At 74.6% G+C, this 56219-nt stretch carries 51 protein-coding genes and 3 pseudogenes (1 of these 54 running past the window's edge); 20 read left to right on the forward strand and 34 right to left on the reverse strand.

Annotated features, from left to right (window positions below):
* Positions 1-245 precede the first annotated feature (245 nt).
* From PKE99_RS06305 to PKE99_RS06335, 7 genes are all read right to left on the reverse strand, one after another.
* On the reverse strand, positions 246-470 hold the full coding sequence (locus PKE99_RS06305) for a hypothetical protein (RefSeq protein ID WP_037052731.1): 225 nt from the start codon (positions 468-470) through the stop codon (positions 246-248).
* Positions 467-1441: a glycosyltransferase family 9 protein gene (locus PKE99_RS06310; protein WP_037052728.1), complete on the reverse strand. Its 975-nt coding sequence runs from the start codon at positions 1439-1441 to the stop codon at positions 467-469. Before PKE99_RS06310 ends, PKE99_RS06305 begins: the two co-directional genes overlap by 4 nt.
* A gap of 260 nt (positions 1442-1701) precedes the next feature.
* Positions 1702-2646, reverse strand: coding sequence for a 1-phosphofructokinase family hexose kinase (locus PKE99_RS06315; protein ID WP_037052726.1), 945 nt, complete (start codon positions 2644-2646; stop codon positions 1702-1704).
* Positions 2647-2728: 82 nt separating this feature from the next.
* Entirely contained in the window at positions 2729-3109 is a 381-nt protein-coding gene (locus PKE99_RS06320) for a TraR/DksA family transcriptional regulator (RefSeq protein ID WP_037052723.1), read from the reverse strand.
* Positions 3106-3906, reverse strand: coding sequence for a 5'/3'-nucleotidase SurE (gene surE, locus PKE99_RS06325; protein ID WP_051738199.1), 801 nt, complete (start codon positions 3904-3906; stop codon positions 3106-3108). The genes PKE99_RS06320 and surE overlap by 4 nt, the downstream gene beginning before the upstream one ends.
* On the reverse strand, positions 3903-4904 hold the full coding sequence (locus tag PKE99_RS06330; protein ID WP_051738198.1) for an SDR family NAD(P)-dependent oxidoreductase: 1002 nt from the start codon (positions 4902-4904) through the stop codon (positions 3903-3905). Before PKE99_RS06330 ends, surE begins: the two co-directional genes overlap by 4 nt.
* Positions 4905-4966: 62 nt before the next feature.
* A complete protein-coding gene (locus PKE99_RS06335; protein ID WP_051738197.1) occupies positions 4967-5713 on the reverse strand; it encodes a PIG-L deacetylase family protein in 747 nt (248 codons plus the stop codon).
* 144 nt (positions 5714-5857) lie between these two features.
* On the opposite strand from PKE99_RS06335, the gene PKE99_RS06340 reads away from it, so the two are divergent.
* Together PKE99_RS06340 and PKE99_RS06345 are read left to right on the forward strand one after the other, a co-directional pair.
* Complete coding sequence (locus PKE99_RS06340) at positions 5858-7048, forward strand: alcohol dehydrogenase catalytic domain-containing protein (RefSeq protein WP_037052721.1); 1191 nt, start codon at positions 5858-5860, stop codon at positions 7046-7048.
* Positions 7045-7905, forward strand: coding sequence for a glycosyltransferase family 2 protein (locus PKE99_RS06345; protein WP_231498410.1), 861 nt, complete (start codon positions 7045-7047; stop codon positions 7903-7905). Before PKE99_RS06340 ends, PKE99_RS06345 begins: the two co-directional genes overlap by 4 nt.
* On the opposite strand, the gene PKE99_RS06350 is transcribed toward PKE99_RS06345, so the two are convergent.
* Together PKE99_RS06350 and PKE99_RS06355 are read right to left on the reverse strand one after the other, a co-directional pair.
* The gene (locus tag PKE99_RS06350; RefSeq protein ID WP_197040859.1) at positions 7895-8854 is read right to left on the reverse strand and encodes a glycosyltransferase family 9 protein; all 960 of its coding nucleotides are present in this window, start codon (positions 8852-8854) and stop codon (positions 7895-7897) included. The genes PKE99_RS06345 and PKE99_RS06350 overlap by 11 nt on opposite strands.
* Positions 8847-9962, reverse strand: a complete 1116-nt coding sequence (locus PKE99_RS06355) for a glycosyltransferase (RefSeq protein WP_051738195.1) — start codon at positions 9960-9962, stop codon at positions 8847-8849. Before PKE99_RS06355 ends, PKE99_RS06350 begins: the two co-directional genes overlap by 8 nt.
* A gap of 108 nt (positions 9963-10070) precedes the next feature.
* Here PKE99_RS06355 and PKE99_RS06360 point away from each other — a divergent pair, with 108 nt between their 5' ends.
* The 4 genes and pseudogenes from PKE99_RS06360 to PKE99_RS06370 all read left to right on the forward strand — a co-directional run bounded on the left by PKE99_RS06360 (position 10071) and on the right by PKE99_RS06370 (position 12327).
* A complete protein-coding gene (locus PKE99_RS06360) occupies positions 10071-11186 on the forward strand; it encodes a glycosyltransferase family 9 protein (RefSeq protein ID WP_197040858.1) in 1116 nt (371 codons plus the stop codon).
* Entirely contained in the window at positions 11183-11350 is a 168-nt protein-coding gene (locus tag PKE99_RS06365) for a hypothetical protein (protein WP_156068050.1), read from the forward strand. The genes PKE99_RS06360 and PKE99_RS06365 overlap by 4 nt, the downstream gene beginning before the upstream one ends.
* A gap of 342 nt (positions 11351-11692) precedes the next feature.
* A pseudogene (locus PKE99_RS38950) lies at positions 11693-11935 on the forward strand (alpha/beta fold hydrolase); the annotation flags it as partial.
* 44 nt (positions 11936-11979) lie between these two features.
* Positions 11980-12327 (forward strand): alpha/beta fold hydrolase, encoded by a 348-nt coding sequence (locus PKE99_RS06370; protein ID WP_156068049.1) that lies wholly within the window; start codon positions 11980-11982, stop codon positions 12325-12327.
* 82 nt (positions 12328-12409) lie between these two features.
* Here PKE99_RS06370 and PKE99_RS06375 read toward each other — a convergent pair whose 3' ends face one another.
* The 5 genes from PKE99_RS06375 to PKE99_RS06395 form a co-directional block, all read right to left on the reverse strand.
* A complete protein-coding gene (locus PKE99_RS06375; RefSeq protein ID WP_271214846.1) occupies positions 12410-13702 on the reverse strand; it encodes an HNH endonuclease signature motif containing protein in 1293 nt (430 codons plus the stop codon).
* A gap of 298 nt (positions 13703-14000) precedes the next feature.
* The gene (locus PKE99_RS06380) at positions 14001-14435 is read right to left on the reverse strand and encodes a DUF3618 domain-containing protein (protein WP_051736717.1); all 435 of its coding nucleotides are present in this window, start codon (positions 14433-14435) and stop codon (positions 14001-14003) included.
* Positions 14432-14869, reverse strand: a complete 438-nt coding sequence (locus PKE99_RS06385; RefSeq protein WP_051736718.1) for a phage holin family protein — start codon at positions 14867-14869, stop codon at positions 14432-14434. Before PKE99_RS06385 ends, PKE99_RS06380 begins: the two co-directional genes overlap by 4 nt.
* Before the next feature lie 42 nt (positions 14870-14911).
* Complete coding sequence (locus PKE99_RS06390) at positions 14912-16279, reverse strand: cytochrome P450 (RefSeq protein ID WP_051736719.1); 1368 nt, start codon at positions 16277-16279, stop codon at positions 14912-14914.
* 67 nt (positions 16280-16346) lie between these two features.
* Complete coding sequence (locus PKE99_RS06395) at positions 16347-16565, reverse strand: hypothetical protein (RefSeq protein WP_037040465.1); 219 nt, start codon at positions 16563-16565, stop codon at positions 16347-16349.
* Positions 16566-16677: 112 nt separating this feature from the next.
* Between PKE99_RS06395 and PKE99_RS06400 the strand changes: the two genes are divergently transcribed.
* Positions 16678-17526, forward strand: a complete 849-nt coding sequence (locus PKE99_RS06400; RefSeq protein WP_051736720.1) for a uroporphyrinogen-III synthase — start codon at positions 16678-16680, stop codon at positions 17524-17526.
* A 5-nt stretch (positions 17527-17531) separates the two neighbouring features.
* On the opposite strand, the gene PKE99_RS06405 is transcribed toward PKE99_RS06400, so the two are convergent.
* Positions 17532-18776, reverse strand: coding sequence for an MFS transporter (locus tag PKE99_RS06405; protein ID WP_271214847.1), 1245 nt, complete (start codon positions 18774-18776; stop codon positions 17532-17534).
* Positions 18777-18905: 129 nt separating this feature from the next.
* A complete protein-coding gene (locus tag PKE99_RS06410; protein WP_037040467.1) occupies positions 18906-19370 on the reverse strand; it encodes a VOC family protein in 465 nt (154 codons plus the stop codon).
* Between the two features lie 203 nt (positions 19371-19573).
* On the opposite strand from PKE99_RS06410, the gene PKE99_RS06415 reads away from it, so the two are divergent.
* On the forward strand, positions 19574-22162 hold the full coding sequence (locus tag PKE99_RS06415) for an ATP-binding protein (protein WP_037040474.1): 2589 nt from the start codon (positions 19574-19576) through the stop codon (positions 22160-22162).
* A 274-nt stretch (positions 22163-22436) separates the two neighbouring features.
* Here the strand turns inward: PKE99_RS06415 and PKE99_RS06420 are convergent, their stop codons facing one another.
* On the reverse strand, positions 22437-25043 hold the full coding sequence (locus PKE99_RS06420; protein WP_271214848.1) for an ATP-binding protein: 2607 nt from the start codon (positions 25041-25043) through the stop codon (positions 22437-22439).
* Between the two features lie 169 nt (positions 25044-25212).
* Between PKE99_RS06420 and PKE99_RS06425 the strand changes: the two genes are divergently transcribed.
* From PKE99_RS06425 to PKE99_RS06435, 3 genes are all read left to right on the forward strand, one after another.
* On the forward strand, positions 25213-26820 hold the full coding sequence (locus tag PKE99_RS06425) for a peptide chain release factor 3 (protein ID WP_037041436.1): 1608 nt from the start codon (positions 25213-25215) through the stop codon (positions 26818-26820).
* Positions 26821-26827: 7 nt separating this feature from the next.
* On the forward strand, positions 26828-28120 hold the full coding sequence (locus PKE99_RS06430; RefSeq protein WP_037040478.1) for a D-arabinono-1,4-lactone oxidase: 1293 nt from the start codon (positions 26828-26830) through the stop codon (positions 28118-28120).
* Between the two features lie 63 nt (positions 28121-28183).
* Complete coding sequence (locus PKE99_RS06435) at positions 28184-28465, forward strand: hypothetical protein (protein ID WP_156067088.1); 282 nt, start codon at positions 28184-28186, stop codon at positions 28463-28465.
* Between the two features lie 53 nt (positions 28466-28518).
* Here PKE99_RS06435 and PKE99_RS06440 read toward each other — a convergent pair whose 3' ends face one another.
* Complete coding sequence (locus PKE99_RS06440) at positions 28519-28935, reverse strand: ester cyclase (protein WP_156067092.1); 417 nt, start codon at positions 28933-28935, stop codon at positions 28519-28521.
* 368 nt (positions 28936-29303) lie between these two features.
* Between PKE99_RS06440 and PKE99_RS06445 the strand changes: the two genes are divergently transcribed.
* Positions 29304-29981, forward strand: a complete 678-nt coding sequence (locus PKE99_RS06445) for a pentapeptide repeat-containing protein (RefSeq protein ID WP_051736723.1) — start codon at positions 29304-29306, stop codon at positions 29979-29981.
* Here the strand turns inward: PKE99_RS06445 and PKE99_RS06450 are convergent.
* Positions 29965-30339 carry a hypothetical protein gene (locus PKE99_RS06450; protein WP_037040484.1) on the reverse strand — a complete coding sequence of 125 codons (375 nt, stop codon included), beginning with the start codon at positions 30337-30339 and terminating at the stop codon, positions 29965-29967. The genes PKE99_RS06445 and PKE99_RS06450 overlap by 17 nt on opposite strands.
* Positions 30336-30833: an NADPH-dependent FMN reductase gene (locus PKE99_RS06455; protein ID WP_037040486.1), complete on the reverse strand. Its 498-nt coding sequence runs from the start codon at positions 30831-30833 to the stop codon at positions 30336-30338. Before PKE99_RS06455 ends, PKE99_RS06450 begins: the two co-directional genes overlap by 4 nt.
* A 777-nt stretch (positions 30834-31610) precedes the next feature.
* Here PKE99_RS06455 and PKE99_RS06460 point away from each other — a divergent pair.
* From PKE99_RS06460 to PKE99_RS06470, 3 genes are all read left to right on the forward strand, one after another.
* On the forward strand, positions 31611-31970 hold the full coding sequence (locus tag PKE99_RS06460) for a bifunctional 3-phenylpropionate/cinnamic acid dioxygenase ferredoxin subunit (protein ID WP_037040488.1): 360 nt from the start codon (positions 31611-31613) through the stop codon (positions 31968-31970).
* Positions 31967-34402 carry a GcvT family protein gene (locus PKE99_RS06465; protein WP_037040490.1) on the forward strand — a complete coding sequence of 812 codons (2436 nt, stop codon included), beginning with the start codon at positions 31967-31969 and terminating at the stop codon, positions 34400-34402. The genes PKE99_RS06460 and PKE99_RS06465 overlap by 4 nt, the downstream gene beginning before the upstream one ends.
* 206 nt (positions 34403-34608) lie before the next feature.
* Positions 34609-35736 (forward strand): aromatic ring-hydroxylating oxygenase subunit alpha, encoded by a 1128-nt coding sequence (locus tag PKE99_RS06470; RefSeq protein WP_037041438.1) that lies wholly within the window; start codon positions 34609-34611, stop codon positions 35734-35736.
* Between the two features lie 45 nt (positions 35737-35781).
* On the opposite strand, the gene PKE99_RS06475 is transcribed toward PKE99_RS06470, so the two are convergent.
* From PKE99_RS06475 to PKE99_RS06485, 3 genes are read right to left on the reverse strand one after another with little or no spacing between them, the layout of a single operon-like run.
* Positions 35782-36168 carry a type II toxin-antitoxin system VapC family toxin gene (locus PKE99_RS06475; protein ID WP_197040440.1) on the reverse strand — a complete coding sequence of 129 codons (387 nt, stop codon included), beginning with the start codon at positions 36166-36168 and terminating at the stop codon, positions 35782-35784.
* Complete coding sequence (locus tag PKE99_RS06480) at positions 36156-36425, reverse strand: ribbon-helix-helix protein, CopG family (RefSeq protein WP_037040492.1); 270 nt, start codon at positions 36423-36425, stop codon at positions 36156-36158. Before PKE99_RS06480 ends, PKE99_RS06475 begins: the two co-directional genes overlap by 13 nt.
* A gap of 14 nt (positions 36426-36439) precedes the next feature.
* Entirely contained in the window at positions 36440-37231 is a 792-nt protein-coding gene (locus tag PKE99_RS06485; protein WP_037040495.1) for an IclR family transcriptional regulator, read from the reverse strand.
* Positions 37232-37301: 70 nt separating this feature from the next.
* Between PKE99_RS06485 and PKE99_RS06490 the strand changes: the two genes are divergently transcribed.
* Genes PKE99_RS06490 through PKE99_RS06500 form a run of 3 tightly spaced genes read left to right on the forward strand, consistent with a single transcriptional unit; the run spans position 37302 to position 41920 of the window.
* Positions 37302-38774, forward strand: coding sequence for an aldehyde dehydrogenase family protein (locus PKE99_RS06490; protein ID WP_037040496.1), 1473 nt, complete (start codon positions 37302-37304; stop codon positions 38772-38774).
* An 18-nt stretch (positions 38775-38792) separates the two neighbouring features.
* Positions 38793-40331: an APC family permease gene (locus tag PKE99_RS06495; protein ID WP_037040499.1), complete on the forward strand. Its 1539-nt coding sequence runs from the start codon at positions 38793-38795 to the stop codon at positions 40329-40331.
* A complete protein-coding gene (locus PKE99_RS06500; RefSeq protein ID WP_231498029.1) occupies positions 40328-41920 on the forward strand; it encodes a GMC family oxidoreductase in 1593 nt (530 codons plus the stop codon). The genes PKE99_RS06495 and PKE99_RS06500 overlap by 4 nt, the downstream gene beginning before the upstream one ends.
* Before the next feature lie 71 nt (positions 41921-41991).
* Here the strand turns inward: PKE99_RS06500 and PKE99_RS06505 are convergent.
* Together PKE99_RS06505 and PKE99_RS38955 are read right to left on the reverse strand one after the other, a co-directional pair.
* Positions 41992-42240, reverse strand: a pseudogene (locus PKE99_RS06505) (ester cyclase); the annotation flags it as partial.
* 19 nt (positions 42241-42259) lie between these two features.
* Positions 42260-42409: pseudogene (locus PKE99_RS38955) on the reverse strand (nuclear transport factor 2 family protein); the annotation flags it as partial.
* Positions 42410-42761: 352 nt separating this feature from the next.
* On the opposite strand from PKE99_RS38955, the gene PKE99_RS06510 reads away from it, so the two are divergent.
* Positions 42762-44228, forward strand: coding sequence for an AMP-binding protein (locus PKE99_RS06510; RefSeq protein ID WP_037040501.1), 1467 nt, complete (start codon positions 42762-42764; stop codon positions 44226-44228).
* Here PKE99_RS06510 and PKE99_RS06515 read toward each other — a convergent pair.
* From PKE99_RS06515 to PKE99_RS06535, 5 genes are all read right to left on the reverse strand, one after another.
* Positions 44225-44986 carry a helical backbone metal receptor gene (locus PKE99_RS06515; RefSeq protein ID WP_037040503.1) on the reverse strand — a complete coding sequence of 254 codons (762 nt, stop codon included), beginning with the start codon at positions 44984-44986 and terminating at the stop codon, positions 44225-44227. The genes PKE99_RS06510 and PKE99_RS06515 overlap by 4 nt on opposite strands.
* 19 nt (positions 44987-45005) lie before the next feature.
* Positions 45006-46289, reverse strand: coding sequence for a TRAP transporter large permease (locus PKE99_RS06520; protein ID WP_037040506.1), 1284 nt, complete (start codon positions 46287-46289; stop codon positions 45006-45008).
* Entirely contained in the window at positions 46286-46888 is a 603-nt protein-coding gene (locus PKE99_RS06525) for a TRAP transporter small permease (RefSeq protein WP_037040507.1), read from the reverse strand. The genes PKE99_RS06520 and PKE99_RS06525 overlap by 4 nt, the downstream gene beginning before the upstream one ends.
* Positions 46888-47925, reverse strand: a complete 1038-nt coding sequence (locus PKE99_RS06530) for a DctP family TRAP transporter solute-binding subunit (RefSeq protein WP_037040508.1) — start codon at positions 47923-47925, stop codon at positions 46888-46890. Before PKE99_RS06530 ends, PKE99_RS06525 begins: the two co-directional genes overlap by 1 nt.
* A 96-nt stretch (positions 47926-48021) precedes the next feature.
* The gene (locus PKE99_RS06535; protein ID WP_037040510.1) at positions 48022-48939 is read right to left on the reverse strand and encodes a LysR family transcriptional regulator; all 918 of its coding nucleotides are present in this window, start codon (positions 48937-48939) and stop codon (positions 48022-48024) included.
* A gap of 67 nt (positions 48940-49006) precedes the next feature.
* On the opposite strand from PKE99_RS06535, the gene PKE99_RS06540 reads away from it, so the two are divergent.
* Positions 49007-50242 carry an MFS transporter gene (locus PKE99_RS06540; protein ID WP_063739657.1) on the forward strand — a complete coding sequence of 412 codons (1236 nt, stop codon included), beginning with the start codon at positions 49007-49009 and terminating at the stop codon, positions 50240-50242.
* Between the two features lie 52 nt (positions 50243-50294).
* Here PKE99_RS06540 and PKE99_RS06545 read toward each other — a convergent pair whose 3' ends face one another.
* The 4 genes from PKE99_RS06545 to PKE99_RS06560 all read right to left on the reverse strand — a co-directional run.
* Positions 50295-51620, reverse strand: a complete 1326-nt coding sequence (locus tag PKE99_RS06545) for an NAD(P)/FAD-dependent oxidoreductase (RefSeq protein ID WP_037040512.1) — start codon at positions 51618-51620, stop codon at positions 50295-50297.
* A 196-nt stretch (positions 51621-51816) separates the two neighbouring features.
* Positions 51817-55035 carry a fused isobutyryl-CoA mutase/GTPase IcmF gene (gene icmF / locus PKE99_RS06550; protein ID WP_037040514.1) on the reverse strand — a complete coding sequence of 1073 codons (3219 nt, stop codon included), beginning with the start codon at positions 55033-55035 and terminating at the stop codon, positions 51817-51819.
* 156 nt (positions 55036-55191) lie between these two features.
* The gene (locus PKE99_RS06555; RefSeq protein WP_081923728.1) at positions 55192-56184 is read right to left on the reverse strand and encodes a serine/threonine-protein kinase; all 993 of its coding nucleotides are present in this window, start codon (positions 56182-56184) and stop codon (positions 55192-55194) included.
* A 34-nt stretch (positions 56185-56218) separates the two neighbouring features.
* Position 56219, reverse strand: partial view of an ABC transporter ATP-binding protein gene (locus PKE99_RS06560; RefSeq protein ID WP_197040479.1) — a 1-nt sliver only. Its footprint extends 2666 nt past the window's final position; just 1 of its 2667 coding nucleotides falls inside the window; the start codon falls outside the window, past its right edge — the gene reads right to left on this strand; the stop codon is cut by the window's right edge — 1 of its three bases falls inside, at position 56219.

Consider the following 56219-nt stretch of genomic DNA (forward strand, 5'->3'; position numbering starts at 1 on the left):
CCCGGCGAGTCGCGCTCTGGCCCCGGCGAGTCGCGCTCTGGCCCCGGCGAGTCGCGCTCTGGCCCCGGCGAGTCGCGCTCTGGCCCCGGCGAGTCGCGCTCTGGCCCCGGCGAGTCGCGCACTGAATGTCCGCGAGCCAGGACCTCGGGTCGTGATCGCCGTCCGGGACCGCCTGCGGCCGGATGTGGCGCCGAAGGGTCCAGGACGGCGATCATCGCATCCGAGGATGTCGCCCTGGGGACGGGTCAACCGCGCGGAGCCTCGTCGTCGTCGACCGGGACCTCGCGGTGCTGCTCCAGCACGTCGTAGGGGTCGGCCTCGGTGTTCGGGTCGATCTCCTCGGTGTCGAGACCGGTGCCGCGGCCGTTCACGTCCTCGAGGTCCGCGGCGGGGTCGGTCGCGATCTCGTCGTGCGCGATCATGTCGGGCCGGGTCACGTCGTCACGGCTCTCGCGGTTCGGCTCGTTCATGTGGCCTTCGTACCCGTGGCGGCGGGTTCGACACACCCGCTCGACGCGGTGACGTCGAGGCAGGCCGCCTCCACCTCGTCCACGCCGATCGCGAGCAGGGCCGGGTCCGGGTCGTCGGCGAACGGGTCACCGCGGCGGACCTCTTCATGCGTGAGCGCGCGGTGCGGACCTGCGGGCGGGCCCCAGCGCTCCGGCCCGACCGGCCCGAACAGCACGACCGACGGCCGCCCGAACGCCGTGGCGAGGTGCGCGATCCCGGTGTCCCCGCTGACGACCAGCGCCGCACCGGCGACCAGGGCCGCGAGCTCGGCGATCGAGGTCCGCCCGGCGAGGACACGCTCGTCGGACAGGTCGGCGGCCGCCGCGACCCGCTCGGCGAGGGACCGCTCCTGCGGACCGCCCGTCACGACGACGGGTCCCAGCGGGGCGAGCCGGCGGGCCAGGGCGGCGAAACGGTCGGTCGGCCAACACTTGGAACCGAAGGCCGCGCCGGGATGGATGACGACGGGAGATGCGGGCCCGGGGGCGATGCCGGGCGGCGCAGGGAGGCGGAGGTCCTCCGGGTCGGCCGGGATGCCGTGGTGAGCGAGCATCGTGCACCAGCGGACCCGCTCGTGCAGCGTGTCGAGCTCCTCGGCCGGCGGCCCGGGCCAGCCCAGCTCGGGGCGGCCCAGGCCGATGCGACGACGAGGGTGCAGGGCCTCGAGGGCTCGATGGCTCTGCGGCCCCGCGCCGTGCAGGTTCACGGCGACGTCGACCTGTCCGGGGAACGCGAGCGCGTCGGGCGCCGGGGTGGGCAGCAGCTCGTCGACGGCGCCGGTGAGCGCGGCGAGCGGCTCCAGGACTGCTGCGGTGGCCAGCACGATCCGGTGGCCCGGGTGGCGCCGGCGCAACGCCCGCAGCGCGGGCACGACGGTCAGCAGGTCGCCGAGGTTCAACGCCCGCAGCGCGAGCAGGACAGGGTCCGCCACGGAGATCGACTACCCGCTGCCCGCCCCACCAACCGTGCCCGACCGGAGCGGACACCCCATGCCGAACTCCCGGAACTCGCGACTCGCGCTGCTGAATCTCCCGACTCGCGCTGCAGGATCTCTCGACTCGCGGTGCAGGATCTCGCGACTCGCGCTGCCGGATCTCCCGACTCGCGCTGCTGGATCTCCCGACTCGCGCTGCTGGAACTCGCGACTCGCGGTGCCGGAACTCCCGACTCGCGGGGGCGGGGTGTGCCGCGCTACTTCAGGGGGGCGAGTTGGACGCGGTCGGCCAGGACCTGCACCGCCTCGGCGCCGCCGGTGCCGAGGCCGTGCCGGACGACGTTGAGCGCGCCGCAGGCCGCACCGACCTTCAGCACCTCCTCCCACGACCCGCCCGCCGCGAGCCGTGCCGTCATCCCGGCGGTCTGCGAGTCGCCCGCGCCGCGCGGGTCGTTGGCCTGGACCGGCGGCGGGGTGATGGTGAGGATGGTGTCGGACTCGCCGTCGAGGGCGAGCGCGGGCTCGCCCGCCCGGCTCACCACGACGGCCCGCGCCCCGTCCTTCAGCAGCTGCCGCATCGCCGGCACCACGTCGTCGACCTCGGTGGACTCGGCCCGTGAGTGCGCCACCAGTTCCTCGTCGCTGACCTTGAGCAGGTCGACGCCGGCCTCGACGACCGCCTCCATCCGCTCGCCGGCCAGGTCGGCGACGACCCGCACGCCGTTGGCGCGCAGGTCCCCGGCCAGCCGCTGGTACAGCCGGGACGGCACGACGGTCTCGGACTGCGGGCCGGACAGCAGCACGGTCCCGGCCTGCAGCCCCTCGGCGAGGGTGAGCTCGTAGAGGCCGTCGAGCTCGTGCCGGTCCAGCGGGGCCGGGAGCTCGGCGGCGATCTCGACCCGGCCCTCGTCGTCGGGCTCCCGCCGGTCGTGCACGTACCCGCCGTTGCGCGCCGCGGTCTCGACGTACCGCAGCTCCACGCCGTCGACGGCGATCATCCGCTCCAGCAGCCGGCCGGTCTCCCCGCCCAGCCCGGCGCACAGCCGCACCGGCGACCCGAGGGCCGCGAGCATGCGCGCCTGCCAGACGCCCTGCCCGCCGGCGTGCACGTGCAGCTCGGGCTGTCCGGCGCGGTCCTCGATGGTGACGGTGATGATGGGGGAAGGGGCGAACACCACGACGGGCGGGCACGAATCCGACATACCGGTCTCGTACCCGCCCGTCGGTGCCCCTACTCCGGCCGACCGTCGCAAGGAACCGCCGCGATCCCGGGCCGACGGGTTCTCACGTGTCGACGCGCGGCACGCTGCCCGGCCGGCTCGGCGACCTGGTGTCCGCGTGGTCGCGGCACTTGTCGGTCTCCGGCCGGGCCTCCAGCCGCTCGTCGTCGATCTCCTTGCCGCACACCGCGCAGCGGCCGTACTCGCCGGCCTCGATCCGCTCCAGGGCGGCGACGACCTCGGCGCGCTGCATCCGCAGGGTGCCCAGGGCCAGGTCGTCCTCCATCGCCTCGGTCTCCCGCGAGCCGCGGTCGCCGAAGTCCATGCCGCCCGACAGCTCGTCGGAGTCCCGCTGCTCCTCCTGGTCGCGGGCCTCCTCGCCGGCCTCGTGGTCGAGCCGCTCGAGCTCTGCGGTCAGCTTCTCGCGGGCCTGCGTGGTGTTCATGCGTGCGTCCTCTCGTCGGTCAGCCGCGCGGAGTGGGCGAGGCGCTCGGGCACGAGCAGATCGGGGTCCTCGCACAGGCCGCGCAGGGCGGTCAGGGTCGGGTGGCCGGCGTCCAGCAGAGCGCGGTCGCTGCCCGGCTCGGCCCGGTCGCCGGTCTCGGCCTCGCGCAGCAGCAGGCCCTGGCCGTCGGAGTCCTCCACCAGGGTCTGCACGACACCGCGCGGGTCGAGCGGGGCGAGCCGCAGCTCGCGGTGCTCCTCGACGGGCCGGTCGGGCACGTTGAGCGAGAGCGTGGTCCCGAGCGGGCTGTCGAGCAGAAGCTCCAGCACCCGCGGGAGGTACCCGGTCACGGCCTCCCAGTGCTCCTCCTCCTCGGCGCCGAGCGCGACGTTGAGCGACACGGCCAGGCCGCGCCGGTCGTGCAGGCCGGCGGTGAGGGCGGCACCGACCGTGCCGGAGTGCAGCACCGCGCGCCCGACGTTCCCGCCCCGGTTGATCCCCGAGAGGATCAGGTCGGGTGCGGGGTCGAACCAGCCCTGCAGGCCGGCGACCACGATGTGCGCGGGCGCGGCCCGGACGGCGTACGCCGGCAGCCCGGACGGGCTCTCCACCTCCCGCACCACGGTCCGGCCGTCCTCCTGGACGGCCGTGATGGAGGCGCTGGCGCCGGAGAACTGGTGCTCGGGGGCGGCGATCACGACGTCGAGCCCGGCCTCGCTCGCGGCCTCGGCCAGCACGGCCAGGCCGGGGGAGTCGATGCCGTCGTCGTTGGTCACGAGGGCACGGGTGCGCGTCATCGTCCGGGAGTACCCGGCTGCTCGGGACCGACACCGGGCCCCCGGTCGGGGGCGGGGTCGGTGTGCTCGTGCCAGCGCTCGGCGGCGGCCTTGTCCAGCCCGGTCAGCCTGCGCAGCCAGCCGGGCAGCGGCGCGGTGTAGGCCGGGCGGGGTGGCCCGCCGGTGCCGGTCGGCCCGGGCAGCAGCCGTTCGACGGCGGTGAGCAGCCGCAACGTCGTCGAGGGTGCGAGGGCGTGCACCCTCGACCCGATGTTGGCCAGCGGCGTCAGGATGATCTCCGGTGTGCCTCGCAGGGTGGCGCGGACCAGGCGGCGGGCGGCCCGTTCGGCGTCCATCGACACGAGCGGCAGGGACGCGCCGACCGTGAACCAGGACCGCTCCGCCTGCGCCTTCCCGGTCACCAGCGCGTTGCGCGAGGAGCCGGTCCGCATCAGCCCGGGCACGCCGACGGTCACCGACACGCCCTGCCGACCGGCCTCCAGCCGCAGGCCCTCCGCGAACCCGACGGCGGCGTGCTTGGCCGCCCCGTACGGCAGCAGGTGCGGGGCGGGCAGCTTCCCGCCGATCGACGTCACCGCCAGGATGCGGCCATGGGTGCGGGCCAGCACCGGCAGCGCCTCCAGCGCGGGCCGGGCCAGCCCCCAGAACATGACGTCCATGGCCTGCTCGTAGTCCTCCTCGCGCAGGTCCGCCTGGGGCCCGACCTGGATGATGCCGGCGTTGGCGACGAGCACGTCGAGCCGGCCGAACTCGCGCTCGGCGGTGCCGACGAGCTCGCGGGCGGCCTCGGGCCTGCCGACGTCCGCCGCCACCGTGACGACCCGCGCGCCGCGGGCCTCGAGGTCGGCGCGGGCGGGCTGCAGCCCCTCGGCGTCCCGGGCGCAGAGCAGCAGGTCGTGGCCCTGGTCGGCGAGCTCGCGGGCGATCAGGTAGCCCAGGCCGCGGCTGGCGCCGGTGACGAGGGCGACCGGGCGGACCGGTGCGTCGGGGGTGGCCATGGGGGAGGGGTGCCCGGCACGGCGCCGCCGACACCCCGGCGCGGCTCACATCCGCGCCGCTGTCACACCAGGAACAGCTCCGCCTCGGCACAGCCGGGCCCCGTGTCCGCGCGCCCCGCGGCGAGGTCGGCGACGGCCCGGTCCTTGCGTTGCAGCACCCCGCCGGGAAGCCGGAACCGCCGTACCGCCTGCCGGGGGAGGAGCGCGATCCCGGAGGGTGTGCCGTCGTCGCGCCACGGTTCGAGCATGTACCGCAGCAGCCGGACGCGGTGCTCCCGGGCGACACGGGCGGCCACCGTGCCCACCAGGTCGTGGTCCGGGTGGCCGTCCTGCTCCCACGGCGCGACGAGCAGCGTGCCCTCCGCGTCCGTACGGACCAGGTCGGCCAGGGCGGCCTCGACGTCCGACCCGGCGTCGAGGCCGTCGTCCGGCGCGGGCAGCGGGGCGGGCAGGCCGAGCCGGTAGCGGCGCAGCGGGTCGAGACCCAGCGCGGTGTAGCCGCGGGCGATCGACGGCCGGTCGCGCCGGTTCCCCGCGCGCTCGCGGGAGTGGGCGCCAGGTCGCTCCGGGCCGCCGTCGCCGTCCGTCACGGCGAGGGCCTCGACCGCGCAGCCCGCCTCGGCCAGCGTCGCCATCAGCCCGCCCGCGGCGCAGAGCTCCTCGTGGAGGTGGGCGGTCGCGACCACGCAACGCCGGACGTCCGGGACCGGGAGGGCGGGCGCGCCGGTGAACCGCCCGCGGGCCGCGACGGCCACGAGCCAGGGATCGCAGGGACCCGCCACGACGATCTCACCGTCCCCCCGCGACACGCCTCACGACCTGCACCGTCATGGCTCCGCGGTTACCCGGTCCAGCGCCGGGCATGCACCCGGCCTGGCCCACGCCGGAGGGCATGCGTCGGCGTCGACCGGGTAGCCGCGGCCCGAGCGACCCCGACCGAGAGGTGGACGAGCATGAAGGCCGTCGTGTGGAACGGGCCCGGCGACATCGCCCTGTCCGACGTGCCCGACCCCACGCCGCGCGATCCCGGCGACGCCGTGGTCCGGCTGACCGTCAGCGCCATCTGCGGCACCGACCTGCACATGATCCGCGGGACGATGCCCGGGATGCGCCCGGGCACCGTGCTGGGGCACGAGGGCGTCGGCGTCGTGGAGGAGGTGGGCGCGGGCGTGCGGGCGTTCCGGCCGGGCGACCGCGTGGTGATCCCGTCGACGATCTGCTGCGGGCGCTGCTCCTACTGCCGCGCCGGCTACACCTCGCAGTGCGACGCCGCCAACCCGAACGGCCCGCTCGTCGGCACGTCGTTCTTCGGCGGACCGGAGCCGACCGGCCCGTTCGACGGGCTGCAGGCGCAGTACGCGCGGATCCCGTGGGCCGACGCCAACCTGGTCCCGCTGCCCGACGCCGTCACCGACGAGCAGGCGATCATCGCCTCGGACGTCTTCCCGACCGGGTACTACGGCGCGCAGCTCGCCGAGGTCTCGCCCGGCGACACGGTCGCCGTGTTCGGCGCCGGACCGGTCGGCCAGCTGTCGATCGCGAGCGCCCGCAACCTCGGCGCCACCCGCGTGATCGTGGTCGACGGCGTGGCGAGCCGGCTGGAGAAGGCGCGCCGCCAGCACGTGGAGCCCGTCGACTACACCGCCGAGGACCCGGTCGAGGCGATCCGCGAGCTGACCGGCGGGATCGGCGTGGACCGGGTGATCGACGCCGTCGGTGTCGACGCCTACGCCCCGTCCGACTCCGAGGACGCCGCAGTCGAGCAGCGGACCGAGGAGCTCGAGGAGGTCAGCGGCGGCGGTCCGACCGCCTGGAACGCCGGCGACGCACCGTCGCAGGCCGCGCGGTGGGCCGTGCAGGCCGTGGCGAAGGCCGGGTCGATCGGGATCGTCGGCGTCTACCCGCAGACCGCCGCGACGTATCCGATCGGCGAGGTCATGAACCGCAACCTCACCGTCAAGGCCGGCAACTGCCCGCACCGCGCGCTGATGCCGCGCATGATCGACCTGATCGCCTCCGGCCGGCTCGACGCGGGCCGCGCCGTCACCAAGCAGGAGGGCATGACCGGGGCGATCGAGGCGTACGAGACCTTCGACCGGCACGAACCGGGGTGGACCAAGGTCGTCGTGGACCCCGCGGCGTGACCGGCGCGACGAATCCTGGCCGGATCGAGGCCGAGCCGGGGGAGAGGACCGGGGCGGCGGCCGTCGAGGTGCTGGTGCCCACCCGCAACCGTCCGGTGGAGCTGGCCACCACGCTGGCCGGCCTCGCCGCCCAGGATCACCCCTTCGACGTCGTGGTCTCGGATCAGTCCGACGCCGCCGCCTCCTACGAGACCGACCCTGCGCAGGCGATGATCCGGGTCCTCGAGCTGCGGGGCCACCGGGTCCGCACCCGGCGGCACCTGCCCCGCCGCGGCGTCGTCGAGCACCGCGCCGCGCTCCTCGACGCCTCGACCGCGCGGTACGTGCTCTTCCTCGACGACGACGTCTGGCTCGCGCCCGGCACGATCGCGCTGCTGCACGAGGCGATCGTCGAGCTGGGCTGCGGCATGGTCGGCGCGGCCATGCAGGGCCTGTCGCACCTCGACGACGAGCGGCGCGCCGAGCAGGAACCGTTCGAGCGCTGGGAGGGCGCGCCGGTCCCGGAGACGCTGTACCCGGACACCCCGGAGTGGGAGCGCTGGCGCCTGCACAACGCCGCCACCCCGGTCCACCTGGCCCGCCGGCACCTGCGGCCGGGCGAGCGGTGGCTCGCCTACAAGATCGCCTGGGTGGCGGGCTGCGTGCTCTACGACCGCGAGGCGCTCGTGGCGGTCGGCGGCTTCGACTTCTGGCGGGACGTGCCGGAGGAGGCCGTGGGCGAGGACGTCGTGGCCGAGCAGCGGGTCATGGCGAAGTTCGGCGGGGCCGGGATCCTGCCGTCCGGTGCCGTGCACCTGGAGTCGGACACCACGATCCCGGACCGTCCGGTGACCGCCGACGGCGTGCTCAGGGGCTGAACACCGGGGATCGGGGGACCAGCAGCGCCGCACGCACCGCCGCCGCGACCGCCGCCGGGGAGATGTCTGCCATGCAGGCCGGCCCCCCGGTGGCGGTGAGCGGGCATCGGGCCTCCCACCAGCACACCTGCTCGGTGATCGCCGTAGGCCGTCGGTGCGGGCACTCCGGCAGGCCCTGCAGGTTCGTGGCCGGGTCGTCGAGCCCGTAGCGGGCGGCGAGGGTGGGGCCGAACAGGCCGACGGTCCGCGCGCCGACCGCCGCCGCGACGCGCGCCGGGCCGGTGTCCCCGCCCACCACGACCCCGCCGCGTCGCGCGACGGCGGCGAACCGGGCGGCGAGGCCCCGCAGGTCCGTCGGCGGGAGCTCCGGCACGGGGCTGCCGGGACCGGCGGCCACCACCGGGAGGCCGTCCAGCAGGTCGACGAGCGCGGCCCAGTGGGGCCACAGCTTCACCGCCATCCCCGCGCCCGGTACGAGCACGACGGGCACGCCTGTCGGCAGGTCGCCGTCGGCCGCGTGGACCTCGGCGTCGGTCAGGTGGATCCGCGGCGGCCGGTACTCCGGCCCGACCAGCCCCTCCTCGACGAGGATCCGCACGTAGCGGCGGGAGACCGGCTCGTCGGGCGGCGGGGAGCGCCACAGGTTCGTGACGCCCGGGATCCCGCGCTCCTCGACCAGGTCCGGGATCCCGTGCAGCCGGGTGGTGCTGACGACGAGGTCCGTGTTCTCCAGCGCCGCCTCGACCGCCTCCCGCTCCCGCCCCTTCTCCGCACGCAGCACCTCGGCCACCGCGGGGTCGGAGTCGAGCAGGGTGGCGCCGGGATCGTGGGTCAGCACGCGCAGCGCGGCCCGGGGGAACCGCTCGGCCAGCCCGTGCACCACGGGCAGCGCCATGACGAGGTCGCCCAGCCCGCCGAGCAGGTCGATGACCAGGATGTCGTCAGGCACCCGCACAGACCTCGGCGTAGATCTTCCGGTGCAGCTCCGCGATCCGTTCCCAGCTCCGCGCGGCGCCGACCGCCTCCCCGCCGGCGGCCACGCGCAGGCGCAGGGCCGGGTCGTCGAGCAGCCGGCGGAGGGCGTCGGCGAGGGCGGCACCGTCGCGGACGGTCGGGGCGACCACCACGGTCTCCCCGTCGACCAGCTCGGGATCGGGCGGGTCGGCGCGGGTGACGACCGTCGGCAGGCCGTGCGCGAAGGCGGACAGCAGCGCGCCGCTCTTGGTCGTGGCGCCGGCGGTGAGCGGGAACGCGGCGAGGTCGGCGGCGTGCAGCGCGGCCGAGACCTCCTTCTCGGGCAGGTGCCCGGTCACCGTGACGTGCTCCGCGACGCCCGCCGCCTCGATCTGGCCGAGCAGCTCGGACCGGAAGGCCTGCGCCTCGTCCTCGGGCAGGGCCAGCGAGGTGAACCCGCCGACGACGAGCAGGTGCAGCCGGTCCCGGCCCTCGGCGCGCAGCCGCGCGAGCGCCTCGGCCAGGTACCGGATGCCCTTCACGGGGTGGACGAACCCGAAGAAGGCGACGACCTCGGCGTCGTCCGGCACCCCGAGCCGGCGGCGCGTGTCGGTGCGGGGCGCCGGTCCGAGGTCCGGCACGTTCGGCGCCAGCGGCACGAGCACCGGCTCGACGCGCATGCGCTCGCGCAGGGTCCGCTCGTGGCCCGCGTTCGTGGTGAGCACGGCGGCGCTGCGGGGGACGAGCCGCCAGGTCTCGCGGTCGATGCCGCGGCGCTCCACCGCGCGCCACACCTGGCGGGGCACCCAGGACGGGGAGGCCCACCAGCCGTACTCGTGCACCGTCGTCACGACGGGGGCCCGGACCAGGTCGGGCAGCAGACCCGGCCAGGGGGAGAAGCCGAAGGCCGAGGGGGCGAACTGCACGTGCACCACATCCGGCCCGAGCGCGCGGATCCGCCGCGCCGCGCGGGCGACACTCGCCGGCGATCCGGCCACGCTCACGGGCTCGACGTGCTCGCCGGACTCCCGCAGCGTCTCGGCCAGGTGGGCGGTGTAGTCGGCCACGCCGTCGCGGGCGGGGTCGGCTCCGCCCTGCACCATCACGATCACCTGTGGACGGTTCCCGAGGAGCCGCCCGGGAAACGCGCCCGGACGAGCGGTGGTCCACTGTGCGGGGTTGACGGGAAGCAGGACGGGAACAGACCGATCGTGTTCGAACATCCGGCGGCCCTGGCGGGCGCCCCCGTGAACTGGCCGGCGCTGCGCCGGATCCTGGTCGTGCGGCCGGACAACCTGGGCGACGTCCTGCTCACCGGCCCCGCCCTCGCCGCCCTCCGGGCCGCGGCCCCGCACGCCCGGATCGACCTGCTCGCCTCGCCCGGCGGCGGGGCCGCCGCCACCCTGCTGCCCGAGATCGACGACGCCGTGGTCGCGCGGGTGTCCTGGCAGCAGATCGACGGCCCGACCGGCGAGGACCGGGACCCGGACGCCGACCTGGTCGCCGAGCTCGCGGACCGCGCCTACGACGCCGCGGTGCTGCTGACCTCGTTCTCGCAGTCCCCGTGGCCCGCCGCGGAGGTCTGCCGGCGGGCGGGCATCCCGATCCGGGCCGGGCTGTCGAAGGAGTTCGGCGGCACCGCCCTCACGCACTGGGTGCCCGCGCCCGACGACGGCCTCCACCAGGTCGACCGGGCCCTCCACCTGCTCGGGCGGCTCGGGATCCCCGCGGCGGCCCGCACCCTGCACGCCGCGGTCCCCGCGGCGGGCCGCAGCCAGGCCCGGGAAGCGCTCGCCGGGCTCGGGCTGCCGCCGGGCCCGTACGCGGTGCTGCTGCCCGGCGCCTCCTGCCCGTCCCGCCGGTACCTGGGGTTCCGCGAGGTCGCGGCCGGATTGGGGAGCCGGCTCCCGGTCGTCGTCTCCGGGCCGGCGGCGGAGGAGGACCTGGTCCGCTCGATCGCCGACGGCTTGCCCGGGGTGTTCCCGCTGGCCGGGACGCTCGACGTGCCGGGCCTGGCCGGCCTGCTCGACGGAGCCGCCGTCGCCGTGACCAACAACAGTGGCGGCATGCACCTCGCCGACGCCGTCGGCACGCCGGTGACCGTGCTGTTCGCCGGCACCGAGGACGTCGACCAGTACCGGCCGCGGTCGGTGCCCGCCGCCGTCCTCGGCCGCCCGGTCTCGTGCAGCCCGTGCCGCCAGTTCCGCTGCCCCTTCGCGCTGGAGTGCCTCGACGTGCCGCCGGCCGAGGTCGTGACCGCCGCCCTCGACCTCGCCGGCACCTCGTCCGGTGTGGAAATCAGCGCAGTGGGAATCCCTGTCGCATGAGCACTCCCCGAGAGAACGAGCCCGAGGTGCGCGACGTCATGGTCCCCGAGGAGCAGGTCCACCCGGACCACCGCGAGCACGCCAAGACGCCGCACCCGGTCGACGACGACGAGCTCGAGGCCCGCACCGAGCACGAGCGGCGTCAGGTCGACGCCGACCGCTGAGCGGAGCTTGCGGAGCGAGCATGGGCGCTGAGCGGAGCTTGCGGAGCGAGCATCGGCGCTGACCGGAGCTTGCGGAGCGAGCATCGGCGCTGACCGGTCCGCGGAAGGGGCGCGATCCACTGTGGTCGCGCCCCTTCGCCGTGTCCGGGGGTGGTGTGGTGCGGTGGCCGGCGCCTCGAGCGGCGCCGACGTCGGCTCTGGACCCGGCTGGTCGCCGATGTCGTCCGCACCCGGGTTCCCAACGGCGGTCGTGGCGGGCTTCGTTCTCGACGAGACTTCCCTTGGTAGGGCTCTCGTCATCAGCGAGATCATCCACCGCGGAACATGCTCCGGAGAGACCTCATGACCCAGGAAAAGGTCACTTCCAAGGACGGCACACCAATCGCCTACTGGCGTAGTGGCGACGGACCGCCGCTCGTGCTGGTGCACGGGACATCCGCCGACCACAGCCGGTGGGCTCCCGTCCTGCCGACATTCGAGCAGCGCCACACGGTCCACGCCATCGACCGTCGCGGTCGCGGCGGCAGCGGCGACTCGGAGAACTTTGCGATAGAGCGGGAGTTCGAGGACGTGGGCGCGGTGGTGGACTCGCTCGGGAGCTGGCGAAACCGGACGAAATCGCGGCGACCATGGCGCGTCAGGTCGCAGGAGTGCCGCCGGAGGTGGTGGCGTACATGCGATCCCTACCGGCATGGCAGGCACGTGTGGCGGCGGCGCACACGATTCCGCGGGAATTGCGCGCGGTCAAAGCGTACCGGTTCGATCCGGAGCGGTTCCGCGATCTCGCGGTACCGACGCTGCTGCTGAACGGAAGCGAGAGCTCGCCCGGCTTTCGAATGGCCGAAGAGGCCGTGGACGAGACGGTGCCGGACTCTCGAATCGTCGTCATGCCCGGGCAGGGGCACGTGGCCATCGACACCGGGACCGACCTCTTCGCGGCCGAGGTTCTCCGGTTCACCGGGAATTCTTGGCCGTAAGCGGCTCGGGAACTGTCGTCGACGCACGAGTAAGGATTTCGGGCAGCACAGGTAGGCCCCCACTGAGGGCTCGCATGCTCGTTCATCCCAACGGCGTCAGTACCGGTGGTGGTCGTCGGCGGGGTGTGCGGCTGCGGTCGATCCAGCTCGGGGGGAGGAACTCGGGCAGCCCGTCGACCATCCGGACCTCCCAGTGGGAGTGGTGGATCAGCCGGTGGTGGACCGAGCAGAGCATGACGAGGTTGTGCAGGGCGGTGGGGCCGCCGTGCTGCCACTCGCGCACGTGGTGGATGTCGCACCAGGACGGTGGGCGGTCGCAGCCGGGGAAGGCGCAGCCGCGGTCGCGGACGGTGACCGCGCGGCGCAGCCCGTCCGGGACGGTGCGGGAGATCCGCCCGACGTCGAGCGGAACCCCGGTGCCGTCGAGCACGACCGGGATGACCGCCGCGTCACACGCCAACTGGCGCAGGGTCTGCGGGGTGAGCTGGCCGCCGAACTCCAGCGATGCGTTTGCCGCGCGGCGCTCCAGATCCTCCAGCCGCACCGTGACGGTCAACTGCGGGCGCCGGCCCCCGGCCTCGGACAGCCGCCCGCGAGACAGCACCTGCGCGCACACCTCGGCCAGCGCCTCGGCCTGCCGCTCGGCGGCACTGCGTTGGTCGTCGGCGTCGCGCGGGGAGGCGCCGGCATCCACGGCGGCGGCGATGGCGTCGAACAGTGCGGCGTCGTCGTAGCGGCCGGCGAGCTTGCCGCCGGGGCGGGTGCGGAAGCGCGAGAGCCGCAGTTCGTTGAGCTGCGCGGGTGGGGTGTCGTCGGGTTCGGGCCCGTCCTGGTCGAGGAGCTCGAGCAGTTGGGTGCCCCAGGTGTGCAGCTCGGAGGGTGTGGAGATCGCGGCGTTGGCGGCGAGTTGGACTTCGGCGCCGGCCCAGGTCTTCGGGTCGAGTCGGCGGGCGGGGCCGCTGTCGAGCAGCCGGGCGATGACTTCGACGTGGCGGAGCCCGGCTTCGCCGGAGGCGAACACGGTCGCGGTCGCGGGCAGCCGGGCGGGTAGGGCCGCCGTGCCGTCGAGCCCGATCTGTTCGCAGACGTTCTCGGCGGCGATCACGCGGCGGCGGGCTTCGAAGCGTTCCCATCCGAGTAGATCGGACAGGGCACCGGTGGGCGAGCGGTAGCCGCGCTCGGCGAACACACCCCGCCGCTGGAGATCGGCGGTCGCCTCGACCACGGCCCGGTCGAGAGCGCGCCGGGCCTCCTCGCACACCCGCAGCGCGTCGATGACCTCATCGGCCCCGGCAGCGGGCCCGGCGGCATCGGTCAGCTGCGCGATGGCCTGCTGGAGGCGGTCGCGCGCGGCACCGACGGGCCCTGCGTCCATGCCTTGATCTTACTCGAACTAGTGTTCGAACAGTGGCTTATCGTCGCAGGTCAGCGGCCACTCAGCGCGAACTGGAGGCGCCCCACGAGCAGGTGTCGCAGAGCCTCAACCGCTCGTCGCGTCCCACTCACCGCTCCCCACGAACATGCTCAATGACCTGAATGGCCGCCAGGTGCGCGGCTGCTCGACCGCCCGACCCCGACACCGCCACCCGAACCCGAACCGCACTCATGCCCCACACAGAGGAAGGGCGCGATCCCCACGGATCGCGCCCCTCATCCCGTCCCGGACGAGACCCTCACCTCCGCCGCCTGCGCAGCACGACCAGGAGCACGGCGAGGAGGGCGGCCCCGGCTCCGGCGGCCACGGCCGACGTGCGGTCCCGGCCCCCGAGCGCCGAGTCGAGGGTGCCCACGGCCTGCTTCGCCGTCCCGGCGGTCCGGGTCAGCACCTCGCGCCCGACCACCTGCGCCTGACCGACACCCGCCTTGACCTGCTCGGTCGCCTGGCCCGCGCCCGCCTTCACCTGCTCGGTCGCCTGGCCCACGCCGGCCTTGACCTGCTCGGTCGCACGCCCGACGCCCGCCTTGACCTGGTCGGTCGCCTGGTCGCGAGCGGCGCGGGCACGGGAGCCGACGTCGACGCGGTCGGCCAGCGCCGAGGCCGTGCGGCCGAGCTCCTCACGTTCGGCGGCGATCCGGTCCCGCAGCTCTTCGGGGGTCGGCTCGCTCACCGGTGGACCTCCCGCTTGATCGTCTCGACGTCCGCCTTGGTGCTGTCGATGGCCTGCTCCGGCAGCGGCGGGGTGCCTCGGCCGATCTGCTTCTTGGCCACGAGCGCGAGCACGCCGCCGAGCGCCACGAGCACCGCGCCGACGATCAGCGCCGACGCCCACACCGGCAGCACGAGGGCCAACGCGGCGATCGCGGCGGCGACGAACGCCAGACCGCCGGCGAGCGCGAGCATGGTGCCCGCGCCGGCCAGTCCGGCCCCGATGCCGACCGCCTTGCCCTTGGCCGTCACCTCCGCCTTCGCCAGCTGGACCTCGTCGGTGACGAGGGTCCGGACCTGGTCGGACAGCTGCCGGAGGAGGTCGGCGGTGGACAGCTCGGCCGGGTCCGGTCGGGCGGTCCCGCCCCGCTGGTCTGGATGGAGTGAGCTGGTCATGGCCCTCGGCTACCCCCGGCACCCGGCGGTACACACCGCAGGTCACCCGGTCGGTCGCACCCGCAAGCGCACGGCGAAGGGGTCCACCCCCGCCGGCAACGGGGCCTGCGGGTCCAGCTCCGGGACCGCGAGCTCCAGCTCCCGGCCGCGCAGCAGGTGCGCCAGGAACAACGACGTCGTGAACAGGACCAGCTCACGGCCCGGGCAACGGCCCGGACCGGCGCTGAACGGGACCAGGGCCGGGTCCTCCTGCGCGGCGCCGTCGAGCCACTGCTGGGGGTCGAAGCGGTTCGCGTCGGCACGCGTGCGGCCGTCGCGGTGCAGGAACCAGGTCGGGATGATCAATGCCGTCCGCTCCTCCAGCTCGCCGTCGTCCCAGCGAACGGAGCGGGTGGTCTCGCGCAGCAACAGCGGCGTCGTCGGCCACAGCCGCACCGACTCGAGGACGGCGGCACGCAGCCGGGGCAGGTCCTGCGGCAGGGCGAGGTCGCGGTCGTGGATCTCCTCGCGGGCCCGGGCGAGCTCCGCGGGGTGAGCGACGAGCACGGCCAGGGCCCGCAGCGCCACCGCGCCCGCGGGGTCGTAGGCGAAGAGCCACTGCGGGACCTGGTCGACGGGATCGACCTCGGGGTCGGCCGGGGTGCGGGCGATCATCTCGGCCAGGCTGCCGGGTTCGGCGCGCTCCAGGTGCGCGCGCACCCGGTCGCGGAACCGCTCCCGCCGGGCCCGGTGCCGCGGCAGCAGGAAGGACCAGTTGCCGGCGTTGCGCAGGCGCGTCAGCTCGTCGGTGAGGTCGTGGTCGTCGCGGGCGCCGTCGCCGAGCACGACCCGGCGCACGACCCGCCACCAGGCGCGGATGAAGGAGTCCCAGTCCAGCTCGCCACTGCGGTCGACCTCGCGGCCGAGCTGCTCGGCCTCCTGGGCGACCGCGCGGGCCATCACCGAGGCGTTGTGGTGCAGCGGGTGGCCGATGTCGAGGACGGCCTCGTTGAACCGGCGCCGCTCGGCGCGGACCTCGCCGTGCGACACAAGGACGCCGTGCGGCTGGAACTGGCCGAGCGCCCTGCGCTTCTCCCAGGTGTCCGGTGCGAAGGGGTCCGGCGTCCCGTCGAGCACCCGCCGGACGCCCTCGCCGTCGAGCACGAGCGCGGCCCGCCGCCCGGGCAGCCGCAGCCGCACCGGACCGGACCCGTAGCGGGTCGCGACGTCCTGGAGGATACGGACGCCGCGGCCGTCGGCGTCGAGCTTGCCGGCCAGCGCGACGACGCTGCGGCGCCGGGCGATCACCCCCTGCGCCACGATCGGCAGGATCGCCCCCGCGATGCGCAGGGTGTCGCGGCCGGAGGCGAGTGGCAGGCCGGGCTCGCCGGTGCGGCCGGGCGGGCTGTCGAGCGGGGTCTGCGTGGTCATGGCAGGCCCGTACCCGGTGCCCCGCCGTTCTCACGTGGCCCGGGGCACGTCGGGACGGGCCGGACCGTCAGTCGCGGCCCCGTTCGGTGGAGTCGTCCTCGGGCATGTGGCCCTGCGCGGCGGGCACGTCGACCTGCGGGCCGCCCGGCACCTCGGCCATGGGCTCCACGCCCTCGGCCTGGTCGTCGGGCGCCGACCCGGGCGGTGCGGCCGGCGACCGCTCCTCGGTCGTCGTGTCGTGCAGGGTGCGCACCCGCTCGGGGCGCGGGTCCTCGTCACGGCTCATACGGGGGTGCTACCCGACGCGCGGACATCCACTCGCGGCGCCGGTGTGACCGTCGCGTGACGATGCGGTGCCCGATTCGTCTTCGGGGCCCCCGGCCCGTCACCATGCTCCGATGGCAGCAGCGTCGGGAACGGACACGGCCTCCCCGCAGGCCGCGCCCCTGCACGGCCTCACCGTCGGGGTGACGGCCGAGCGCAAGGCGGAGGAGCTCGCCAGGCTCCTCGAGCGGCGCGGCGCCCGCGTGCTGCACGGCGCGGCGGTGCGGATCGTCCAGGTCGAGGACGACGAGCGGATCGTCGACGTCACCCGGGGGCTGCTCGCGGCGCCGCCGGACGTCGTCGTGGCGACGACCGGGGTCGGGTTCCGCGGCTGGCTGGCCGGGGCCGAGCGGTGGGGGTTGCGGGAGGAGCTGGTCGCGGCCCTGGGCCGCGCGGAGATCCTGGCCCGCGGGCCGAAGGCGCGCGGGGCGATCCGCGGCGCGGGCCTGACCGACGCCTGGTCCCCGGCCACCGAGTCGTCCGCCGAGGTGCTGGAGCACCTGCTGGACCGCGGCGTCGCCGGCCTGCGCATCGCCCTGCAGCTGCACGGGGACCCGTTGACCGGCCTGGTCGACGCGCTGTCGGCGGCCGGCGCCGAGGTCGTCACCGTGCCGGTCTACCGCTGGGAGCTGCCTGCGGACCTCGGCCCCGTCGACCACCTCACCGACCGGCTGCTGGCGGGCGGGCTCGACGCCGTGACCTTCACCAGCGCACCCGCGGTGGGTGGCCTGCTGCGCCGGGCCGACGAGCGGGACCTGCGGGAGCAGGTGGTCGAGGCCCTGCGGCGCACCCTCGTGGTCTGCGTCGGGCCGGTGACCGCGGCCCCGCTGGAGGCCCACGGCGTGCCCAACGTCCAGCCCGAGCGCGCCCGGCTCGGGCCGATGGTCCGGGCGCTCGAGGCCGCGGTGGCCGCCCGGACCTGACGGCGTCAGGCGGGGCGGGCCCGGCGCAGCACGGCGAGCAGGACCCCGCCCGCCAGCCCGGCGCAGCCCAGGGCCAGCACCTCGTACGAGGTCGCGGCCACGGTGAGGCCCGCGACCGACCCGCCGAGCGCGCCGCTGAGGTTCACCACGATGTCCGCCCGGCCCTGCCACCTCGGCCGATCAGCCGGCGGCAGTGCGTCGACGAGCAGCGCCGACCCGGCGACCAGTGCGGCGGACCAGCCGAGCCCGAGCAGCACGAGCCCGGCCGTCAGGCGGAGGTGGTCGTGCGGCTCGGCCGTGCCCGCGACGACGCCGGCGGCCACCAGCAGGCCCGCCCCGACCGCGAGGACGGGCAGCCGCCCGAACCGGTCCGTGGCCCAGCCGAAGACCGGGCTCAGGGCGTACATCCCGGCGGAGTGCGCGCCGATCGCGAGCCCCACGACCCCCAGCCCGGCGCCGCCGTGCTCCAGGTGGACGGGCGCCATCGACATCACGGCGATCATCACCAGCTGGGCGACGACCACCACGGCGAGGGCCAGGGAGAGGGGCGCGATCGGCGCACCCGCCCCCGGCTCCTCGGGCCCCGGGTCCGCGGCACGGTGGTGCGTGCGGGCGAGCCGCAGCGGATCCGGGCGCAGGCCGGCGGCGACGGTGGTCGCGGCCGACGCGAAGAGCACGGTGCAGAGCAGGTAGGGCCCGGCGCCGGGGACCAGGCCGGCCGCGGCGGCCGCACGCTGCGCCGGAGCGGCGAGGAGCGGCCCGCCGACGGCGCCGACGGTCGTCGCCGCGAGGACCACGGCGAGCGCGCGGGCCCGCCGGTCCGGGGCGGCGAGGTCGGTGCCCGCGAACCGGGCGGCCAGGCCGGTCGCGGTCCCCGTCCCGAACGGTACGCACGCCAGCAGCAGGAGCGGCCAGCTCCCGAGGACGACCGCGAGCGCCCCGCCCGCGGCGCCGACGGTCGCCGTCGCCGAGCCGCCGACGAGCGCGGCGCGCCGGCCGAGACACGACGCCGTCCGGGCGAGCGGCACCGCGGCCAGCGCCGCGCCCAGCACCGTGCAGGTCAGCGCGAACGCACCGACCACGTCGGAGCCCGACAGCCGGGCCGCGGTCAGCGCCGCGACCGCGACCCCGGTGCTCACCGCCGCGCCGCCGACGACCTGCGCCGCGACCAGCACGGCCAGGGTGCGCCGCTGCACGCGGGCGAGCCCGGCCTCGTGCGTCCGCGTCGCCGTGATGGTGGTCGTCGTCATTGCCCCGCCCTCCCGCGGCCTCCCCGGTGGCGGCCCCGGGACGAGGATCGGGCGCCGGGGTGCCCCGGCTCATCGGTGCCGGCCACCCATCCCGGCGCGACGGCCACCCATCTCGGCCGCGGTCGCGGGTCAGCCCGGCATGTGGGCGAGCTCGAGCTGGATGTTGTCCGGATCGCGGAAGACCAGCACGGAGTACGGCATGGGATCGGTCTCGTCGGCGACCCCGCGGTGCGCGATCCCGAGCCCGTCGAGCCACTCGGCCCAGCGGTCGAGGTCGGCCCGCTCCGGCACCGCGAAGGCGATGTGGTCCAGGCCGGTCCGCCGTTCGTCCGCGGGGGCGCGCTCGTGGCCCTCGTGATGATGCAGACCCAGGATGACCCCGCTCTGCGCGTCGAGGAGGACCACGCCGTAGCCGGAGCGGGCCTCGTCGGCGTGCGGGAACGAGGCCGGGATCCGCTGCAGGCCCAGGACACGCTCGTACCAGGCCGCGCTGTCCTCCACGTCGTTCACCGTCGCGGAGAAGTGGTGGAAGCCGCCGAGGGCGGGCCGTCCGGAGCCGGACGGTGCGGTGTCGGCTGGTGCGGTGTCGGTCATGGCGGTGCTCCTCACCCGGGCGGGCCGCCCCGTCGCGGCCACGAGGTGACCGTGGTCCGGCGACCGCCCCGGCTCCATACGGAGTTCTGCGTAGCGGCGGGAGATGGGCACCTGTGGGCGGTACCTAGGTGGTCGGTCACCCATGTCCGGTGTGCCGCCCCGCTGCGAGACTCGGTGCCCGGCGGCGATGCGGGGGAGGCACGGTGGAGGGACGGCGGGACCTGCTCGAACGCGAGGCGGCGCTGGCGACGCTGCGCACGGCCCTGGCCGACGCGCAGGGCGGCGAGGGCCGCGTGGTGCTCGTGGCCGGCGAGGCGGGCATCGGCAAGACGAGCCTGGTGCGGGCCTTCACGGCCGCGGCGGCCGCCGACGGGGCCGTGCGCGTCCTGCGCGGCTCGTGCGACCACCTGCTGACGGCACGGGAGCACGGCCCGTTCCACGACGTCGCGCGGCAGGCCCGGACGGACCTGGCCGCCGCGCTGGCCGCAGGCTCCGCGGACGAGGTGCGCGACCTCCTGCTGGCCGAGGTGTCGGTCCCCACCACCGTGCTCGTGGTCGAGGACGTGCACTGGGCCGACGAGGCGACCGTCGACGCGCTGGCCTTCCTCGCCCGCCGCCTCGAGACCCTGCCCGCGCTCGTGGTCCTGACCTGCCGCGACCACGAGGTGCTGCCCGGCTCGCCGCTGCGCCGGCTGCTCGCGCTGGTCCGGCCGCCCGCCGGGCTCCGGCTGGCCCTGGCCCCGCTCTCGGCCCGGGCGGTGTCCGCGCTGGCCGGCGGGTCGGGCCTCGGCCTGCGGCTGCACGCGGTGACCCAGGGCAATCCGTTCTTCGTCACCGAGATGCTCGCGGCCGAGGACGAGGGCGTGCCCGCCTCGGTGCGCGACGTCGTCCTCGAGCGCGTGGCGACGCTGCCGGAGCGCACCCGGACGCTGCTCGACCTGCTCGCGGTCGTCCCCGCGCGCGTCGACCGGGCCCTGCTCGACGCCGTCCACCCGGACTGGGCGGTCGACGCCGAGCCGGCCGAGCGGCGCGGGATCGTCGAGCTCGCGGACGGCGGGCTGGACTTCCGGCACGACCTGTCCCGGATGGCCGTCGCCGACGTGCTGCCCGGAGCCCGCCGCCTCGGCCTGGGCGCCGCGGTCCTGGCCGCGCTGCTCGCGCAGGAGCCGCGGGACGAGGCGCGGATCCTGCACCACGCCGTGCTCTGCGGCGACGCCGGCGCCGTCGCCGCCCATGGCCCCGACGCGGCGCGCCGGGCCGCCCGGGCGGGCGCCCACCAGCAGGCGCTGTCCCGCTACGAGCAGCTGCGCCCCTACGCCGGGCTGCTCGGCCCGGAGGAGCGGGCGGCGGTCACCGAGGAGCACGCCTGGGAGCTGTACAACGCGCTGCGGTTCGACGAGGCCGTCGCGCTCTCCGAGGAGGCCGTCGCCCTGCGGCGCGGGCTCGGCGACGCCGCGCCGCTGGCCCGTGCCCTCGTCGGGCTCGCGTGGCACCGCTACCTCGCCGCGGAGGTCGCCGGGGCGGCGGCGACGATAGAGGAGGCCGTGCAGGTCGCCCGCGCCGCCGGCGACGCGGAGGTGGTCGAGCTCGCCCGGTCCTACCGCGGCTTCCTGCTGGTCCTGGCCGACCGCGAGCGGGAGGGGCTCGCGGAGCTCGACGCGCTGGGCGGGTCCGGCCGGCTGGCGTCCGTCCGCGCGATCTACCGCGGCCTCGCGACCGCCTTCCTCGGCGACCCCGCCGGCCTGGACCTGCTCGAGCGGGGGGTGGCCGACGCGTCGGCCGAGGGGCAGCGCGAGTTCGTGGCGCTGGGTTACACGGCCCTGGTCAAGTCCGCCCGCCGGCTCGGCCGCGACGACGCGGTCCGCCGGTACGCCGAGCTGGGTGCGGCCCGGACGTCGGGCATCGAGCTGCGCGCCCACGGCTACACGCTGGAGGCGCACCTCTGCCAGCTGCGCGCCCAGGAGGGCCGCTGGGACGAGGCGGAGGAGGGGTTCCGCGAGCTGCTGGAGGCGGCGCCGCAGGCGGGCATCCTGCACCGGGAGACGCTGCCGCACCTGGGTCGGCTGCTCGTGCGGCGCGGCGACCCGGAGGCAGAGGGGCTGCTCGAGCGGGCCTGGGCGCTGGCCGCGCGCACCGACATCCTGCCGGTGCTGGTGCCGGCCGGCCTGGCGTTGCTGGAGCGGGCGTGGCTCGCCGGCGACCCGGGGGGCGAGCGCGAGCGGGTCGCGCTGCTGCTGCGGCGGCTGGACCGGCCCGGCGTCGAACGCCAGCGTGGCGAGGTCCTCCGGTACGCCCGGCGGTGCGGGCTCACCGTCGACGACGCCTGCGGCCGCCCCGAGCACCAGCTCGGCCTGCGGGGCGACTGGCGCGGCGCCGCGGCCGAGTGGGCCCGCATCGGCGACCCGTACGAGCGGGCGCTCGAGCTCGCCGAGTCGGGCGAGCCCGGGCCGACGCTGGAGGCCCTCACCGTGCTCGACGAGCTCGGCGCCGGACCCGCCGCCCGGCTCGTCCGCACCCGGCTGCGCGACCTGGGCGTCGACCGGGTGCCCCGCGGGCCCCGCCCGGACACCCGGGCGCACCCCGCCGGCCTGACCGCCCGCCAGGGCGAGGTGCTGGAGCTGCTGGGGGAGGGCCTGACCAACGCCGAGATCGCCGCCCGGCTCGTGGTGTCCGTGCGGACCGTCGACCACCACGTCTCGGCGATCCTGCAGAAGCTCGGCGTGCCGAGCCGGCGGGCGGCCGCGCGCCTGGCCCGCCAGACCGCCGCCGAACCCGCCCCCGCCGGCCGCTGACCACCCCGAAGCGGGAGGCCTTCGAGGAGGACGTCGCCGTGCTGGTCCGGCTGTTGCGGGGCGAGACCGTCAGCCACCGCACGCGCCGCGACACGCTTATCGACGCCCGCAGCCAGCTCGCCCCGTACGGGGACCGGCTCGACGTCGCGGACGCCGCGGTCGCCTCGCCGACCGGGGCCCGGGTGGTGGCGCGGCACGCCCGGTCGCGGCACGGGGAGCTCGACCGCCGACACGCCGATGCCAGCGCCGGCGCGACGGCCCGGCACGCGGCGGATCAGCTCGCGTCGGCGTCGGGATCCGCGCCGGCGCGGGCGGCGGCCACGTGGTCGGCGGCCTCGCGGCGGCTCCCGACCCCGAGCTTGGCGAGGACGGCCGAGACGTGGTGGTCGACGGTGCGGATCGAGAGCACGAGCCGTTCGGCGATCTCGGTGTTGGTGCGGCCCTCGGCGACCAGCGCGAGGATCTCGGCCTGGCGCGGGGTCAGCCCGGCGGGGTGGGCCCGGGTCGCCGCCCGCGCGCCCCGCCGGACCTGCCGCACCCCGAGCCCGCGCAGGGCGCCGCGCACGCGCGCCGCCGCCGGACGGGCGCCGAGACCGTCGAGGATCTCGAGCGCCGCGGCCGCCCGCCCGGGCTCGCCCGACTCGGCGAGCTCGAGCGCCCGCTCGTAGGGGGCGCCGATCGCCGCCCAGCCCTCCGCGGCCTCGAGCCGGTCCCCGCGCAGGGCGGCCAGGGTCTCGGGCGGGCAGCCCCGGAAGGGGACGACGGGCTCGCCCAGGCGGGCGAGGGCGCGCAGCACGTCGGCGCGTTCCCGCTCCCGGCCCGGCCGGTCGGTGCGGGCGAGCAGGTCGCGGGCGGCGGCGACGTGCGCCGGGGCGGGCCGGCCGGCGAGCCAGGCGTGCTCCAGGGCCGCGGCGAGCACCGGGAGCAGTTGGAAGGCGCTGCCGGAGTCCTCGGTGTAGGCGAGGGCGTCGGCCAGCAGCCGCGGGGCGTCGTCGTCGCCGCGACGGACGGCGAGCAGGGCCAGCCCGGGCAGGCAGTAGCGCAGCAGCACCCCGCGGCCGCCGGACCGCTCCAGGATCGCCCGGTACTCCGCCTCCGCCGCGTCCCAGTCGCCCCGCAGGGCCCGCAGCCGCAACCGGTAGGAGCGGCAGGAGTGGTCGAAGAACGGGAAGTCCCGGCCGCGCCCGAACTCCTCCCGCTCGGCCAGCAGCGCGTCCATCTCGTCGTACCGGCCGCGCTGCCAGAGCGCGATCGCGGTGTTGAGGTACCCCATCATCGCGGCGTCCTGGTCGCCCGCCTCCCGGGCGAGGGCGAGGCCGCGGCGCGCCTCGGCGTACCCGTCCTCGTCGCCGAGCGCCATCCGCGCCCGGCCGCGGAACACCAGCGGCACCGGCGGTGTGCGCCCGTCCGCCCGCCGCGCGACGGCGACCGCCTCCTCCAGCGGCGGGAGCGCCTCGCCCTCCCGGTCCAGGTTGACGAGCAGGGTGCCCAGGTGGGTGAGGGCGAAGACCCGTTCCGGGCTGTCGCCGGCCTCGGTGAGCCCGGCCGCCCGCGTCGCCGACCGAAGGGCCGCGGCCGGCTGCTGGTCCGACCACTGCTGCACGGACAGCACGGCCAGCGCGTGCGCGAGCGCACGGGGATCGCCGTCCTCACGCAGCCGGACGGCCTCGGCCGCCGCCCGCACCCCCTCCCCGGCACCGGCGTGGAACAGGGCCCACGAGTAGGCGTCCTGCACGGCCATCCGGGTCGGCTCGTCGAGCAGGTGCGCGACCCGCAGCACCTCCGCATAGAGCCGCGCGCCCTCCGTCTGCGCCCCGGCCCGGCAGGCCTGCGCGGCCGCCTCCGGCCCGTGCTCGGCCACCGCGCGCTCGTCGCCCGCGGCCACCGCGTGGTGCACGACGCGCACGAGGTCGGGCTCGGGGGCGGCGAGCAGCGCGGCGACGACCCGGGCGTGGTGCCGCATGCGGCCCAGCACCGGCTGGGCTTCCTCGACGGCCCGGCGGGCCAGCTCGTGACGGAACGCGACGGCCGTCGGACGGACCTCGAGGATCCCGCGGCGTTCCGCCTCGGCGACCACGGTGAGGTCGTCGACCAGCGCCCGGGCCAGCGACAGCTCGACCTCCCCGGGCACCACGGCGAGCCGGTCCAGGGCCTCCCGGGCGGGATCGTCGAGCGTCCGGATCCGGGCCAGCACGGCGTCGACCACCGTGGCGGGCGGGAGGTCCGCCGGGGTCCCGGACGCGATCACCTCGCTGAGGAAGAAGGGGTTGCCGCCGGTGGAGCGGTGCAGCGCCGCGGGGTCGGCGCCCGTGCCCGCGCTGAGCCGCGCCACGGCCGCCGGCGACAGCGGCCGGGGGGTCAGGCGGCGGACCGCCGGCCCGGTGAGCGCGCCGAGCAGGGTCGGCAGGGCGTGTCCCGGCGGTGCCTCCCCGTCGCGGTAGGTGAGGACGAGCACCGCGGGCAGGTCGGGCACCCGGCGCCCGGCGTGCCGCAGCACGTCGAGGGTCCCCTCGTCCGCCCAGTGCACGTCCTCGACCACCAGCACCGTCGGCGGGCCCGGCCCGGCCAGCTCCTCGACGACGGCGCCCATCACGGCCTCCCGGTCGCCCGTCCGCGCCGCCGCGGCGAGCGGGCCCGCGCCGGGGTCCCGCGCCGCGTCCCGCAGCGGGCCGAGCGGCCGCGGGGAGAACAGGTCGTCGCAGGCCCCGGCCAGCACCCGGGCGCGTGCGGAGACCCGGGCCGCGAACGCGCGGACCAGGCTGGTCTTGCCGATGCCGGCCTCGCCGGCCACCAGCACGACCGAGCCGGCGCCGGAGGCCGCCCCCGCGACCGCCTCCTCCAGCGCCTCGAGCTCCGCCGCGCGCTCGAGGAGCGTCCCCACCCGGCGATCGTGACAGCCCGGACGACCGGAGCGGAAGGCCCGCGGGGGACGGACGGGTGCGCGACGACACGATCCGCCCGGCACCCGCAGCCGTCGGGCAACCCCGACCGGTGGTTACGCTGGATCACGGCGCGTGCCACGGGGCCGCGGCGGAGGGAGTGCGCAGGTGGTGCAGGTCGGATCGGCCGAGCGGGTGGCGGGCGACGTGCTCGCGGAGGCCGGGCGGCGGCGGTCGTTCGCGGTCATCAGCCACCCCGACGCCGGCAAGTCCACGCTCACCGAGGCGCTCGCGCTGCACGCCGAGGTCATCGACTCGGCCGGCGCGGTGCACGGCAAGTCCGGCCGCAAGGGCGTCACCTCGGACTGGATGGAGATGGAGCGCCAGCGCGGCATCTCGGTGTCCAGTGCGGTGCTGCAGTTCGAGTACGGCGGCGCCGTGATCAACCTGCTCGACACCCCGGGCCACGGCGACTTCTCCGAGGACACCTACCGCGTGCTCGCGGCCGTCGACGCCGCGGTCATGCTGCTCGACGCCGCCAAGGGCCTCGAGCCGCAGACGTTGAAGCTGTTCGACGTCTGCCGCTCGCGCAAGATCCCCGTCCTCACCTTCGTGAACAAGTGGGACCGGCCCGGGCGCGAGGCCCTCGAGCTGCTCGACGAGGTGGAGCAGACGATCGGGCTGCGACCGATGCCCGTCACCTGGCCGCTCGGCGTCGCGGGGGAGCTGCGCGGGCTGATCGAGGTCGCCACCGGCGAGTTCACCCGCTTCACCCGTGCCGCGGGCGGGGCCACCCGGGCCGCGGCCGAGGCGGTGCCCGCCGAGGTGATCGCGGCCGAGGAGCCGCAGTTCTGGTCCACCGCGCAGGACGAGCTGGCCCTGCTCGAGGAGATCGGCGCGCAGTTCGACGAGAAGGACTTCCTGGCCGGCACCGCCACCCCCGTCCTGTTCGGCGCGGCGCTGTCGAACATCGGCGTCGCCCGGCTGCTCGACGCGCTGGTCGAGCTGGCCCCGCCGCCGTCGGAGCGCGAGGACGCCGAGGGCCGGCCGCGCGCGCTCGACGCCCCGCTGGCCGGGCTGGTCTTCAAGGTCCAGGCGGGCATGGACAAGGCGCACCGGGACCGGATGGCGTTCCTGCGGATCCACTCCGGCCGGTTCGAGCGCGGCATGGTGCTCACCCACGCCGCCACCGGCAAGCCGTTCGCCACGAAGTACGCGCAGTCCGTGTTCGGCAACCAGCGCACCACCGTCGAGGAGGCGTTCCCCGGCGACATCGTGGGCCTGGTCAACGCCAACGCCCTGCGGCCCGGCGACACCCTCTACGCCGCCGACCCGGTGCACTACCCGGCCATCCCCAGCTTCGCGCCCGAGCACTTCTCCGTCGCCCGCTGCGCCGACGCGGGCAAGAGCAAGCAGTTCCGCCGCGGCATCGAGCAGCTCGACGGCGAGGGCGTGATCCAGGTGCTGCGCTCCGACCGGCGCGGCGACCAGGCGCCGGTGCTCGCCGCCGTCGGACCCCTGCAGTTCGACGTCGTGGCCGCCCGGATGGCGTCCGAGTTCTCCGCCCCGATCACCCTCGAGCACCTGCCCTACCAGGTCGCCCGGGTCACGGACGAGGAGGGCGAGATCGCGCTGGCCCGCCAGTCCGAGTGCGAGGTGCTCGTGCGCAGCGACGGGGTGCGGCTGGCGGTGTTCAGCAACAAGTGGCGGATGGACGTCGTGATCCGGAAGTTCCCGGACGTCCGGTTCGAGCCGCTGCTCGCCGGCACCGTCGACTGAGCGCGTCGTGACCTGGCGGAACTGGGCGGGCAACCAGCAGACCCGGCCCGTCCGGGTCGTCGAGGCGCACGACGCCGGCGAGGTCGCCTCGGCGGTCAAGGCCGCCGCGCGGGAGGGGCTGCGGGTCAAGGCGCTGGGCAGCGGCCACTCGTTCACCGGGATCGGCGTGCCCGACGGCGTCGCGGTGCGGCCGCCCGCCGGCCCCGGGCTCTCGCTCGACGGCGACCTCGTGACCGTGCCCGCGGGCCTGACGTTGCGCGCGCTCAACGCGCTGCTCTGGGAGCAGGGCCGGGCGCTGCCGAACCTGGGCGACATCGACGCGCAGACGATCTCGGGTGCGATCTCCACCGGCACGCACGGCACCGGCGCGACGTACCGGGGCATCGCCGCGCAGGTCCGGGGCCTGGAGATGGTCCTGGCCGACGGGTCGGTGCTGCGCTGCACCCCGGACGAGAACCCGGAGGTCCTGCACGCCGCCCGCGTCGGGCTGGGCGCGCTGGGCGTGCTCACCGCGGTGACCCTCGAGACCGTGCCGGCGTTCCGGCTGCACGCCGTGGAGCGGGCGCTGCCGCTGGCCGAGGTCCTCGACGGCCTCGACGAGCTCGCCGCCGCGAACGACCACGTCGAGTTCTACTGGTTCCCGCACACCGAGCTCGCCGTGCTCAAGCGGAACAACCGCACGGTGGCGGACGGGCCCCGACGCGGGCGGGCGACCGAGTGGGTCGGCGACCAGCTGCTCGGCAACGCCGGGTTCGCGGCCGTCTGCGGGCTGGGCGCGCGGGTCCCGACGCTGGTGCCCCGGCTGAACCGGCTGATGGCGGGGCGGATGGCCGCACCGGAGTACGTCGACCGCTCGTACCGGGTGTTCTGCAGCCCGCGGCGCGTGCGCTTCCTCGAGATGGAGTACGCGGTGCCGCGCGAGGCGCTGGGGGAGGCGTTCGCCGGGCTGCGGGCCGCCGCGGCGCGACACGGTGGGGACGTGACGGTGCCGGTGGAGGTGCGGGTCACCGCGGCCGACGACGTCCCCTTGTCGACGGCGTCGGGCCGCGACACCGCCTACCTCGCCGTGCACGTCGCGCGGGGCCGGCCGCACGAGGCGTACTTCGGGGCCGTCGAGTCGGTGATGACGGCGCTCGCCGGCCGACCGCACTGGGGCAAGCTGCACAGTCGCACGGCCGCCGAGCTGCGCCCGCTCTATCCCGGTTTCGACGCCTTCGTCGCCCTCCGGGACCGGCTCGACCCCGAGGGCCGCTTCCGCAACGCCTATCTGGACCGTGTGCTGGGGGTTCCGGGCGCGTGAGACGTGCGTCCGAAATTGAGATTCCCCTTGTTTTGTAGGGGCGCCGAGGGGTAGCAGTTAGACATGGCTAACGCGAGGCCGGCGGTCCGGGAGTTCCGGGTGCTCCGCCGGGCCTGCCTGGCACCGTCCGCCCGCCCCGTCCGACGAGTGCGGCGCCGCGTCGCCGAGCCCTCCGTCCGGCTCGCGGTGGTCGCCGCCGTGGTGATGGTCGTGCTGGCCGGCGGCCTCCTCGCCGCCGTCTCGGCCGGCGCCCCGCCCGCCCTCGTGCTGGGCCTCTGCGTCGCCGCCCTGCTCGTCCGGCCGCTGGCGGTGCTCCGCCACCGCCGCACCGCCGGCCGCCGCTGAGGGCTGTCCCTCGCTGACGGCTGTCCTTCGCTGACGGCTCTCTCGCTGAGGAGCTACCCGAGCGGCGGCATCACGCCGCAGCGCTGCAGCCAGCCCAGCCAGTCCCCGAAGTGCCACACCTCGATCGGCGTGTCGCGGTACCAGTGGAGGACGTGCGCTCCGCTGCCCTCCGTGGCGAGGCCGGTGGGTGCCAGCGGCAGCAACGGTGACGCACCGGTGAAGGTCGCGGTGCAGCTCCACCGGGCGATGGTCGTGTCGCCGTCCCGCATCTCCTCGTGGATGGTCAGCGAGAAGTCGGGGAACGCCTGGTGGAAGCCGGTGATGAGCTGCTTCAGGCCCTCCCGGTCCATGTCGGGGAAAGGCGGGAGGTGGTAGGCGACGTCGGCGGGGAAGAGCTCGTCGACGACGTCGACCTTCCCCGTGCACCACGCGTCGCCGAAGCGGGAGAAGAAGCCGGTCTGCGAGGACATGAACACTCCCTGTGGCTCGGGCGGTGGGCTTGCGGGCGGTGGGGCTGTGATCGTGGAGCCGGATGGTGGAGCCCGTGCGCCGGAGCCGTGCGGCGGTGGGGCGTGCGGCGGTGGGTCGTGTGGCGGTGGGTCGTGTGGCGGGGGTCGTGCGATGGAGCGAGGCGGTGGAGTCGTGGTGCGGGACGGTGGGTCCACCGGGCCGTGGTCGCCAGCCGGTGGCCCGCCGGGCCGTCCACCGTCCTCGCGCCGGTCGAGGCGGTCAAGGAGGCGGTCAAGGAGCCGGTCGGTCTCCGGCCTCTCCCACACCCGGGCCGGACCTGCAGGCGGGGGTGCCCGGTCCGTGCGCGGAGCCCCGGTAGCGTCGCGACGTGGCTCGCCGGACCCGCACGACCCGCACGACCAAGACCCGCCCCGACCCGCCCGACCTGCCGTCGTCGTACGACCCGGCGACCGGGCCGCCCGAGGCCGGGGACCTGTGGGACGGGGTCGAGGCGGGGCCGGACGTGCTCTTCCCGGAGCACGTCGCGGACCTGCGGCTGCACGAGTGCCGGTTCTCCGGGGTCGATCTCGCGGGCCGGACGCTCAGCGGGCTGCACTGCCGCGACACCGAGTTCCACCGCTGCGACTTCTCCGGCGCGGTGCTCGACGACGCCGTGTTCACGCGCGTGACCTTCACGGACTGCCGGTTCACCGGCACCGAGCTGAACGGCGCGGGGCTGAACGACGTCCGGATCTCCGGCTGCCGCGCGGACCTGGCCCGCTTCCGGATGGCGAAGGGCGCGTTCCTGCACGTCGAGGACACCTCGCTCCGCGGCGCCGACCTCTACCGCTTCACGGCCCAGGACTGCGCGTTCCTGCGCTGCGACCTCGGCGAGGCCTCGCTGGAGGACGCCCGGCTGGCCGGCACGGACCTGCACGGCTCGACGGTCGACGACCTGCGCGGCCCGCTCGCCCTGCGCGGCTGCCGGATCGGCCCCGACCAGCTCGTGCCGGTCGGGGCCCTGCTCCTCGCGGCGCTGGGCGTCGAGATCACCGACCGGCGCTGAGGTCCCCGCCCCGCGGGCGCAGCGGCTCCTGCAGGATCGCCGACACCCGCTGCCGGCTCACCCCGAACAGCTTGCCGATCCGGGTGATCGACACCTCCTCGCGGTGCAGCGCCCGCGCCTCCTCGCGGCGGAACCGCCCGCCGACGCTGCCGAGGTCGTCGAGCGCGCGGGTGACCGCCTCGACGACCAGCGGCCGCTCCTCCTGCGTGACGATGTCGTGCCAGCTCATGCCGTCGGCGCGCAGCCGCTCGAGCTGGTCGACGCGCCGGCGGGCCTCGGTGAGGTCGGCGAGCGTGCGGTCGAGCTGCGAGCCGAGCTCGCGCAGGGCGGTCACCGCGGGATCGGCCGGACCGGTCACCGCAGGGCCATCAGGGCGGTGGCCACCGGCTTCCAGCGCTCGGCGTAGGCGTCGAGCTCCGGCGCCTCGGACCAGGTCGCGTCGATGAGGTAGAGGCCCGGGAGCGCGCAGGTGCCGCCCAGCTCGGAGAGCACCGGCTTGAGGGTCAGGTCGGGCGCCATCGCGTGCCCCGGCCCGGCGCCCAGCATCAGCGGCACGGCCACGACGTCCTGCAGCCCGGTGCCGCCCGCGAACTGGTCCAGGAAGAGCTTGAGCAGCCCGGTGTAGGTCGCCTTGAAGGTCGGGCTGGCGAACACGACCAGGGAGGACTCCTGCACCGACTTGACGGCGGCCGCCACGGCCTCGTCACCCCAGCCGAGCAGGCCCGGGCCCAGCTCGACGAGGTCGATCACGTGGTCGGGCGCGGCGCCGGTGAGCTTCTCGGCCAGCGCGCTGCCGGCCTGGAGGGTGCGGCTGGCGGGCTTCGGGTTGCCGACGACGACGGTGACGGTCACGTGCGCTCCTGCTCTCGATCTCCGGGGGTCGGGGGCCAGCATCCCATCCCGGCCGCCCTCCCCGCCGCCCACCGATCCGTGGCGCACGTCCACCGCAGCGGTCCGCGCCGTCCCGGCACCAGCCCGAAGGCGCGCGCGCCCCCGGCACGGCCGGGGACCAGCGGCGTCGTTCCGGGGACCCCGGGTCACGACCTTCACCCACTCGTGGCCCCCAGGCGTGCACGGCCGTCACCCTTTTGAGACCGTGTGGGTGTCCGCCCCCAGTCCGCACGTATCTCGGGAGACGCACGTGAAGAACCTCGGACGCGCACTCGGCAAGTTCAGCGCCGGCCTCCTCGACGCCCTGGGCATCCTGGGCGGCTGGAACCGGGGCCGCCGCGCCCGCTGACCGCGGCCGCCCGCCCGGTCCCTCGAGGGTCGGGCGGGCCCGCCCGGTCCGCCCCCCGCGCCCCCGAGCGCGGAACCCTTCCGCGCCCCCGAATGCGGAACCCGCCTCCGTGCCCCCGAGCGCGAAAGCCACTCCCTCGCGGAGCCCCCTCACGCCGCCCGTGTCCTCGAGGCCGCCGGCCACCCCCTGCCACCCGGTGTTGCTCGGCCGTCCGGCGTAGCGCCTGTTACCGGCTCTTTTCCGGTCCGGATCGATTCCGGACATCCTGTTACCGGTTGTCCTCCTCACCTTGACAGTGGGTGGCGTCTGCCCTCAACGTGTTGCGCGTGATGCTGCGCGTTCCGCAGTACGCACAGAGCCTGTCACACCGGCCTTCGAGGACGCGGCACATGAACTACGCCTGCCAGCTCGCCGATCTCCCGCGCGGCGCCGCCCTGCGACTCACGGACCTCCCCGGAAGTCCGCCCGTCGCCCTCTTCCACACCGACGACGGCGAGCTGTTCGCCGTCGACGACACCTGCACCCACGCCGACGCCTCCCTCGCCGACGGGTTCGTGGAGGACTGCGCCGTCGAGTGCCCGCTGCACGCGGCGATCTTCGACCTGCGCACGGGCGAGGCCGACGGGCTCGTGGCCCAGTACCCGGTCCGCACCCACACCGTGGTGATCGAGGACGGGGCGGTGTACGTCAAGCTCTCGGAGAAGATCCCGCACCTGCCCGCGGGCGCGCGCCGGTACGTGGCCTCATGAGCGGCACGACCTCTCCCCGTGTCGTGGTCATCGGCTCCGGCGTGGTCGGGGCCGCCGTGGCCGACGAGCTGACCGAGCGGGGCTGGACGGACGTCACCGTGCTGGACCGGGGCGCCCTGTCCCTGCCCGGCGGGTCCTCCTCGCACGCACCCGGGCTGGTGTTCCAGGCGAGCCCCTCGCGCACCCTCGCGCGGTTCGCGACGTACACCGTCGAGAAGATGAGCTCCCTCGACCTCGACGGCCGGTGGTGCTTCAACCCGGTCGGCGGCCTGGAGGTCGCGACCGAGCCCGCGCGCGTCGACGAGCTGTGGCGCCGGCACGGGTTCCTGAGCTCGGTGGGCGTCGAGTCGGCGGTCGTCGGGCCGGACGAGTGCGCCGCGCTGCACCCGCTGGTCCCGGCCGACCGCGTGCTGGCCGGCCTGCACATCCCGACGGACGGCCTGGCCAAGGCCCCCCGCGCGGTCGAGGCCCAGGCCCGGCGGGCGATCGCCCGCGGCGCGCGGTTCCTCGGCGAGCAGCGGGTCGTGGAGGTGTTGCGCGACAAGGGCCGGGTGACCGGCGTCCGGACCGAGTCGGCCTCCGCCGCCGACGGGCGGGGCGAGGACACCTTCCCGGCCGACGTCGTCGTGCAGTGCACCGGGTTCTGGGGTCCGCTGACCGGCGCGCTGGTCGACCTGCCCACCCCGCTGCTGCCGATGGCGCACCAGTACGCCCGCACCGCGCCGGTGCCGGGGCTGCGGGACCGGGGGACGCGGGAGGCCGTCGCGCCCATCCTGCGCCACCAGGACCGCGACCTGTACTTCCGCGAGCACGGCGAGCGCCTCGGCATCGGTTCCTACGCCCACCGGCCCATCCCGATCGACCCGGCGAACCTGCCGACGCACACCGAGATGCCGTCGTCGTTCGACTTCACGCCGGAGGACTGGGCGCCGGCCTACGCCGACGCGCAGGCGCTGCTGCCCGCGCTGCAGGGCGTGGAGATCGAGCACGGGTTCAACGGCGTGTTCTCCTTCACCGCCGACGGCATGCCGCTGCTCGGCGAGCACCCCGACCTGCAGGGCTACTGGGTCGCCGAGGCCGTGTGGGTCACGCACTCCTGCGGCGTCGCCCGGGCGCTGGCCGAGTGGCTGGTCGACGGGCACCCGTCGCTCGACGTCCACGCCTGCGACCTCAACCGCTTCACCGAGGCGCAGCGGAGCCCGGCGTACGTGGAGCAGCGCGCGTCCCGCAACTTCGCCGAGGTCTACGACATCCTCCACCCGCTGGACCCGCCGGCCGGGCCGCGCCCGATGCGCACCAGCCCGTTCCACCTGCGCCAGCAGGAGCTCGGCGCGGTGTTCACCGAGATCGGCGGCTGGGAGCGGCCGCTGTGGTTCGCGTCCAACGCGGACCTGCCCGAGGTCGGCCGGATCCCCACCCGCGAGGGCTGGGCCGCGCGGCACTGGTCGCCGGTCGCAGGGGCCGAGGCGCTCGCGACGCGGGACCGGGTGGGCCTCTACGACATGACCCCGCTGACCCGCGTCGAGGTCTCCGGGCCGGGCGCTTGTGCCTTCCTCGACGGCCTGACCAGCAACAACGTCGACGTCGCGGTGGGCCGGGTCGTCTACACCCTCATGCTCACCGAGACCGGGGGCGTGCTCTCCGACCTCACCGTGACCCGCCTGGGCGAGGAGCTGTTCCAGGTCGGGGCCAACGGCGAGGTGGACGTCGACCGGCTGCGCCGGCTCGCGCCCGCGGGGGTCTCGGTCCGGGACGTCACCGCCGGGACCTGCGGCGTCGGGCTCTGGGGCCCGCGGGCCCTCGACGTCCTCTCGTCGGTGAGCGCCGACGACCTCTCCTTCGGCTACTTCCGCGCGAAGAGGATCCACATCGGCGCGGTCCCGGTGCTCGCCCTGCGCGTGTCCTACGTCGGCGAGCTGGGCTGGGAGCTCTACACCTCCGCCGACCAGGGCCTGGCGCTGTGGGACGCGCTGTGGGCCGCCGGCGCCGAGCACGGCATGGTCGCCGCGGGCCGGCACGCGTTCACGAGCCTGCGGCTGGAGAAGGGCTACCGGGCCAGCGGCGTGGACATGACCAGCGAGGACCTGCCCGCCGAGGCCGGGCTCGCGTTCGCCGTCAAGCCGGGGGAGTACCCGGGTGCCGCGGCGGTGTCGGCCGAGCCGCGCCGCCGGCTGGTCCCCGTCCTGATGGACGACCCGGGCGACATCGTCATGGGCGCCGAGCCGGTCTACTCCGGCGACACCGCCGTCGGGTACGTGACCAGCGCGGCCTACGGCCCGACGATCGACGCCGGCATCGCCTACGCCTGGCTGCCGGCCGACCTCGCCGCCCCGGGCACCCCGGTGGCCGTCGAGTACTTCGGTGCCCGCCTGCCCGGCGTCGTCGCCGCCGAGCCCCTGTTCGACCCCGAGGGGAAGCGCCTCCGCCCATGACCGCACTCGAGCAGCCCCCGGTCACCGCCCCGACGGTCGGCCCCGCGAGCTCCGTGAGCTCCGCCTCCGCCCCGATGGTCGGCTCCGCAAGCTCCGCCTCCGCCCCGATGGTCGGCTCCGCAAGCTCCGCCTCCGCCCCGATGGTCGGCTCCGCAGGCTCCGCCTCCGCCCCGATGGTCGGCTCCGCAGGCTCCGCCTCCGCCCCGATGGTCGGCTCCGCAGGCTCCGCCTCCGGCGGCAGCCTCGTGCCCACCCTGCCCGGGCACTGGTACACCGATCCCGCGATCTTCGCGGCCGAGCAGGAACGCATCGTCGAGGCGGGGTGGGTGTGCGTCGCCCTCGCCGCGGACCTCGACGCCCCCGGCGCCTACCGCACGGTGCAGGTGGGGCGGGAGTCCGTCGTCGTCGTGAAGGGGCGGGACAAGCAGGTCCGCGCCTTCTTCAACGTCTGCCGGCACCGCGGCGCGCAGCTGTGCGTCGAGCCCGCGGGACAGGTGCGGAACAAGCTGCAGTGCCCGTACCACGCCTGGACCTACGACCTCACCGGCAAGCTGATCGCGGCGCCGAACCTCACGCAGATGCCGGACGTCGACCGGTTCGCCAACGGCCTCGCGCCCGTCGCGGTCCGGGAGTGGCTCGGCTATGTCTGGGTCTGCGTGGCCGAGCAGCCGCCCTCGTTCGAGGACGAGGTGATCGGCGCGGTGATCACCCGGCTCGGGGACGTCGAGTCGATCGACCACTACGGCGTGGAGAACCTGAAGCTCGCGCGGCGGATCAGCTACGACGTGCAGGCGAACTGGAAGCTGATCGTCGAGAACTTCATGGAGTGCTACCACTGCGCGACGATCCACCCGGAGCTCACCGAGGTGCTCCCGGAGTTCGCCGACGGGTACGCCGCGCAGTACTACGTGGGGCACGGCGCCGAGTTCGGCGAGCAGGTGCAGGGCTTCACGGTCGACGGCTCGGCCGGGCACGCCCGCATCCCGGGCATCGCCGAGGACCAGGACCGGAGGTACTACGCGATCACGATCCGCCCCGGTGTGTTCGTGAACCTCGTGCCCGACCACGTCATCATGCACCGGATGACCCCGGTCGCGGCGGACCGCACCCTGGTCGAGTGCGACTGGTTGTTCCTGCCGGAGGTCGTGGGGTCCGGTGTGGACCTGGACCGTTCGGTGGAGCTGTTCCACCGGGTCAACGAGCAGGACTTCGCCGCCTGCGAGCGCACCCAGCCCGCCATGTCCAGCCGCGTCTACGCCCACGGCGGCGCGCTGGTCCCCAGCGAGCACCACATCGCCGAGTTCCACCACTGGGTGCAGGACCGCCTGCGCTGACCCGCCCGTCCGCGGTCGGTGGTGCCGGAGCGCCACCGACCGCGCTCAGTACGGCGCGGTGAGGCCCTCGAACATCGGGAAGTGCCTCACGTTCCGGGTCCACAGAGGTGCATCGAGGTGGGCGGCGGTGGCCGCGATGACGAAGTCCGGGACGTCGACGCCGCGGTGCGACGCCCGGTACCGGCGGGCGTAGGCACCGGCCCGCTCGGCCACGGCGTCGTCGAGCGGCACGAGCAGCAGGGCGTCGAGCAGCCCGCGGACCGCGGCCTTCTCCGGGCTGCGCATGCCGCGCAGCAGTTCGACCTTCGTCAGCGTGGCCGCGGCGAGCTGCTCGCCCTCGTCGTAGGCGCGGTCGAGCGCCGTCCGGCAGCCCTCGTGGCCGCGCAGCAGGTCGACCAGGACGGACGTGTCGAGCAGGATCAGCGGGTCCACCCCAGCCGGGCGTCGCGATCGGCCCAGGCACCCCGGGCGCGGTCGACGTACTCCTCGCCGGCCAGGTCGTCGAAGTCGCCCTCGTCCGCCGCGCCGAACGCCCCGTCGAGTGCGGCGCGCAGGGCCGCCCGCGACGTGCCGTACCGCTTCTCCACCGCATCGCGCACGAGGTCGCCGATGGAGCGGCCGGTACGTGCCGACTCCTCGCGCAGGCGCAGGTACTGCTCGTCCTCGAGCAGGACCTGGGTGCGGTGCATGATGTAAGGCTACATCACTCCTGGTCCCACCAGCCCAACCTGCGGCTGATGTCCCGGGCGGCGGTGACGACCGTCGGGGCGAGGTCCTCGAGGCGCTCCGGCGGGAGGCGGTAGGCGGGGCCGGAGAGGGACAGCGCCGCGGCGACCCCGCCGGTCTGGTCCCGGACGGGCGCGGCCACGGCGTTGAGCCCGACCTCGTACTCCTCGACGACGACCGCGTACCCCGTCGCCCGGACCCGCCCCAGGTCGGCGACGACCTCGTCGCGGGTGGTGAGGGTGTTCTCCGTGAACCGCTCCGGATGGTCGAGCACGTCCTTGAGCAGCGGGTTCAGGTCGGCGGGCTCGAGCCAGGCGATCAGTGCCTTGCCGCTGGACGTGCAGTGCAACGGGGTGATGCGGCCGATCCAGTTGTAGGTCAGCACGGTCGAGGGGCCGCGGGCCTGGTGCACGTTGACGGCGTGCCGGTCCTGCAGCACGGCGATGTTGACGGTCTCGCCGAACTCCTGGGCCAGCCGCTCGCAGGCCTCCCGGCCCAGCCGCGTGACGTCGAGCCGCCCGGAGACGGCGCCGGCCAGCGGGATCAGTCCGAACCCGAGGGTGTACTTGCCGCGGTCCGTGGCCTGCTCGACGAGTCCCCGGTCCTCCAGCGCGCCGAGCAGCCGGAAGGCGGTGGACTTGTGGACGTCGAGCTCGGCGGCCACCTCGCTGACCCCGGCCTCCCCGCGGCGGGCCAGGATCTCGAGGACGGTGATGGCGCGGTCCACGGACTGCACGCCCCCGTCGCGTGGGCGCTCCGTGTTGCTCATGGCGGAACTATAGTCGTCGTGTCGCCCGATCTGCTTGACCGTGCAGGGTGATCGGAGCACTCTCACCGCCGTGCCAGACCTCTTCGTCGACGGCGGGTGGACCTCCGGGTCGGGTGGGTCCGCCCAGGTGGTGAACCCCTTCGACGCCTCGGTGGTGCGGTCGGTGGACCAGGCCTCGGCGGCCGATGTGGACCGTGCGGTGGCCGCCGCGCGCCGGGCCTTCGACGACACCGCGGGGCCCTGGCGGACCACCGAGGCACCCGAGCGGGGCGCGCTGCTCCGTCGCATCGCCGGCCTCCTCGTGCGCGACAAGGAGGAGATCGCGCACACCGAGACCCTCGACACCGGCAAGACACTGCCCGAGAGCCGGATCGACGTCGACGACGTCACCGCGGTCTTCCGCTTCTACGCCGACCTGGCCGACAAGGACGCCGGACGCCTGGTCGAGACCGGGATCCCGGCCGTCGTCAGCCGGGTGGTGCACGAGCCGGTCGGCGTGTGCGCGCTGGTCACGCCGTGGAACTACCCGCTGCTGCAGCTGTCGTGGAAGGTCGCGCCCGCGCTGGCGGCGGGCAACACGATGGTGATCAAGCCCAGCGAGGTCACCCCGCTCACCTCGATCCACCTCGTGAAGCTGTGCGAGGAGGCCGGGGTCCCGGCCGGCGTCGTCAACATCGTGCTGGGCGACGGGCCCACGGTCGGCGCCCCGCTGACGGGCCACCCCGACGTCGACATGGTCAGCTTCACCGGCGGCCTCGCCACCGGCCGCGCGATCATCCGCGCCTCGGCCGAGACGATCAAGCGCACGGCCGTGGAGCTCGGTGGCAAGAACCCGAACATCGTCTTCGCCGACACCGACTTCGAGCTGGCCGTGGACTACGCGATGCTCGCGGTGTTCCTGCACTCCGGGCAGGTGTGCTCAGCGGGGGCGCGGCTCATCGTCGAGGACTCCCTGCACGACGACCTGGTCGCCGAGGTCGCCCGGCGCGCCGGCCGGATCCGGCTGGGCAACGGCCTGGAGGAGGGCGTCGAGGTCGGGCCGCTGGTGTCCGAGGCGCACCGGGCCAAGATCGAGGGCTTCGTGGGCGCGGCGCGGGAGGAGGGCGCGACGGTGGTGTGCGGCGGCGCCCGCCCGGACGACCCCGCGCTGGCCAAGGGCTTCTTCTACCTGCCGACGGTGATCACCGACGTCACCCGCGACATGCGGGTGATCCGGGAGGAGACCTTCGGGCCGATCCTCACGGTCGAGCGCTTCAGCACCGAGGAGCAGGCGATCGAGCTGGGCAACGACACCGAGTACGGCCTGGCCGGCGCGGTGTTCACCCGGGACATGGGCCGCGCGCACCGGGTCGCCTCGGCGCTGCGGCACGGCACCGTGTGGATCAACGACTACCACCCGTACGTGCCCGGTGCGGAGTGGGGCGGGATGAAGCGGTCCGGCAACGGCCGCGAGCTCGGGCACGCCGGCCTCCACGAGTACCAGGAGGCCAAGCACGTGTGGCACAACACCGCCCCCGCGCCGCAGGGGTGGTTCAAGGGCTGATCCTCGTCGGAGGCCTGTGTGAGCACCACCGAGAACGAGCAGCACGACCACGGACTCTCCGAGTTCGGCTACAGCCAGTCGCTCGACCGGAGCATCGGCAAGTTCGCCAGCTTCGCCGCCGGCGTCAGCTACATCTCGATCCTCACCGGCACCTTCCAGCTGTTCTACTTCGGCTTCGGGTTCGGCGGCCCGATGTACTGGTGGTCCTGGCCGATGGTGTTCGCCGGCCAGATCATGGTGGCGCTGTGCTTCGCCGAGCTCGCGGGCCGCTACCCCGTGGCGGGCTCGGTCTACAACTGGTCCAAGCGCCTGGCCGGTCCGACGACGTCGTGGCTCGCCGGTTGGATGATGTTCACCGCGTCCGTGGTCACCCTGACCGCCGTGGTGCTGGCCTACCAGGTCACGCTGCCGCAGATCTGGTCCGGCTTCCAGCTCGTGGGCGACGGCACCGGGGACACCGACTTCGCGGTCAGCGCCGTCATCTGGGGTGCGATCCTCATCCTCTTCACCACCCTGGTGAACGCGTTCGGCGTGAAGCTGATGGCGCGGATCAACAGCACCGGCGTGTTCATCGAGCTGATCGCGGCCGTGCTGCTGGTGATCCTGCTCGGCGTCAACATCGTCAACCCGCCGTCGGTGCTGCTCGACACGAACGGGATCGGCGCGGGCCAGCCGGGCGGCTACTTCGCGGCGTTCCTCGTCGCCTCGCTCGCCAGCGCGTACGTGATGTACGGCTTCGACACCGCCAGCTCGCTGGGGGAGGAGACCGTCGACCCGCGGCGGACGGCGCCCACGGCGATCCTGCGCGCGGTGATCGCCTCCTTCGTCATCGGCGGCCTCATCCTGCTGTTCGGCATCCTCGCGGCACCGAACCTGGCCGACCCCGCGCTGGGCGAGAGCAGCGGCGGCCTGCAGCTGATCGTCATCCAGGCCCTGGGCAGCACGCTGGGCAAGATCTTCCTCGTCACGATCATCATCGCGATCACCGTCTGCGCGCTCGCGGTCCACACCGCGGCGATCCGGCTGATGTTCGCGATGGCCCGCGACAACGCGCTCCCGGGTGGCGCCCGGCTGGCCAAGATCGACCCGAAGCGGAAGACGCCGGTCGTCCCGGCGATCCTGATCGGCGTCGCGTCCGTGCTGATCCTGGTGGTCAACATCGGCTCGCCGGCGATCTTCACGGCCGTCACGAGCGTCGCGATCATCATGATCTACCTGGCGTACCTGCTGGTCACGGGGCCGATGCTGCTCAAGCGTCTCCGCGGGCAGTGGCCGGGGCCCGAGGCGCGGACGAGCGGCTACTTCTCGCTCGGCAGGCTGGGCCTGCCGGTCAACATCCTGGCCGTGCTGTGGGGCGCCGCGATGGCGCTGAACCTGGCCTGGCCCCGCGCGGACGTCTACGGCGAGGGCGTCCTGCGCTGGATCGCGTTCATCTTCATCGGCGCGGTGGCGCTGATCGGGCTGCTGTGGTTCCGGCTCAAGGGCCGCCACCGGCTCGGCACGCTGCCCGAGCACATGGCCCGGCAGATGGAGCAGATGGAGGGGGAGCTGCCGTGACGGGAGCGCACATCGGGGAGGCGCCGGGCAACGGCGACGGCGACACGTTCGACTACGTGGTGGTGGGGGGCGGTTCCGCGGGCTGCGCGCTCGCGGCCCGGCTGTCCGAGGACCCGTCGGTCACCGTGTGCCTGCTGGAGGCGGGCCCGTCCGACGTCGGGGACCCGGCGATCCTGCGCCTCGAGGACTGGATGTACCTCCTCGACTCCGGCTACGACTGGGACTACCTCGTCGAACCCCAGGAGAACGGCAACTCCTTCCTGCGGCACGCCCGCGCCCGGGTGCTCGGCGGCTGCTCCTCGCACAACTCCTGCATCGCGTTCTGGACCCCGCGCGAGGACCTCGACGAGTGGGCGTCGCTGGGCTGTGACGGCTGGTCGGCCGACGAGTGCTGGCCGCTGATCCGCCGGCTGGAGACGAACGACGGCCCGTGGGAGGGCCACGGCCGCTCCGGCCCGGTGAACCTCATGCAGGTCCCGCCGGACGACCCGTGCGGCGTCGCGGTGCTCGAGGCGTGCGCGGCCGTCGGGATGCCGACCGTGCGGTTCAACGAGGGCGTCACGATCACCGAGGGCGCCGGCTTCTTCCAGATCAACTCGTTCCCGGACGGCACCCGGTCGTCGGCGTCGGTCAGCTACCTGCACCCGATCATGGCGACGCGCCCGAACCTGGAGGTCCGCACCGACTCGTGGGCCTCGCGGGTCCTGTTCGACGGCACGCGCGCGACGGGCGTCGAGTACCAGCGCGGCATCGGGCCCGGCCGCCAGGTCGTGCGCGCGAACCGCGAGGTGATCCTCTCCACCGGCGCGATCGACACCCCGAAGCTGCTGATGCTCTCCGGGATCGGACCCGCCGAGCACCTGCGGGACTTCGGCGTGGAGGTCCTGGTCGACGCCCCGGGCGTCGGGGCCAACCTCGACGACCACGTCGAGGGCCTGGTCATGTGGGACGCCGCGCGGCCGATGGTCGAGCGCTCCACGCAGTGGTGGGAGATCGGGCTGTTCCACTGCACGCAGCCGGGGCTCGACCGGCCGGACCTGATGATGCACTACGGGTCCGTGCCGTTCGACCTCAACACCGTGCGCTGGGGCTACCCGACCACGGACAACGGCTTCTGCCTCACCCCGAACGTCACCCGCGGCCGGTCGCGGGGCACGGTGCGGCTGCGCAGCCGGGACTTCCGCGACCGCGCCCGCGTGGACCCGCGGTACTTCACGGACCCGGAGGGCCACGACATGCGGGTCATGACGGAGGGGATCCGGCTGGCCCGGCGCGTCGCCGAGCAGCCCGCGCTGAAGGAGTGGGTGGCGGGGGAGCTGGCACCGGGGCCGGAGGCGGTGCGGGACGACGAGATCGAGGACTACATCGTCAAGACGCACAACACCGTCTACCACCCGGCGTGCACGGTGAAGATGGGTCCGGCGACGGACCCGAAGGCGCCGCTGGACCCGCAGCTGCGGGTGCGCGGGGTGGAGAACCTGCGGGTGGCCGACGCGTCGGTGCTGCCCTTCCTGCCCGCGATCAACCCCAACATCACCACGATGATGGTCGGCGAGAAGTGCGCCGACCTGCTGAAGGCGAGCCGGTAGGGCCGCCGCGCGCCGTGGGGGAGCCCGCGGCGGGCTCGACCGGGCTCCTCGGCGGCGCGCGGCACGACCGTCTACTGCGGCAGCAGGCCGAGCTGCGCCATCATGTCCAGCTGGTCCCAGTAATACCGAACACGGACGATCTGGTCGCCTCGGACCGTGTAGACGCCGGCAAACGGGACCTCGATGCGAGCCCCGGTCGCCGGGGTCTCCGTGCCGTCGGGGTTGCCCAGCGGTCCGGTGTTGGTCCCCCGGAACAGCGACTCCTCGACGATCGTGTCGCCGTCCAGGTAGGTGCGGTGCACGACGACCTGGTTGTCGGGGGAAGGACTTCTCGTTCTCGGCCCAGAAGTCGCGCAGTCCTTGACGGCCCTTGGCGTCGAACCCGGGCAGTGTGAGCTCGCAGTCCTCGGCGAACGGGGCCACGAACCCGTCGACGTCGTGGGCGTTCCAGGCGTCGGTCAGGCGGTCGAACATCGTCTGCAGGTCCATCGTCGCCTCCTCTGGGAACCGGACGGGGACGCCCACGCTAGAGAGCCCGCGTCGGCGGCCGACAGGGCCGAGGGACCGTGCCGGGCGGCCGATCCGGGAGGGGGCGGAAGCCCCGATGAGGGCGTCGCGGGACGATCGGTACCGGGGACGGGCCGCGGGTCAGCGCAGCGGTCGGCACTCGGCCCCCCTCGGTGACCTTGCCCTGCAGGAGGCCGTGAGCGATGCTCGCGGAGATGTCTGCTCACGCCCACCGGCCGCGCATGCGCTGCCCCGCGAACTCGCGCACCGACGTTCCGACCCGGACGCCGCCCGGAAAGCCCGCCCCCGGCCCCGCTGTGCGGGAGGCACGCACGTGAGCGACGGGACCGCACTCGCCGTCCGGCTCCGGGAGCTGGCCGCCGCCGCGCCGGACGCCGTCGCGCTCACCGACGAGCACGGCCGGGTCACCCGCCGGGAGCTCGACGAGCGCTCCACCCGGCTGGCCCGCCGGTTCGCCGGGCTCGGGGTCGGGCACGGCGACTTCGTCTCGATCGCGCTGCCCAACGGGATCCGGCACGTCGAGTGCTCGCTGGCCGCGTGGAAGCTCGGCGCGGTGCCGCAGCCGCTGTCCCACCGGCTCCCGCCCGCGGAGCTCGCCGCGTTGGTGGAGATCGCGGACCCGGCGCTGGTCGTGGGCCTCGACCCGGGCGACGGCCGGCCCTGGCTGACCGGCGACGAGGACCTCACGACCGGCGAGGCGACGCCGCTGCCCGACGTCGTCGGACCCTCGTGGAAGGCGCCCACCTCCGGGGGCAGCACCGGCCGCCCCAAGCTGATCGTGGCGGGGCAGGTGGCGAGCGTGGAGGCCGTGCTCGCGCGCGCCCCGCTGCTGCGGATCGACCGGGACGGGGTGTTCCTGTCGACCGCGCCGCTCTACCACAACGCGCCGTACATGTTCTCGCTGATGGCGCTGCTGCAGGGGCACCACGTCGTCCTCATGGGACGGTTCGACGCCGCCCGCGCGCTCGACCTCGTGGCCCGGCACCGCGCGACCTGGCTCTACGTGGTGCCCACGATGATGGGCCGGATGCTGCGGCTGCCCGCGGCGGTCCGCGAGGCGGCGGACCTGTCGTCGCTGCGGACCGTGCTGCACGTCGGCGCGCCCTGCCCGCCGCACGTGAAGCGGGGCTGGCTGGACTGGGTGGCGACGCCGGAGACGGTGATCGAGCTGTACTCGGGCACCGAGGCGCAGGCCAACTGCATGATCGACGGCCGCGAGTGGCTGGAGCGCCCGGGCTCGGTCGGGCGCGTGCAGCGCGGCCGGATGAGCGTGCGCGGCGAGGACTTCCGCGAGCTCCCGCCCGGCGAGGTCGGCGAGATCTGGATGCGGCCGGACGGGGAGGCGACGACCTACCGGTACATCGGCGCCGAGGCGCGCGAGCGCGACGGGTGGGAGTCGTTGGGGGACATGGGCTCCTTCGACGCCGACGGCTACCTCTTCCTCGCCGACCGGCAGACCGACATGATCCTGGTCGGCGGGGCCAACGTGTACCCGGCGGAGGTCGAGTCCGCGCTGTGCGAGCACCCCGCGGTGCTCTCGGCCGCCGTAATCGGGCTCCCGGACGAGGACTACGGCAGCGTGGTCCACGGGATCGTGCAGGTCGGCGGCAACCACGACGGCGACGTCACGGGGGAGGAGCTGCGCGAGTTCGTGCGCGGCCGGCTCGCCCCGTACAAGGTGCCGCGGACCGTCGAGCTCACCGCCGACCCCCTGCGCGACGACGCCGGCAAGGTCCGCCGCAGCGCGCTGCGGGAGGCCCGCCTCCCGCAGGCGTCCTAGCCGCGCCGCACCTGGTCCCGCAACGCCGCGGGCAGCACCCGCGCCGCCTCCACCAGGCTCGGCCCGTACCAGGTCAGCAGCCGCCCGCTGACCAGCACGGACGGGGCGGTGAAGGCCTCGGGGCCGTCGTCGGCGGTGAAGAGGTACGGCTCGTCCGGCAGCACCACGAGATCGTGCGCGGGCAGGTCGGCCGGGTCGAACCGCGGGTAGCGCTCGGGGGAGCCGGCGAGCACGTTGTCCACGCCCAACCGGGCGAGCACCGCGCCGGTGAAGGTGTCCGAGCCGCAGGCCATCCACGGCTTGCGCCAGATCGGCACCACCGCGCGGCGCCGCTCGGCCGGCTCCGGGAGGGCGGCCCACAGGCGGCGGGCCTCGGCGAGCCACCCCGGCTCGTCGAACCCGCAGGCCGCGAGCATGCGGCCGAGCGAGTCCAGGCCGCCGTCGACGGTCCGGATGTCGGTCACGTAGACGGCGAGCCCCGCGTCGCGCAGCCGCTGCAGGTCGCCGGGCTTGTTCTCCTCCTGGTTGGCCAGCACCAGGTCCGGCTCGAGCGCGACGATCGCCTCGACGTCCGGGTTCTTGGTGCCGCGCACCCGCGGCACGTCGAGGTCCCCGGGGTGGGTGCACCAGTCCGTGGCGGCGACGAGCCGGGAGACGTCCGTGGCCCCGACCGCCTCGGTCAGCGAGGGCACGATCGACGCGATCCGCTCGACCTTCGCCGGGACGTCGACCTCGCGGCCCTCGTCGTCGATCACCATGGGCATGCGGCCAGGCTAGTCACTCCACCAGCGCGAGGCTGATCACCGGGACGAAGGTGACGATCAGCAGGGCGATCAGCAGGACCCCGGCGCTGGGCAGGGCCGCCCGCGCCACGCGCAGCACGCTCATCCGCGAGATCCCGCTGGCGACGAACAGGTTCAGCCCGAGCGGCGGCGTGACCATGCCGATCTCCAGGTTCATGACGATGATGATCCCGAGGTGGACCGGGTTCACGCCGAGCTCGGTCGCGATGGGGAAGAGGATGGGCGCGAGGATGAGGATCGCGCTCGACGTCTCCATGAAGCAGCCCACGATCAGCAGCAGGACCGTGACCAGCAGCAGGAACTGCCAGGGCTGCAGGTTCAGGGCGAGCAGCGCGCCGGTGACCTCGGCGGGGATGCGCTCGTAGGTGAGCACGAAGGAGAACAGAATGCCGTTGGCGATGATGAACATGACCATCGCCGAGGTCCGGGCCGACCGCAGCAGGATCGGCCCGATGTCGCGCCACGACAGTTCCCGGTAGACGAGCAGGCTGACGAGCAGCGCGTAGGCCACGGCCATGGCCGCGGCCTCGGTCGGGGTGAAGAAGCCGCCGTAGATGCCGCCCAGCACGAACACCGGCAGCAGCAGCGACAGGATCGCGTCCCGGAAGGCACGGACCTTTTCCGCCCGGGTCATGTCGACGGCCGTCGCCCCGGTCCCGTAGCCGCGCCGCCGGGAGACGACCACGACCATCGCCAGCAGCAGGGCGCCGGCGAGCAGGCCGGGCAGGATCCCGGCGAGGAAGAGGTCGCCGATCGAGGTCTCGGTCGCGATGCCGTACACGATCAGCGGGATGGACGGCGGGATGAGGATGCCCAGCGACCCGGACGTCGCGATGAGCCCGGTCGAGAAGTCCCGGCCGTAGCCGGCCCGGATCATCGCGGGGATGAGCAGGGTGCCGACGGCGACGACGGTGGCCGGGCTCGAGCCCGAGATCGCGGCGAAGAAGACGCAGGACAGCACGGCCGTCATCGCCAGGCCGCCGCGGTAGCCGCCGACCGCCGCGAGCCCGGCCTCGGTGAGCCGTCTGCTGATCCCGCCCCGGCTCATGATCGTGGCGGCGAGCACGAAGAACGGGATCGCGACGAGCGGGAAGCTGTTCAGGGCGTTGGTCAGGGTCTCCGGGACCTGGGTGAGCGGGATGGTGGTGAAGTAGAAGAAGTAGAGGAAGGTGGTGAGCCCGAGGGCCACGGCGATCGGGGCCGACGACAGCAGCAGGACCAGCAGGGTGACCAGCAGGGCGATCGCCGCGGCGCTCATCGGCCGGCCTCCCCGTCGCCGTCGTCCGCGCGCCGGGGCCCCGGCTCGTCGTCCCGCGCGGCGGCGCCCTCGGCCTCCCGCTCCGCGGCCTGCTCCGCCTCCCGTTCGGCCGTCTTCTCGGGATACGGGTCGCGGCCCCGGAGCATGCGGGAGGCGATCTCGCAGGCCCGCACGAACATCAGCGTGAACCCGACCGGGACCGGGAGGGTCGCGAGCCAGAGCGGGAGCTTCAACGCCGGGGTCAGGGTCAGCCGGGCGTACGGCTCCGCCAGGACGAGCCAGGCGAAGGCGCCGACGATCCCGAGGTAGACCAGCGTGACGGCGATCCCGACCAGGGCGAGGACCCGCTTGCCGCGCTCGCCGAGGAACAGCGCGACCAGGTCGACGTTGACGTGCTCGTCGTAGCGCAGGGTCACGACGGCGCCGAGGAAGGTCGACGTGATCACGAGGAGGATCACGGCCTCCTCCGACCAGAAGAGGATCTGCCCGGTGATCGTGCGGAGCAGCACGGCGACGATCGCGACCAGCGCGGCGAGCCCCAGCGACCCGGCCGCCAGCACGTTCTCCACCCGGGTCAGGACGCGGTCGAACCCGGCCATCACGCACCACCCGCCCGACGCTGGGCCAGCAGCTCGTCGACGACGTCCCGGCCGATGACGTCCGCCTGCTCGTCCCACACCTTCGGCACGACCGAGGCCTCGAACGCGGCCCGCTGCTCGGGCGTCAGCTGCACGATCTCCGTGGTGCCGGCCTCGGCGATCGTCTTCTTCGCCTCCTCGTTGAGCTGGGCGGCGACCTCGCGGTTGTAGTGGGCGGACTCCGTGGCCGCCTCGCGGACGACCTGCTGCAGGTCCGGCGGGAGCCCCTCGAAGAACGGCCGGTTGATCGTGAGGACGTAGCCGACGTAGCCGTGGTCCGACTCGGTGATGTACCGCTGCACCGTGTGCATGTTCTGGGACTCGATGTTCGACCAGGGGTTCTCCTGGCCGTCGATCAGCCCCTGCTGCAGGGCGTTGTAGACCTCGGCGAAGGCCAGCGGGGTCGACTGGGCGCCCCAGGCGGCGAACTGGGCGCGCAGGACGTCCGAGGGCTGGATGCGGAAGCGGAGCCCCGCGAGGTCCTCGGCCGCGGTCATCCGGGTGTTCGAGGACAGCTGCTTGAGCCCGTTGTCCCAGAGCTCGAGCACGACGATGTCGCGGCGGGCCAGCTCGGGGTTGCCGAAGATCGCGCGTCCCACGGCGGTGTCCGGGGACGCGACCCGCGGGATGTCCTCGACGTCCCGGAACAGGAACGGCAGGTCGAGCACCTGCAGCTCGGGGGCGATCGTGGTGAACTTCGCGCTGGCGGGGGCCAGCATCTGCACCGCCCCGGACTGGAGGGCCTGCAGCTCGTCCTCGTCGCCGAACAGCTCCGAGTTGGGGTAGATCTCGACCGCGATCCGGCCGCCGGAGCGCTGCTCGACGATCTCCTCGAACCGCTGCGCCGCCTTGCCCTTCGGCGTCTTGGCCGTGACGACGTGGGAGAAGCGCAGCACGTAGGTGTCGCTGCCGCCCGCCTGTCCGGCACCGCGGAGCCCGCAGCCGGCGAGGAGCACGCACAGCACCGCGAGGAGCGCCCAGACCGTTCGCCGTCGCATACCGCCGGTCCCTCCTCGAGCCGAGGACGGGGGCGGCGCCGGAATGCGGCACCGTCGCCCATTCGGGTCGGACGGTAGGAATCGGCGCGAAGGGTGTCAAACGCTGGCGAACAGCGGCGTGTGGCGGCGGACGAAGTCGCGGAAGGCCCGCGCGGGCGCGCTCGCCCGCCGCTCCCGGGAGCGGACGAGCCCGATCACGCGGATCGTGCGGGGGCTCGTCACCGGCAGCTCGACGACGCCCGGTGGCGGCCCGTGGTGCGACACCGGCACCAGCGCGACCCCCAGGCCCGCCCGGACGAACCCCCGGACCGTCGCGGAGTCCCCGGACTCGAACGCCAGCCGCGGCGTGAATCCCGCGTCGCGGCACCAGCGGTCGACCGCGGCGCGCAGGCCGTTGCCGGGCAGGAAGCCGATGAACCGCTCGCCCGCGGCGTCGGCGAGGGGGAGCCCGGCGCGGTGCTCCGCCAGCGGATGGTCGGCGGGGACCGCGAGCCGCAGCTCCTCCTCGCCCAGGGGCTCCGCGGTGAACGCGGCCTCCTCGGGCAGGGGAGAGGTGAGCGCGAGATCGGCTGCGCCCTCCCGGATCCACTGCAGCAACGTGTGGTGCGGGGCCTGGAGCAGGTCGAACCGGATCCCCGGCTGCACCGCCCGGAACTCGCCGACCAGGCGCGGGACGACCTCGGTGCCCAGCGTGGGCAGGAAGGCCAGCGTGATCCGTCCCTGCACGCTGTCGACCTCGCCGGCCAGCTCGCGGGCGCCCGTGGCCAGCTCCGCGAGGGAACGCTCGGCGTAGCGCAGCAGCAGTCGGCCCTCGCGGGTGAGCCGCACGGTGCGGCCGCTGCGGACGAACAGCGACGTCCCCAGCTCCCGCTCCAGGCGGGCGATGCCGCGCGAGAGTGTGGACTGCGGCACACCCAGCTCGTCCGCGGCGTGCGTGACGTGCTCGGCCCGCCCCACGGCGACGAACCAGCGCAACCGGGGTGCGAGCGCAGCCAGGACCACCGACTCATCCATGAATGCATCATCGCACCCGAGTAGATGCATTGGACGCATGCTGATCCTGGTCGTACGGTCGCTAGCGATGACAACGACCGCCCCTGCCCCCGCCCTGTCCGCCGCGCTCGGTCACGAGCGCGGCAGCCCGGGCTACCGCCGCCTCGGGCTGGCGATGTGGTGCACGGGGCTCGCGACGTTCGTGCTGGTCTACGCGGTGCAGGGGCTGCTGCCCACGCTCGCCGACGAGTTCGACGTCTCGTCGGGGACCTCCAGCCTCGCGCTGTCGGCGACCACCCTGACCCTCGCGCTCGCGATCGTCCCGCTGTCCGCGGTGGCCGAGGCCTGGGGCCGCGCCCGCGTGATGACGGCCGCGCTGGCCGCCTCGGCGGTCCTCGGCCTGCTCGCGCCGCTCGCGCCGACCTTCGGGGTGCTCGTCGGGATCCGGGCGCTGCAGGGGATCGCGCTGGCCGCGCTGCCGGCGCTGGCCATGTCCCACGTGACCCGGGAGGTGGCGCCGCGGCACCTCGGCGGCGCGGTCGGGCTGCTCATCGCCGGCAACACCATCGGCGGGCTCTCCGGCCGGCTCATCGCCACCGCGGTCGCCGACGTCGCGGGCTGGCGGCTCGCGCTGCTGGCCGTCGGGCTCGTGTCGCTGGCCTGCACCGTGGCGTTCCGGCTGCTGCTGCCGCCGTCGGTCGCGCCGGCCGCCCCGCGGGTGCGTCTCGGCGAGCTCGGCGGGCCGATCCTGCGGCACCTGCGCGACCCGGGCCTGCTGTGCCTGTTCGGCATCGGCTTCCTGCTGATGGGCTCGTTCGTGACCGTCTACAACTACCTGGGCTTCCGGCTGCTGCGCGCCCCGTTCGGGCTGCCCGCTGCGCTGGTCGCGCTGATCTTCCTCGGGTACCTGGCCGGGTCCTACGCGTCGACGGCGGCGGGCCGGCTCGGGGACCGGTTCGGCCGCCGGAAGGTCATGTGGATCGGCATCGTGGTCGCGGTCGCCGGGGCGTGGGTCACCGCGCCGGACCGGCTGCCGACGGTCCTGGCCGGGCTGCTGCTGATCACGGTCGGGTTCTTCGCCGGGCACTCGCTGGCCAGCAGCTGGGTGGGCCGCCGCTCGTCGATGCTGCCCGAGGGCTCGCCGGGCATCGCCTCGTCGCTGTACCTGTTCGGCTACTACGCGGGCAGCAGCGTCGGCGGCACCGTCGGCGGGGTGGTGTTCGACGTCGCCGGCTGGAACGGGGTCGTCGGCTACCTCACCGTGCTGCTCGCCGGCGCGCTCGTCCTGGCCCTCACCCTGCGCCGGATCCCCACCCCGGCCTGAGCCCGGTGAACGGCGGTCTCGCTCAGACCTCGGGAGCGGGAGCGCTGTTCGCTCACCTCTGCCGGACGTACTCCGCGGTGTACGGGCGCTCGGCGGTCGTCGGCTCGCCGAGCGGGTAGGCGCGCTCCCCGCGCCGGTTCGCGCCGAGCGCGGTCGCCCAGTTCAGCAGCGTGGTGAACCGGTTGTGCACGCCCGCCAGGAACGCGATGTGGATCACGCCCCACAGCAGCCAGCCGACGAACCCGTCGACCCGCACCGGGCCCTTCTCCAGCAGCGCGTGCCGCCGGGAGATGTAGGCCGCGTTGCCGAGGTCGAGGTACCGGAAGGGCCGCGTCGGCTCCCCGGCGAGCACCCGCCGGACGTCCTCGCCCGCGTGCCGCCCGGACTGCATCGCCACCTCGGCGACGCCGGGCAGGTCGTCGAGGCTCATGACGTCGCCGACCACGCGGATCTCCGGATGCCCTGCGACGGTGAGGTCCGGCTCGACGGGGAGCCGGCCCTGCCGGTCCTGCACGGCGCCGGTCTCCTTCGCCACGTTCTGCAGGAACGGAACGGCTTCGACGCCCGCGGTCCACAGCACCGTGCGCGCGTCGTACCGCCGCTGCTCCCGCCGGCCGTCGGGCCCCGGCTTCTTCGCGGTCGTGACGACCCCGCGCTCGTCGACGTCCGTGACGTGCACCCCGAACACCGTCTCGACGCCGAGCCGGTCGAGGGCCCGCTGTGCCTTCTCGGTGAGGTTGCGCCCGAACGACTTGAGCACCCGGTCGCCGCCGTCGAACAGCACCACCCGCGCCTCGCGCGGATCGATGTGCCGGTACTCGTGCTCGATGGCGTGCAGGGCGAGCTCGCGGATCTGCCCGGCCAGCTCGACGCCGGTCGGGCCGCCGCCGGCCACGGCGAAGGTCAGCCACTCCGCCCGGTCCCGCGGGTCCGGCAGGGTCTCCGCCATCTCGAACGCCCCCAGCACGCGGCGACGGATGGCCAGCGCGTCGTCGATGGTCTTCATGCCCGGCGCGTGCACCGCGAACTCGGGGTGGCCGAGGTAGGACTGCCGCATTCCCGCGGCGATGATCAGCTGGTCGTAGGGCAGCTCGAAGGTCGTGTCGTCCGGGCGGCGGGCGGTGAGGACCCGCTCGGTCGCGTCGAGATCGCACGCCTCGCCGAGGACCACGCGCACGTTGCGGTGCCGGCGCATGAGCGTGCGCAGCGGGGTCGTGATCTGTCCCTCGGACAGCAGCCCGGTGGCGCACTGGTAGAGCAGCGGCTGGAACAACGAGGTCGTGGTCCGGTCGAGCAGGGTGACGTCCGCGTCCGCGCGGGCGAGCCGACGGGCCGCGTAGACCCCGCCGCCGACCACCACGACCTTCGGCCGCGCCATGTGCTCCCCCTTCGAGTCGCTCGCTCTCGCGTACCCGGCAGGGGGCGGGGGCATGCCGTCACACCCTCGACGAGCGAACGGCACCGTCGCTCGGACCCTTGTGAGCGAGAGCGCCGTTCGCTCGCCGTGGGGCCGACAGGGACGTCGCCCCGCACTGACCAGGTGCGGGGCGACGCGGGTGTGGCGGGTGAACCGGCTACATGTTGCGCCGGTACTGGCCCCCCACCTCGAAGAAGGCGTCCGTGAGCTGCCCCAGCGAGCAGACCCGGGCGGCCTTCATCAGCTCGTCGAACACGTTGCCCTCGCCGGTGGCGACGTCCTGCAGCCGGCGGATCGCCTGCTCGGCCTCGGACTTGTGCCGGGCCTGGAAGTCCGCCAGCCGGTCGAGCTGCGACTGCTTCTCGGCCTCGGTGCCGCGGGCGAGCTCGATCTCCTGCGGCTCCTCGTCGTCGGCCCCGGGCTTGCGGAAGGTGTTCACACCGACGATCGGGAGCGTGCCCTCGTGCTTGCGGTGCTCGTAGAGCATCGACTCGTCCTGGATCTTGCCGCGCTGGTAGCCGGTCTCCATGGCGCCCAGCACGCCGCCGCGCTCGGCGATCCGGTCGAACTCCGCGAGCACGGCCTCCTCGACGAGGTCGGTCAGCTCGTCGACGATGAACGAGCCCTGCAGCGGGTTCTCGTTCATCGAGAGGCCCCACTCGCGGTTGATGATCAGCTGGATCGCCATCGCGCGCCGCACCGAGGACTCGGTGGGGGTGGTGATCGCCTCGTCGTAGGCGTTGGTGTGCAACGAGTTCGCGTTGTCGTAGAGCGCGCAGAGGGCCTGCAGCGTGGTCCGGATGTCGTTGAAGTTCATCTCCTGCGCGTGCAGGGACCGGCCCGACGTCTGGACGTGGTACTTCAGCTTCTGCGAGCGCTCGTTGGCCCCGTACTTCTCCCGCATCGCCACGGCCCAGATCCGCCGCGCGACCCGGCCGATGACCGTGTACTCGGCGTCCATGCCGTTGGAGAAGAAGAAGGACAGGTTCGGCGCGAAGTCGTCGATGTCCATGCCGCGCGCGAGGTAGCTCTCCACGAACGTGAAGCCGTTGGACAGCGTGAACGCGAGCTGGCTGATGGGGTTCGCCCCGGCCTCGGCGATGTGGTAGCCGGAGATGGAGACGGAGTAGAAGTTCCGCACCTTGTGCTGGATGAACCACTCCTGGATGTCCGCCATCATCCGGAGCGAGAACTCGGTGGAGAAGATGCAGGTGTTCTGGCCCTGGTCCTCCTTGAGGATGTCGGCCTGCACCGTGCCGCGGACGTTGGCGTAGGCGAAGGCGGTCAGCTCCTCGCGCTCGGCCTCGTCGGGCTCGCGGCCCTCCTCCTCGCGGAACTTCTCGACCTGCTGGTCCACCGCGGCGTTGAGGAAGAACGCCAGGATCGTCGGCGCCGGGCCGTTGATCGTCATCGACACCGAGGTGGTGGGCGAGCAGAGGTCGAAGCCGGCGTACAGCTCCTTCATGTCGTCGAGCGTCGCGATCGAGACGCCGGACGTGCCGACCTTGCCGTAGATGTCCGGGCGGGTGTCCGGGTCGTGCCCGTAGAGGGTCACCGAGTCGAACGCCGTGGACAGCCGCTTGGCGTCCGAGTCCTCGGACAGGTACTTGAACCGGCGGTTGGTGCGGAACGGGTCGCCCTCGCCGGCGAACATGCGGGCCGGGTCCTCGCCCTCCCGCTTGAACGGGAACACCCCGGCGGTGAACGGGAACCTGCCGGGCAGGTTCTCCCTGCGCAGGAAGCGCAGCAGCTCGGCGTCCTCGGTGTAGCGCGGCAGCGCGACGCGCGGGACCTTGTTGCCCGACAGTGTCTCCCGGGTCAGCTGGGTGCGCAGCTCCTTGTCGCGGACCTTCACCACGAGCTCGTCGCCGGAGTAGTCCTCGACGACCTGCGGCCAGCTGTCGATCAGCTGCGCGGTCTCGGCGGACAGGTCCTGCTCGGCCTTCTGCAGCGCCTCGTCGACCGACTCGCCGACGAGCTCCTTCGCGGTGCGCAGGTGCTGGCGGACGCGGGCCTTGGTCGCCTCGGACTCGGTATCGGCGTGGTAGCCGCGCACGGTCTCGGCGATCTCGGCGAGGTAGCGCACCCGCTCCGGCGGGATCACCGCGGCGTACTCGGTGGAGGTCTTGCGGTCCACCTTCGGCAGCCGGCCCTCGTGCAGCGTCAGGCCGTTCTCCGCCAGCAGCGCGCCGAGCTTCTGGTACAGCGCGGTCACGCCGTCGTCGTTGAACGTGGCGGCGGAGGTGCCGTAGACCGGCATGTCCTCCCAGCTCTCGCCGAACGCGTCCCGGTTGCGCACGAGCTGGCGTCCGACGTCCCGGCGCGCGTCCTCCGCCCCGCGGCGCTCGAACTTGTTGATCGCCACGACGTCGGCGAAGTCCAGCATGTCGATCTTCTCGAGCTGCGACGCGGCGCCGAACTCCGGCGTCATCACGTACAGCGAGCGGTCGACGAACGGGACGATGCCGGCGTCGCCCTGCCCGATGCCCGGGGTCTCCACGACGACCAGGTCGAACCCCGCCGCCTTGAGCACCGAGATCACGTCGCCGAGGTTCTCGGGGATCACGCCGTCGTTGCCGCGGGTGGCCAGCGAGCGGAAGTAGACCTGGTCGCCCTTGAGGGCGTTCATCCGGATCCTGTCGCCGAGCAGCGCGCCGCCGCCCTTGCGCCGGGTCGGGTCCACGGCCAGCACCGCGATCCGGAGCTTGTCCTCCTGGTCGAGGCGGAAGCGGCGGACCAGCTCGTCCGTCAGCGAGGACTTGCCGGAACCGCCGGTACCGGTGATGCCCAGGACCGGGACCTGCTTCTCGCTGGCCTTGACCCGCTCGAGTACCTCGGCCGGCAGCTTTCCGGACTCGGCCAGGGTCAGGGCCCGCGCGAGGGTGGCGGTCTCGCCGGTGAACACCCCGTCGTACGACGCCGGGGGCTCGGCCGCGAGGTCGGTGTCGCACTCGCGGATCATCAGGTTGATCATGCCCGGCAGGCCGAGGCGCTGGCCGTCGTCCGGGGAGAAGATCCGCGAGACACCGCGTGAGTGCAGCAGCTCGATCTCCTCGTGGACGATCACGCCGCCCCCGCCGCCGTACACCTTCACGTGCCCGGCGCCGCGCTCGCGCAGCAGCTCGACCAGGTAGGAGAAGTACTCGACGTGCCCGCCCTGGTAGGAGCTGATGGCGACGCCCTGGACGTCCTCCTGGATGGCCGCGGTGACGACCTCGTCGACCGAGCGGTTGTGACCCAGGTGGATCACCTCGGCGCCCTGCCGCTGCAGGATGCGCCGCATGATGTTGATCGCCGCGTCGTGCCCGTCGAACAGGCTCGCGGCCGTCACGAAGCGGATCGGGTTCTTCGGGACGTAGAGCTCGCTGTCACCCATGGATCGGACCTCCTGCACGACGACGTACCCCGCACATTTAGTTTGACATCCTAGTATCGGACGTACAAGAGATCGCGATGTGACGTCGGTCGGAGGCGTCTCCGCAGGTCAGCGGCGGTCGTGAGCGCCAACTGCCGCTCTAGCGGCAGTCGGCGCTCACAGGAGGGTGTCGAGGGCGGTGTGCACCTCGGCGAGGGTGGGCCGGGACGCCGGATCGACGAGCAGGCAGCCGTCGAGGACGCTCGCCACGCGCACCGGGAGCCGGCGCCGGGACCGGAGCCGGGGCGCCGGCCTGAGCAGCTGCGGGTAGAGCCGGCCCAGCTCGGCGCGCGGGTGCGTCGAGTCGGTGCGGGAGAGGCTGTGCGAGCCGGTCTGCTCCGGGTCCGCGACGCCGTCGGGGAAGGGGCGGACGCCGGTCGCGGCCTCGTGCAGGACCACCCCGACCGCCCAGACGTCCGTGGCGGGGGTGACGACCCCGCCGAGGATCTGCTCGGGCGCCATGTACCGGGCGCTGCCGACCTCGGCCGGCGCCGGGCCGGGCGTGCGGGCGAGCGCCAGGTCGATCACCCGGGTGACCCCGGCGCTGACGACGATGTTGCTGGGCTTCACGTCGCAGTGCACCCGGCCCTGCTCGTGCAGGTACCGCAGGGCCGCCCCGAGCTGCTGGCCGAGGTGGGCGAGCGCGGCCTCCGGGAAGCGGCCGTAGCTGTCCAGCGCGTCGGACAGGGTCCCGCCGGGCAGCGACTCCAGCACCATCACCGGGTCGGGGCCGCGCTCGTCGACCAGGTCGAGCAGCCGCACGATGTACGGGTGCCGCAGCGAGCGGAGCAGCTTGGCCTCGCGCAGCAGCCCGCGCCGGGTGCGGGCGTCGCCCACCAGGTCCGGCCGCAGCACCTTCGCCACCGTGTGGCAGTGGTGGACGGCGCTCCACGTGTCGTACGTGTCGTAGTCCTCGCCGCGCCGCAGGTGCTGGACCACGCTGTAGCCCGGCGCGACCTCTCGGCCGGGCGCGAGCGGGGGCGGGCCGTCGAGGCCGGACCGGGTCACCGGCCCGTCGGTTCCGCGTGTCGTGCTGCGGGTCCCCACCTCGCGGAGGGTGCCGGGAGCCGGACCCGCGTGCGGATCCGGCTCCACGGCGGCGGCACTCATCGCGCGGCCCTACGCCGGGTGCCGCGGCGGTCGGT

This window comes from Pseudonocardia halophobica (assembly GCF_027922425.1).
In the GTDB taxonomy this organism is placed as follows: Bacteria; Actinomycetota; Actinomycetes; order Mycobacteriales; family Pseudonocardiaceae; genus Pseudonocardia; species Pseudonocardia halophobica.

Bases quoted from the DNA above. Each gene is read 5' to 3' on its own strand.
- PKE99_RS06305 (WP_037052731.1), bottom strand. From the start codon at position 470: ATGAACGAGCCGAACCGCGAGAGCCGTGACGACGTGACCCGGCCCGAC.
- PKE99_RS06315 (WP_037052726.1), bottom strand. From the start codon at position 2,646: ATGTCGGATTCGTGCCCGCCCGTCGTGGTGTTCGCCCCTTCCCCCATC.
- PKE99_RS06320 (WP_037052723.1), bottom strand. From the start codon at position 3,109: ATGAACACCACGCAGGCCCGCGAGAAGCTGACCGCAGAGCTCGAGCGG.
- surE (WP_051738199.1), bottom strand. From the start codon at position 3,906: ATGACGCGCACCCGTGCCCTCGTGACCAACGACGACGGCATCGACTCC.
- PKE99_RS06330 (WP_051738198.1), bottom strand. From the start codon at position 4,904: ATGGCCACCCCCGACGCACCGGTCCGCCCGGTCGCCCTCGTCACCGGC.
- PKE99_RS06340 (WP_037052721.1), top strand. From the start codon at position 5,858: ATGAAGGCCGTCGTGTGGAACGGGCCCGGCGACATCGCCCTGTCCGAC.
- PKE99_RS06355 (WP_051738195.1), bottom strand. From the start codon at position 9,962: ATGGTGCAGGGCGGAGCCGACCCCGCCCGCGACGGCGTGGCCGACTAC.
- PKE99_RS06365 (WP_156068050.1), top strand. From the start codon at position 11,183: ATGAGCACTCCCCGAGAGAACGAGCCCGAGGTGCGCGACGTCATGGTC.
- PKE99_RS06370 (WP_156068049.1), top strand. From the start codon at position 11,980: ATGGCGCGTCAGGTCGCAGGAGTGCCGCCGGAGGTGGTGGCGTACATG.
- PKE99_RS06375 (WP_271214846.1), bottom strand. From the start codon at position 13,702: ATGGACGCAGGGCCCGTCGGTGCCGCGCGCGACCGCCTCCAGCAGGCC.
- PKE99_RS06385 (WP_051736718.1), bottom strand. From the start codon at position 14,869: ATGACCAGCTCACTCCATCCAGACCAGCGGGGCGGGACCGCCCGACCG.
- PKE99_RS06390 (WP_051736719.1), bottom strand. From the start codon at position 16,279: ATGACCACGCAGACCCCGCTCGACAGCCCGCCCGGCCGCACCGGCGAG.
- PKE99_RS06395 (WP_037040465.1), bottom strand. From the start codon at position 16,565: ATGAGCCGTGACGAGGACCCGCGCCCCGAGCGGGTGCGCACCCTGCAC.
- PKE99_RS06400 (WP_051736720.1), top strand. From the start codon at position 16,678: ATGGCAGCAGCGTCGGGAACGGACACGGCCTCCCCGCAGGCCGCGCCC.
- PKE99_RS06405 (WP_271214847.1), bottom strand. From the start codon at position 18,776: ATGACGACGACCACCATCACGGCGACGCGGACGCACGAGGCCGGGCTC.
- PKE99_RS06410 (WP_037040467.1), bottom strand. From the start codon at position 19,370: ATGACCGACACCGCACCAGCCGACACCGCACCGTCCGGCTCCGGACGG.
- PKE99_RS06435 (WP_156067088.1), top strand. From the start codon at position 28,184: ATGGCTAACGCGAGGCCGGCGGTCCGGGAGTTCCGGGTGCTCCGCCGG.
- PKE99_RS06440 (WP_156067092.1), bottom strand. From the start codon at position 28,935: ATGTCCTCGCAGACCGGCTTCTTCTCCCGCTTCGGCGACGCGTGGTGC.
- PKE99_RS06460 (WP_037040488.1), top strand. From the start codon at position 31,611: ATGAACTACGCCTGCCAGCTCGCCGATCTCCCGCGCGGCGCCGCCCTG.
- PKE99_RS06465 (WP_037040490.1), top strand. From the start codon at position 31,967: ATGAGCGGCACGACCTCTCCCCGTGTCGTGGTCATCGGCTCCGGCGTG.
- PKE99_RS06470 (WP_037041438.1), top strand. From the start codon at position 34,609: ATGGTCGGCTCCGCAGGCTCCGCCTCCGGCGGCAGCCTCGTGCCCACC.
- PKE99_RS06480 (WP_037040492.1), bottom strand. From the start codon at position 36,425: ATGCACCGCACCCAGGTCCTGCTCGAGGACGAGCAGTACCTGCGCCTG.
- PKE99_RS06485 (WP_037040495.1), bottom strand. From the start codon at position 37,231: ATGAGCAACACGGAGCGCCCACGCGACGGGGGCGTGCAGTCCGTGGAC.
- PKE99_RS06515 (WP_037040503.1), bottom strand. From the start codon at position 44,986: ATGGTGATCGACGACGAGGGCCGCGAGGTCGACGTCCCGGCGAAGGTC.
- PKE99_RS06520 (WP_037040506.1), bottom strand. From the start codon at position 46,289: ATGAGCGCCGCGGCGATCGCCCTGCTGGTCACCCTGCTGGTCCTGCTG.
- PKE99_RS06525 (WP_037040507.1), bottom strand. From the start codon at position 46,888: ATGGCCGGGTTCGACCGCGTCCTGACCCGGGTGGAGAACGTGCTGGCG.
- PKE99_RS06530 (WP_037040508.1), bottom strand. From the start codon at position 47,925: ATGCGACGGCGAACGGTCTGGGCGCTCCTCGCGGTGCTGTGCGTGCTC.
- PKE99_RS06535 (WP_037040510.1), bottom strand. From the start codon at position 48,939: ATGGATGAGTCGGTGGTCCTGGCTGCGCTCGCACCCCGGTTGCGCTGG.
- PKE99_RS06540 (WP_063739657.1), top strand. From the start codon at position 49,007: ATGACAACGACCGCCCCTGCCCCCGCCCTGTCCGCCGCGCTCGGTCAC.
- PKE99_RS06545 (WP_037040512.1), bottom strand. From the start codon at position 51,620: ATGGCGCGGCCGAAGGTCGTGGTGGTCGGCGGCGGGGTCTACGCGGCC.
- icmF (WP_037040514.1), bottom strand. From the start codon at position 55,035: ATGGGTGACAGCGAGCTCTACGTCCCGAAGAACCCGATCCGCTTCGTG.
- PKE99_RS06555 (WP_081923728.1), bottom strand. From the start codon at position 56,184: ATGAGTGCCGCCGCCGTGGAGCCGGATCCGCACGCGGGTCCGGCTCCC.